Below are 56,704 nucleotides of genomic sequence, written 5' to 3' on the forward strand. Positions count from 1 at the left end.
GCGCGACCCGGAGGCCTGCACGGTCGCGGTCACAGAGGACGGCCGGGTCGTCGGCTCCCTGATCTCCGGCTGGGACGGCTGGCGCGCCCACCTCTACCGACTGGCGGTCCACCCCGACGTACGCCGCCAGGGGCTGGCCCGCCGCCTCCTGGACCACGCCGAGACCCGCCTCGTGGCGCTGGGCGCGGGCCGGATCGACGCGATGGTCCTGGAGGGCAACGACCTGGGACAGTCGCTGTGGAAGAGCTCGGGTTACGAGTCGCAGGCCGAGTGGCGCCGCTGGGTCCGCCCGGTCGGCTGAGCAGCCGGTAACCGGTCGCCAAAGATACCGAGTCGGGTCTACCTTCAGCGGATGGAATTCCTGACCCCCGAAGACCTTCCCGCACCCGCCGGCTACAGCCACACGGTGATCACCGACCCAGGCGCCCGGCTGGTCGTGACCTCGGGCCAGGTCGGTGTCACCGACGAGGGCGCCGTGGCCGACGGCTGGGAGGCGCAGACCCGGCAGACCTTCGTCAATCTAGGCGTGGCCCTGGCCGCCGCGGGCGCGAGCTGGGCGGACGTGGTGAAGCTGACCTACTTCGTCGTCGCCACCACCGAGCTGCCGCTGATCCGCGCGGTGCGCGACGAGTTCGTCGACCTCGCGAACCCGCCGGCCAGCTCGCTGGTGCAGGTCGCCGGCCTCTTCCGCCCCGACGTACTCATCGAGGTGGAGGCCACCGCCGCCATCAGCTGACCGGTCAGCCAGATCGGGTACGCCGATCCATACCGAGGACGCGGAACCGCTCGATGCCCTAGCCTCCGCGCCATGGATCACCAGCCCGCGGCGCTCGGACCACAGGCCGCACAGTCGTCGACGCTGGCCTGGGTCGCGCTGGCGCTCACCTTGGCGTGGGTCCCTCCGCTCGGTCTGCTGATCGGCCCTCTGGACACCTTCCTGGGCCTGGCGTGCACGCTCGCCGGCACGACCCTCGCCGTCATGGTGCTCCTGCGCTCACGCCACGGCATCGACCACGGCAAGGTGCCGGCGTCGATCGCCTTGGCGAGTGCCGCGCTGCACCTGGCTGTCACTCTGGTCCTCGGTCTGACCCTGGTGACGGCCACCGAAACCTTAGACGTTCCCGAGGTGGCGGAGGACGCCGGTTGGCCCGTTCCTCCTCAAGAGTCCGTCACGGGCGACTGCCTGCTGAGTACCGAGCGCCCAATCTCCACACCCTGCTACGAGCCTCACCGGGTGGAGGTCGCCGGCACCTACACGCTTCCCGACAAGGGCTGGTTCGAGGATGCTGAAGCCGAAGCTGATCCGCTCTGCTCCAACGCCGTAGCAAAGTACCTCGACATTCCCGAGGAAGAGGCTGCCTGGCGCTACGGACTGTCGATCTCCGCAGACGAGCCCTACAAGGTCGCCTGCTGGGCCGTCTCCGAAGACCCCGTCACCGGCACGATGCGCACCACCAGTCCCTGACCAGGAGCTACGACCGTCACAATCCCGCATGTGCGGGGTAATGACAGCCGAAGTCGCACCGGTCGCTGCCACTTCCGTGCACATGCGGGAAAGTGACGGCTCCCTGCGGTGGACCGGAACGGCACCCAGGGTTGGTAGGTCAGGTCACCCTGCGCATGCCCGTACGGGCATGTCATCATCCGCTCATGTCGAACGACGCGCACCCCACGGCGCCTGGCCCAAACCCAGCAGCTTCCCCATCGTCGGAGCCCGGGGGGCCTTCTCAGGCGATGGCGATCGTCGCCCTGATCTTGTGCTGCTTCATCTTCTTCCCGCTGGCACCGATCGTCGGCATCGGACTTGCGATCGCGGTGCTCATCAGGTCCCGCCGGGGCCGCAACCACGGCACAAAGAAGGCGATCACCGGAATTGCGATCGGAGCCTCCGGCCTTGCCCTCATCGTCGGGCTCGTCGGTAGTGCTTGGTGGTTCACGAGCGGTGCCAACATCGAGCGCGACAGCATCGGAGCGGTGACGTCGAACGGGACGGCTTGGGCAATGGATCTACTGGTCGGGGATTGCTACAACGACCCAAAGCCGGGCGGTGTCAAGAGCGCACTCGGCATTGTCGACGTCGTCCCGTGTGCGCAGGAGCACCGTTGGGAGATCTACCAGCTCGCCCCGATACCGGGCACCAGTTGGCCTGGGTACAGCGATGTCGAGGAACGCACCTATGAGTCGTGTCGCGCGGCATTCATCCGGCTCACGGCCGACAACAACGACGGACTCTCGCTGTCCACCTACAGTTTCGCGCCCACGAAGGACGAATGGAATGCCGGCGACCACCACGCGACCTGCATAGCCGGCAACGTCTTTCCATCCACCGGTTCAATCAGCGACTGATCCGAGAAGGAAACCGGCTACACGACCGAGAGCGGCAGCAGCTTCTTGCCCGTCGGGCCGATCTGGATGTCGGTGTTCATCTCAGGACAGACGCCGCAGTCGTAGCAGGGGGTCCAGCGGCAGTCCTCGACCTCGATGTCCTCGCCGTTGGCGACGGCGAGGGCGTCCTCCCAGTCGGCCCAGAGCCAGTCCTTGTCGAGGCCGGAGTCGAGGTGGTCCCAGGGGAGGATCTCGTCGTACTCACGCTCGCGGGTGGTGTACCAGTCGAGGTCGACGCCGGTGCCGGCGAGACCGGTCTCGGCGGCGGTCATCCAGCGGTCGTAGGAGAAGTGCTCGCTCCAGCCGTCGAAGCGGCCGCCGTCGCGCCAGACGTGCTCGATGATCCGGCCGACCCGACGGTCGCCGCGAGACAGCAGGCCCTCGACGATGCCGGGCTTGCCGTCGTGGTAGCGGAACCCGATCGCGCGGCCGAACTTCTTGTCGGCGCGGACCATGTCGCGCAGCTTCTGCAGCCGCTCGTCGGTGGTCTCGTGGTCGAGCTGGGAAGCCCACTGGAAGGGGGTGTGGGGCTTGGGTACGAAGCCACCGATCGAGACGGTGCAGCGGATGTCGTTGCGGCCCGAGACCTCGCGGCCCTTGGCGATGACCTTCTTGGCGAGCTCGGCGATCTGGAGGACGTCCTCGTCGGTCTCGGTCGGGAGGCCGCACATGAAGTAGAGCTTCACCTGGCGCCAGCCGTGGGAGTACGCGGCGCCGACGGTGCGGATGAGGTCCTCCTCGGTGACCATCTTGTTGATCACCTTGCGCATCCGCTCGGAGCCACCCTCGGGGGCGAAGGTCAGACCGGAGCGACGGCCGTTGCGGGAGAACTCGTTGGCCAGGGTGATGTTGAAGGCGTCGACGCGGGTCGAGGGCAGCGAGAGCGACACGTTGGTGCCCTCGTAGCGGTCGGCCAGGCCGGTCGCGACGTCACCGATCTCGGTGTGGTCCGCCGAGCTCAGCGAGAGCAGGCCGACCTCCTCGAAACCGGACTTCCGGATCCCGTTCTCGACCATGTCGCCGATGGTGGTGATCGACCGCTCGCGCACCGGGCGGGTGATCATCCCGGCCTGGCAGAAGCGACAGCCGCGGGTGCAGCCGCGGAAGATCTCCACCGAGAACCGCTCGTGGACGGTCTCAGCCAAGGGCACCAAGGGATTCCGCGGGTAGGGCCAGGCGTCGAGGTCCATCAGGGTGTGCTTGCGCACCCGCCACGGGATGTCGGGGCGGTTGGGGACCACGGCCTCGATCTGGCCGTCGGCGGCGTAGTTCACGTCGTAGAACTTCGGGACGTAGACGGCCCCGGAGACGGCCAGTCGCCGCAGCAGCTCGTCGCGGCCGCCGGGGCGACCGTCCTGCTTCCACTCGCGCACGACCTCGGAGATCTTGAGCACGACCTCCTCGCCGTCGCCGAGCACGGCAGCGTCGAGGAAGTCGGCGATCGGCTCGGGGTTGAACGCGGCGTGGCCGCCGGCGAGCACCACCGGGTCGTCGTCGCCACGGTCGACCGCGTGCAGCGGGATCCCGGCGAGATCGAGCGCGTTGAGCATGTTGGTGTAGCCGAGCTCGGTCGAGAACGACAGCCCGAACACGTCGAACGCCTTCACCGGACGGTGCGCGTCAACGGTGAACTGCGGAATCGGTCCTTGCTCGTCGCCCTCGCGCATGATCTTCTCGAGGTCGGGCCACACGGCGTAGGTGCGCTCGGCGGCGATCCAGTCACGCTCGTTGAGCACCTCGTAGAGGATCTGGACACCCTGGTTGGGCAGGCCGACCTCGTAGGCGTCGGGGTACATCAGCGCCCACCGCACCTCGACCTCGTCCCACTTCTTGACGGTCGAGTTGAGCTCCCCACCGACGTACTGGATCGGCTTGGACACCAGCGCCAGGCGCGGCTCCAGCCGAGGGAAGACGGACTCAGGAACGAGGTCGCTCTGGGCGACGGTCACGATGGGCACCTCAAAGCTCGGGAACGATCAACCCCAAGCGTACGCCGCCCCCTGACTCCCCTACCAAACCTGGCGCTGCGAGGACAGAATGCCGGGCATGGCTTTGCGTACGTGGACAGGAGAGTTCGCCGGAGGAACCATTGCGACAGGCATGGCCAGGCTCAACGCCCGGCATCCGTGGAGCCACAACGACCACTTCCACAGCTGGATCCTCGCGAACCTGCCGGCGCGGCGTCGCGGCGCGCTGGATGTCGGCTGCGGACGTGGCGAGCTCGTGGCGGCGCTGTCGCCGCGGTTCGCGTCGGTCCGCGGGAACGATCGCGACGAGGAGATGCGGCGACACGCCACGGCTCGCTGCACGGGTCTCGCCAACGTGACCATCGACGGTCGCTCCTGGTCCGACGCCACCGGCCCGATCGACCTGGTGACGATGGTCGCCGTCCTGCACCATCTCGACGTCGCCGCCGCTCTCGCCGATGTGCGCCGCCTCCTGAAGCCAGGCGGGCGGTTCCTGGCGGTCGGCCTCGCACCGCCGCGCAGCGCGACGGACCATCTGTGGGACCTCGCCTCCGCAGTGACGAACCCGATGATCGGCTACGTCAAGCATCCGTGGCCATCATCCGATGGCGCACCCGTCACCCCAGTCCCGATCAAGGACCCGACGATGCCCTTCGACGAGCTGCGAGAGATCGTCCTCGACGTCATGCCCGGCGCCTCGATCCGGCGCCGCCTCGGCTTCCGGCACACCATCGCGTGGACCAAGCCGTCCTAGCGGAGCGGAAAATGGGCGTTGGGGCCGCCCCTCCCGGACGGCCCCAACGACCCTGAGCTCAGAGCCAGTGGCTCAGAACAGCGTGGTGAGCAGCAGGTTCGGGGAACCGGTGCCCGGGTTGGTGACCACGTCGGGGACGCCGGCGCCGGTCAAGCCCGTGGCGACGTCGGCCGGGGTGGCCGAGGGGTTCGCCTCGAGGAAGAGCGCGGCGGCACCGGCGACGTGGGGAGTCGCCATCGACGTACCGGAGATGGTGTTGGTCGAGCCGTCGTTCCAGGCCGAGGTGATGTCGACGCCGGGGGCGAAGATGTCGAGGCACTCACCGGTGTTGGAGAAGTCCGCGGCAGCGTCGGCGTTGTCGGTGGCACCGACGGTGATCGCCTCCGGGACGGCCGCCGGCGAGGAGCCGCAGGCGTCGGAGCTCTCGTTGCCGGCCGCGACGGCGTAGGTCACGCCGTCGGCGATCGAGGCCTGGACGGCCGCGTCGAGAGCGGCGTCGTTGCCGCCACCGAGCGACATGTTGGCGACGGCCGGGCCGTCGGTGTGGTTCTCGGTGACCCACTCGATGCCGGCGACGACACCCTCGGTGGTGCCGGAGCCCTGGTCGTCGAGGACGCGGACCGGAACGATCGTGGCCTCCTTGGCCAGACCGTAGGTGGTGCCCGCGACGGTGCCGGCGACGTGGGTGCCGTGACCGTTGCCGTCGGTCGGGTCGGTGTCGCCGTCGACGGCGTCGAAGCCCTCGCCGATGCGGCCGCTGAACTCCGAGTGGTCGGTCGCGACGCCGGTGTCGATGATGTAGGCGGTCACGCCCTTACCGGTCTGCTCGTAGTGGTAGTTCTTGTCGAGCGGCAGCGCGGCCTGGTCGACCCGGTCCAGGCCCCAGGTCGGGTCCGCCTGGTCACCCTGGGTGGTGTAGCGGTGGTTGGCCTGCACGTAGGCGACGTCCGGGTTGGAGCGGACCTCTTCGAGGGCGTCCTTGTCGAGCGAGGCCGAGAAGCCGTTGAACGCCGTGTTGAAGACCTCCCGTACGTCTCCACCGGCGTCGCGGGCGTCGCCGCGCACCGACTTGGCCTCGGACTTGGCCACGTCGCTGCGGCCCTGCTTCTCCATCACGACGATGTACTCACCCTCGATTGCGGTCGAGGCGTCCGCGCCGCGCAGCGGTGCCGGACTGTCCGCGGCGCCGGCCGGGACGGTGAAGGCGATCGCCGACGCTGCTGCTCCAACAGCTACGGCGGAGATGACTGCCGGCGCCTTGAAGGCCCGGTTCTTGATGGTTCGGTTCACGAACTGACTCCCGTCATCGTGCGGCCCGATGGGGCCACAACCATTCATTGCACCGGACTTGGGAACCGCCTGTAGGTGGTCCCACGCGCAGACCTCGCACGTGCCGGCCGAACGCCCTGCGCCCTCCCTACGGCCGCAACCCGAAGCGTTCGGTGAACCACGTAATCACGTTACGTAGAACCCGTAACGACCCAACTCTTCGCATTGCAGCAACGTGCAGATACCAAAGGTGAACACCTATAAACAGCCCATAAACAAGGCGGGAAAAATGGTCTGTAACCCAACACACCGGGCCGCTCGCGTAACGCGAGCGACCCGGTGCGGTCAATCTTTCAGACGAGTGCCTCAGATCAGGCGATGGAGGTGTCGTCGATCAGGAAGCTGGTCCCGAGCGAGGAGTCCTCGGTGCCGGTGAACGTCAGCGTGACGGTGCTGCCGGCGAAGGACCCGAGCGAGAACGACTTCAACGAGTACGACGAGCTCGCGTTCAGGTTGGAGTACGTCGCCAGCGTCGTCGACCCCACCTTGACGGTCAGCTTGTCGTAGGCCGTCGAGGTGGTCGTCTCGTTGGTGATCACCCGCAGGTAGAACGACAGGGTCTTGCCGGTCGTCGGCAGGGTGACCGACTGCGACAGGTTGTCGGTGCGGGTGGTGCCGTAGCCGTTCAGCCACGCCTTGTAGGAGCCCGAGCGTGCCGGGGCGCTGCTCGAGTTGTCGATCACGCCCGAGGAGGCGCTCCAGCCGGTCGCGCCGGACTCGAAACCCGGGTTGGTGAGCAGGTTGCCCGTGGTCGGCGGGTCCGTCGGGTCCGTGCCACCGCTCCACAGCGAGTAGAGGAGGCGGTTGGGAGAACCGGTCCCGGGCGAGGTGACCACGCCGGTGGTGGCGTTGGAGTTGATCGCCGAGGCGACGGCAGAGGCTGATGCAGTCGGGTTCGCCTGCAGGTAGAGCGCCGCCACTCCGGCGACGTGCGGGGTCGCCATCGACGTACCGGAGATCGTGTTGGTCGCCGTGTTGGAGGTGTGCCACGCCGAGGTGATCGAGGAGCCCGGCGCGAACAGGTCGACGCACGAGCCGATGTTGGAGAAGCTCGACCGGGCGTCGGTGTTGGTCGTCGAGCCGACGGTCAGGGCACCGGCCACCCGGGCGGGCGAGCCGTTGCACGCGTTCGCACCGGAGTCGTTGCCCGCGGCCACGGCGTAGGTGACGCCGTCCGCCATCGAGCTGGAGACCGCGGAGTCGAGGGTCGAGGAGACCCCGCCGCCGAGCGACATGTTGGCGACCGCCGGACCGGAGGTGTGGTTGGAGGTCACCCAGTTCACACCCGCGATCACACCGGCGGTCGTGCCGGACCCGGAGGCGTCGAGCACGCGGACGGGCACGAGCGTGACGTTCTTGGCGACGCCGTACGTCGACCCGCCGACGGTGCCGGCGACGTGGGTGCCGTGGCCGTTCTCGTCCTCGGTGCTGGACCCGATGGCGGTGTAGCCGGAGGTCACCCGGCCACCGAAGTCCGCGTGCGCGGAACGGATGCCGGTGTCGATGATGTACGCCTTCACACCCGAGCCGGTGTAGTCATAGTGGTAGTTCGAGTTCAGCGGCAGGTTGCGCTGATCGATGCGGTTGAGCCCCCAGGTGGGGTTGGCCTGGTCGCCGCTGGCCTTCACGACCTGGTTGGCCTCGATGTAGTCCACGTCGGGGTTGCTGCGGAGCGCGTCGAGCGCGTCGGCGTCGAGCGTGGCGGAGAACCCGGTGACCGCCTTGTCATAGGCGTACTTCACCGAGCCACCCTTCTCCTTGGCGAGCGCCCGGGCGTCGGCGGCGTTGGCCTTGGCCGCCGCACCGTTGCCCTTCATCACGACGATGTAGGAGTTGTCGATGGCCGTCGACTTCTCGGCACCGATCAGCGGTGCCGGGCTGTCTGCTGCGCCGGCGGGACCGGACATGGCCAGGATGGTGGTAGCCGCACCGACGGCGGTGACCGTCGCTGCTGCCAGTGCGCCGAGGCGCTGGATTCTGTGGGGTGAGTTCACGGTTACTGCTCCCGTCGTCAAGCAGCCTCGGGATGAGGGCTGCAAGGGGTAACAGATGCCCTGTAGGGCACCGGGAGGGAACGTAATCGAGTTTAATTTCGATGAAACGCGACATCTTTTCGCACTGCAGCAACCTGCAGGCGATCACGCGAGCGGAGGTCCTGAAGTGGTCCGGACCGGTCCAGACCGGTGCGCCGCGAGCGGGCCGAGATGCCGAGCAGCACACCCACCGCCAGCAGTGCCGCGATCATCGAGGAACCGCCGTAGGAGATCAACGGTAGCGGCACCCCCGTGACCGGCATGATGCCCAGGCACATCCCGATGTTCTGGAAGCTCTGGATGCCGAGCCAGCACACGATCCCGGCCGCCGCCACGCGCCCGAAGAGGTCGTCGGTGCGCGCCGCGATCCGCAGCCCGCGCCACAGCACGACACCGATCAGCCCGATCACCAGCAGCGAGCCGACCAGCCCGAGCTCCTCCCCCACGACCGTGAAGATGAAGTCGGTGTGCTGCTCGGGGACGAAGCCCGCACGCGCCTGCGATCCCTGGAACAGTCCCTGCCCGAAGATGCCGCCGTCGCCGATCGCGATCCGCGCCTGCTGCACGTTGTAGCCGGCCCCGCGAGGATCCAGCGACGGATCGGTGAACGCCATGAACCGGTTGATCTGGTACTGCTTCAGCACCCCGGTCGCGACCACCGTCGTGGCACCCGCCACGCCGGTCAACGCCAGCAGCGCGAGCCATCGCCGCGGTGTTCCCGCGGCCGCGAGCACGCAGAAGACCGTCACACCGAGCACCATCGTGGTGCCGAGGTCGGGCTGCAGCAGGACCAGGACGATCGGCACCGCCGCGACCAGGATCATCGCGACCACGTCGCCCAGCGACACCCGTGCCCGCCAGCGGCCCTCGCTGCGCTCGGCCAGGACCAGCGCCATCGCGATGACCACGGCCAGCTTGGCCAGCTCCGAGGGCTGGACCTGCACCGGCCCGAGATTCACCCACGACTTCGACCCGTTGACCGTGGAGCCCATCACCAGCACCAGCACCAGCCCGACCACCGCGGCCAGGTAGGCCACGGGCGTCAGGAGCCGGACCCAGCGGTGGTTGGTCGCGACCACGCCGACCATCAGCACCAGCCCGGCGGCCACGTTGATCGCCTGTTTGCGCAGGTAGGCGGTGGTGTCGCCACCGGTGATCGCGTCCCGGTGGATCGTCGCGGACCAGACCAGCAGCACCGACAGCGACACCAGGACCAGCACCGCGGCCAGGAGGACGAGGTCGATTCGGCGTACGAAGGCCATCACGTCGTTCTTCATGCTGTGCCCACCAACCCCTCAGTCCTTCGGGGCGACGATCGAGCCGTCGGCACCGAACGCGGGCAGGTTCCTCGGCGGGTCGATGCCCCGGATCGCGGCCTTGTCGGGCCGCACCTCGGCACCGCCCTCCTCGATCCCGTAGAGCGTCTCCCACAGCTTGCGTACGGAATCGCCCACCGAGCCCGAGCCGGTGCCACCCTGGGAGATCGTCATGATGACGACGTACTTCTTGTTGTACGTCGCGACCCAGCCGGTCGTCTGCTTGCCGGTGACCTCGGCGGTGCCGGTCTTGCCGCGCACCTTCACCTCGTCGAGCGGGAACCCGCCGAACTTCCAGGCCAGGGAGCCCGACTGGGGAGTGCCGAGCAGCGCCTCGTTGACGTAGTCGATGCTCTTGGCCGACATCTTCACCTTGCCGGCAACCTTGGGGTCGATCTTCTCGACCACCGTCCCGTCGCCGCTGACGACCGCCTTCCCGATCCTGGGCTCGTAGAGGGTGCCGCCGTTGGCCAGGGACGCGTAGGCCCGAGCGAGCTGGATCGGGGTGACCATCGTGTCGCCCTGGCCGATGGAGAAGTTCACCGCGTCGCCGGTGCGGTAGTAGTTGCCCTCGATGCAGAACTCGTGGGCGAAGAGCTGCAGGAAGTCGGTGGGGGCGTTCTTCTTCTCGTCCATCCGGCAGTAGTAGCCCTTCATGGCCTGGTAGTACTCGGCCTTCCACTTCCGGTCCGCGATCCGGCCCGTCGACTCCCCCGGCAGGTCGATGCCGGTGCGCTTACCGAAGCCAAAGGCCTTGGCGGTCTCCACCAGCGGGTCCTTGGCGTTGACGTCGGCGGGGTTGGCGCCGTACTTCTGCCAGTAGTGGACCCCGACCTGGTAGAAGAACGTGTTGCAGGAGACCTGGAGCGCCTTGGCGAAGTCGATGAACCCGTAGGCGCCCGACTCGTAGTTCTTGAACACCCGGTTGCCCACCTGGAGCCCGCTGGAACAGTTGAGCAGGGTGTCGCGGCTGTAGCCGTTGTTGAGCGCGCCGACCGTCATGAACGGCTTCCACGTCGAGCCCGGCGCGAACTGACCCTGCGTCGCCCGTGGCAACAGCGGGTAGCCCGCCTTCTCGGAGTAGAGCCTGTCGAGCTGCTTCTGGGTGATCCCGCCGACCCACTCCTCGGGGTCGTACGTCGGCTGGTTGGCCATCGCGACCAGTCGGCCGGTCTGCGCCTCCATGACCACGACCGAGCCGGAGTCGGCCTCGAAGTTGCGGCCGGAGATCTTGTCGAAGGTGTTGCGCGCGGTCTCGATCGACTCGGCGAGCAGCTTCTCGGCACGGCCCTGCACCTTGGCGTCGATGCTGGTCACCAGCGTGTCGCCGGGCTGGGAGGCGACCGAGTCGCCGCGCCCGATCTCTCGGCCGAGCGAGTCGACGGTGACGGTGTCGTAGCCGGGCATCCCGCGCAGCCACTGGTCGTACTCCTTTTCGACACCGGAGCGACCCACCATCGAGGTGATGTTGAGCGACTCGTCGCCACGCTCCTTGGCGTTGTCGTTCTCGTCCTCGGTGATCGGGGAGAGATAGCCGAGCACGCCGGCGGCGTTGATGCCGAAAGGGCTCGGGTAGGAGCGCAGCGTCTGCTTCTCCGCGACCACACCGGGAAAGTCCTCCGGCTGCTCGAGGATGCGCAGCGCGGTCGACTCGGAGACGTCGGTGGCGATCGGGACCGGCTGGTAGCGGGTGCCGGACCAGTTGGCGATCGCCTCGTCCTGCTTCTTCGGGGACACGTCGACGGCCTTGGCGACGCGGGCCATCAGCGTCTTCCTGTCGTTGTCGTCCAGCCCGTCGAGCACACCCTGGTCGAGGCTGACGACCCAGGCGGAGCGATTGGTCACCAGCGGCCGGCCCTGGGCGTCGACGATGATGCCGCGCACCGGCTGGCGCACGATCTCGCGCTTGGACTGCGAGGCCGCGGCGGCCTGATAGGCGTCGCCGTGGCGTACCTGCAGATAGAAGAGCCTGACTCCGAGCGTGGCCAGCAGCGAGAAGACGAGCGCCTGGATCACGATCAGCCGCAGTCGGCTGACCTGGGCGGTGGAGAGTCGACTCGGGGCCATCTCAGATATCCCCCCTGCCGATCAGCCACAGCATCGCCGGGATCAGCAACGGCGCCAGGAGCAGGTCGTAGCCCACGCTGATCGCCACGGTCGGCAGCAGGGTCAGCGGCGCCTCACCGAGGATCAGGCCGCTGACCGCGAAGATGCTGACTCCGATGAACGCGCAGGTGGCCACCGTGGCCATCACGGTCATCGCGTTGGGACGGCCCTGGCCACCGTGGATGCTGCCCTCGTCGATGCTGCCTTCGCGCACGCGACCGGCGACGTAGCCGACGATCAGCAGCGCGAGCGCCCACCGGCCGGCGGTGTGGTCGGCGGGAGGCGCCAGATCGAGGAGTACGCCGGCCGCGAACCCGGTCACCAGACCGGCCTGCCCGCCGCGGGTGAGCGCGACCGCGAGGACGACCAGGAGCGCCAGGTCGGGGGTGATCCCGCGGATGGCGAAGGCCGGCGCCACGCTCAGCTGGAGGACGACGGCAATGATGACCAGCATGCCGACCAGGACGTTGCGCAGCACCGGGGCGGCGCCGGAGGCGCGACCTTCCATCTGGCTCATCGCAGCTCTCCTTCCGGTGTGATGACGGCGCGGTCGCTCATGGTGTCGCCGGGCACCACCACACCGACGACGTCGAGCGAGCCGAAGTCGACGTACGGCTTGATCCGCACCGTCTGCGAGGAGTCACGAACGCTCTCGAAGGTGTCGGTCACCTCGCCGATCGGCAGCCCGGAGACGTACGGAGCGGCTCGGCCATCACCCCAGGTGATGACCGTGTCGCCCTTGAGCGGGGCGGTGGACTGGTCGACGAGGTCGAGGGTCAGCAGACCGGAGGGGGTGCCTCCTGCGACCGCGCCGGAGCCGCGGACCATCCCGACCTGGCCGGACTTCTTGCCGCTGCGGTCCTCACCGCCGACGCGACCGCCGACGACCGAGGCGGCGTCGACGATCAGCAGGACCGTTGCCGAGGTCTTGGTGACCCGCAGCACCCGGCCGACCAGGCCGTCGCCGGTCACGACCGACATGTCGGACCTGATCCCGGCGGCGCTGCCGGCGTCGATGGTGACGGTGCGGTTGAAGGTCTGGGCGGGGCCGTAGGCGGTGACGCGCGCCGGCACCATGGCGTAGCCGAGGTCCTCGGCGGCGCGGGTGATCGACTCGTACTCGGCGAGCTTGGCCCGGCCGTAGTCGGTGACCTCGACCTGGCGGCGCAGCGAGGAGTTCTCGGCCTCGAGCTTCGCGACCTTGTCACGCAGCTCGTCGCGGGTGTCGAACCACTCCGGGATGTCGGTGAACGGACGGGCCACCATCGCCGCGCCGGTCTCCAGCGGGGAGATCACCTCGCCGACCGCGGCGCGGGCCGGCTCCAGGACGGGGGTCTGGTCGAGCGTGGCCAGCGTGGCGCAGCACAGGATGAGCGCGATCAGCCAGGAGCGCTTCGGGCCACCGCCGCCGGCCTTGGTCTCGAGGCTGCCGCGGCGGTTGAGCCGCTCCCGCGGCGTACGGACCATGGGTTTGGGGCCCTTGCGTTGTTCCAGCCCTTTGCGCAGACGTTCGCTGGGGCGGGGGCTCAGCAACGACACGTCACCATCTCCTGTTCTCGTTCACCAGGACGGGGCGGAGCACGTCGTAGTCCTCGACGCAGCGGCCGGCGCCCATCGCGACCGAGGTCAGCGGCGACTCGGCGACGTGGACGGGCATACCGGTCTCGTGGCGCAGGCGCTCGTCGAGCCCGCGCAGGAGGGCACCGCCGCCGGTGAGCACGATGCCGCGGTCCATGATGTCGCCGGCCAGCTCGGGCGGCGTCTGGTCGAGGGTGGACCGGACCGCGTCGAAGATGTCGTGCAGCGGCTCCTCGATCGCCTTGCGCACCTCGGCGCTCGAGACGGTCACGGTGCGCGGCAGGCCGCTGACCAGGTCCCGTCCCCTGATCTCGGCCTCGGGCTCGTTGGGCAGCGGCCAGACCGAGCCGAGGGTCATCTTGACCTCCTCGGCGGTGCGCTCGCCCAGGAGCAGCGCGTGCTCCTTCTTCAGCCAGGTCATGATCGCGTTGTCGAGCTGGTGGCCGGCGGTCCTGATCGACTGCGAGGTGACGATGCCGCCGAGGCTGATCACCGCGACCTCGGTGGTGCCTCCGCCGATGTCGACGACCATGTTGCCGGTCGGCAGGTGCACCGGGAGCCCGGCGCCGATCGCGGCTGCCATCGGCTCCTCGATGATGTTCACCATCCGGGCGCCGGACTGGTAGCCGGCCTCCTTCACCGCGCGGATCTCGACCGCGGTGATCCCGGACGGGACGCAGATGACCATCCGCGGCTTGGCGAAGTAGCGGCGGCGGTGGACCTGATGGATGAAGTAGCGAAGCATCTGTTCGGTCGCCTCGAAGTCGGCGATCACGCCGTCCTTCAGCGGCCGCAGCGCGACGATGTCGTCGGGCGTACGTCCCAGCATCTTCTTGGCCTCATGGCCGACGGCGACCATCTCGCCGGTGTTCTTGTTGAGCGCGACCACACTCGGCTCATCGACAAGGACACCCTTGCCGCGGACGTAGACGAGTGTGTTTGCGGTGCCGAGGTCCACCGCCATGTCACGTCCAATGATGCTCGCCATGCGTCCTCGCGTTCCCGGGGCGCCGCGTCGGGGATCTGTGCTGCAGGATGCGGGCCTCCCGACGAGGCTACGAAGGTCCGAGCCTCAATCCGGAGAGGCTCGCCGAAACCGCAACGATACGGGGTGCATCCACGTCGCCGAACCAGGGGATGCCTGTGTTCACCGGGTGTTGCGGAACGGCTCACGGAGGCCTGCGAAAGCGGTCTCCAGGGCAAATGAGAGATCGCGCCGGTAGGGCTACCGGCGCGATCTGCGGTCAGACTCTCAGGCGCTGAACCAGAGCTTGATCTCGCGGTCGGCCGACTCGGGCGAGTCCGAGCCGTGGACGAGGTTCTCGCGGTTGGAGAGGGAGAAGTCGCCGCGGATGGTGCCCGGGGCGGCCTTGCGGCCGTCGGTGGCACCGTTGAGCGCGCGGACGACCTCGATCGCCTCGTCGCCCTCGAGGACGGCGGCGACGAGCGGGCCGGAGGTGACGAAGTCACGCAGCGGCGGGTACCAGGGCTGCTCGACGTGCTCGGCGTAGTGCTCGTCGGCCATGCCCGCGTCGATGGTGCGGTGCTCCAGTTTCACGATCGAGAGGCCCTTGGCCTCGTAGCGGGACAGGATCTCCCCCACCAGGCCCCGGCGGACGGCGTCGGGCTTCAGGATCACGAACGTGCGCTGCGTCATGGGGCCGAGCGTATCGGGGCGGGCCGGTCCGGGCACGTTCGGGCCGATCGCTGCTGTGCCCTTGTCGGCCACGTTGAGACCATGTCGGTGGGATGCGGCAGGATGGCGCTCCGTGACGACAACCCCATCAGCTCCGACGCTCGCAGACTCGATGGCCGCCATCCCGGCCCGCATCGCCGAAGATCTCGGAGTGCGCCCGGCGCAGGTGACCGCAGCGGTCGCCCTGCTCGACGAGGGCTCGACGGTGCCGTTCATCGCTCGCTACCGCAAGGAGGTGACCGGCGGCCTCGACGACGCCCAGCTGCGTACGTTGGAGGAGCGCCTCGGCTACCTGCGCGACCTGGAGGAGCGGCGTGCCGCTGTGCTCGCCGAGATCGCGAAGCAGGACAAGCTCACCCCCGAGCTGCAGGCCTCGATCCTCGCCGCCGACACGAAGGCGCGGCTGGAGGACATCTACCTGCCGTTCAAGCCGAAGCGGCGCACCAAGGCGATGATCGCCCGCGAGAACGGGCTCGAGCCGCTGGCCGACGGGCTGCTGGCCGACCCGACCCTGGACCCGGTCGTCGAGGCGGAGAAGTACCTCGGGGAGCAGGTCGCCGACACCAAGGCCGCGCTCGACGGCGCTCGCGCGATCCTGGTCGAGCGGTTCGGTGAGGACGCCGACCTGATCGGCACGCTGCGGGAGCGGATGTGGAAGCAGGGTCGCCTGGTGACCCGCGTCCGCGAGGGTCGCGAGAACGACCCGGCCGCGGCGAAGTTCTCCGACTACTTCGAGTTCTCGGAGGCGTACGCCTCGCTGCCGTCGCACCGCACCCTGGCCGTCCTCCGTGCGGAGAAGGAGGAGGTGCTCGACGTCACCCTCTCCCCCTACGCCGAGGAGCCGGAGCCGGGCGAGGTCACCGACTACGAGCGCTCGATCGCTTCTCGCTTCGGGATCACGGACTCCGGCCGTCCGGCCGACAAGTGGCTGGCCGAGACGGTGCGGTGGGCGTGGCGTACGCGGATCCTCTTCCGCCTCGAGCTCGACATGCGCACCCGGATCCGCACCGCCGCCGAGGAGGCCGCGATCGCGGTCTTCGCTGACAACCTTCGCGACCTGCTGCTGGCCGCGCCGGCCGGCACCCGGGCCACGATGGGCCTCGACCCTGGCATCCGGACGGGCGTGAAGGTGGCCGTCGTGGACGCGACCGGGAAGGTGGTCGACACCTCGACGGTCTACCCGCACGAGCCGCGGCGCGACTGGGACGGATCGCTGGCGACGCTGGCCAAGCTGGCGAAGAAGCACTCCGTCGACCTGATCGCGATCGGCAACGGCACCGCCTCGCGCGAGACCGACAAGCTCGCCGCCGACCTGCTCAAGCTGCTGCCGGACCTGAAGATGACCAAGGTGATGGTCTCCGAGGCGGGCGCCTCGGTCTACTCCGCCTCGGCCTATGCCTCCGCCGAGCTCCCGGATCTCGACGTGTCGATCCGTGGGGCGGTGTCGATCGCGCGCCGCCTTCAGGACCCGCTGGCCGAGCTGGTGAAGATCGAGCCGAAGTCGATCGGCGTCGGGCAGTACCAGCACGACCTGCCCGAATACGGCCTCTCCAAGTCCTTGGACGCGGTCGTCGAGGACTGCGTGAACGGCGTCGGCGTCGACCTCAACACCGCCTCGGCTCCGCTGCTGCGCCGGGTCTCGGGGATCACGGAGTCGCTCGCCTCGGCGATCGTCGCCCACCGCGACGCCAACGGCCCCTTCCGCACCCGCCGCGAGCTCACCAAGGTCGCGCGGCTCGGCCCGAAGGCGTTCGAGCAGGCGGCCGGGTTCCTCCGGATCCGCGGCGGGGACGACCCGCTCGACATGTCCGGCGTGCACCCCGAGGCCTATCCGGTGGTCAACCGCATCCTCGACAAGGCGTCGGCGGACATCGGGTCACTGATCGGCAACACCTCTGCGCTGAAGTCGCTGAAGCCGTCGGAGTTCGTCGACGAGAAGTTCGGCCTGCCGACGGTCACCGACATCCTCGCCGAGCTCGAGAAGCCCGGACGCGACCCGCGCCCGGGGTTCAAGACGGCGACCTTCGACGACTCGGTCCACGCCGTATCCGATCTGCGCCCGGGCATGGTGCTCGAGGGCACCGTCACCAACGTGGCCGCCTTCGGCGCCTTCGTCGACATCGGCGTCCACCAGGACGGCCTGGTCCACATCTCCGCGATGTCGGACAAGTTCGTCGAGGACCCGCGCGACGTGGTCCGCTCCGGTGACGTGGTGCGTGTGAAGGTCCAGGAGGTCGACGAGGCCCGCAAGCGGATCTCGCTCACGCTCCGGCTCAACGACGACGCGCCCGCGCCGGGCGAGCCGAAGGCTGCCGGTGGCGGCAACCGTGGCCAGCGCGGTGGCGGTGGTGGCGGGAAGGGCCAGCCGCGCGGCAAGGGCGGCGGTCGTCCGCAGAGTCGCCCCGCTCCGGCGCCCGCAAACAGCGCGATGGCCGACGCGCTGCGCCGCGCAGGGCTCTCCTAGGTCTCACCTAAATCGCTGGGGAGGAGATCTGCACGAGACCTGCACATCTCCTCCCCGCATCCTCCCGACTCCGCGCCCTAGGTTCGGAGCATGACCTCCAAGAACCTGTACGTGCTCGGCGGGATCGCCGCCGTCGGCACCGCGATCCTTCTCGTCCTCGGCGCCGGTGCACTCGGGATCATCGGCGACGGCGGGCGCGCGGACATGATGTACCTCGCCCCCATCGCCATCGTCGTGCTCGGCGCGCTCGTGGTTCGGTTCCGGGCCCGCGGGATGGCGTTCGCCGTCGGTGCCGCTGCCCTCGCCACACTTCTTGTCGGCCTGATCGCGATCGCCGCCGGGCTCCATGACGACGTCGACGGCGCCCGGGACATCGTGATGATCAGTGCGCTGTACGCCGCCCTGTTCGCGGTCTCGGGCTGGCTGTTCTGGCGTTCCGACGCGCTGAGCGGGTAGTCCAGGGAGTTCGACTACCCCGCCGTGGCCCCCATCTGGGCCGCGCGGCGTGCGACATCCTCCGGCGCCTGCCCGGTCGCGTCTACGGCGGTGACCGGTGTGCCGGCGACGCGGCGGATCGGGATCACGCCCGCCCAGATGCCGGCCTCGATGTCCTCCGGGTCGTCGACAGGGCCCTCGGCGCGCGCCTTCATCGACGCCTCGGCGAGCGGGAGGGCGAGCACGGCGGTCGCGGCGAGCTCCTTACGAGTGGCCGGACGCAGGGTGTCCCAGCGGCCGGGGATCATCTGGTCGACGACCAGCGCGAGGGCACGCTCGCGCTCCTCCGGGTCCTCCACCAGACGTGGGCGGCCGATGACCACGGCCGAGCGGTAGTTCATCGAGTGGTGGAACCCGCTCCGCGCCGCGACCAGGCCGTCGAGCTCGGTGATCGTGACGCACACGTCGCGCTCGAGCGCCCGCGCGAGCCAGCCGGCGGCCACCGAGCCGTGCAGGTAGAGCGACCCGCCTGCGTCCGGGCCGTCCAGATCGAAGCCGTACGCCGTGGGCAGGACGACCGGGTGGGCCTCCTCGCCCGACCCGACGGTGACGCCCAGGTGGGCGATGAGCGCCTCGCCGAGGAAGGCGTGGAGGCGCTCGCGGTCGGGGACGGCGCGGTTCTTGCCGCGGCTGATCCGGGTGCGTGGGGTGGGTGACAACGTCGTGCTCATGGCACCATCCTGGTAGCGAAGTGGCCTGCATGCACGGGCCAATTCCGACCCACTCCGACAGGCCATTCAACGATGCTCCCCGTGATCCTCGACCGCACCTCCAGCGAGCCGCTACCCGCCCAGCTCGCCGGCCAGGTCCGCGCCCTGGTCCTCGTCGGCACCCTCGGGACCGGCGACCGACTGCCCTCGAGCCGTGCGCTCGCGGCAGACCTGGGCGTCTCGCGCGCGGTGACCGAGCAGGCTTACGACCAGCTCACCGCCGAGGGCTGGCTCGAGGCGCGCCGCGGATCCGGGACGTACGTCACCGCGACCCGCACCACGAACGCAGCAGCGCCCCAGGTGACGTCTCGGCCGACGGCGCCGACGTCTGGGCCGACGGGGGTGACCTCTGGGCTGGACACGGGCACGCCGTTCTTCGATCCGCGCTTGGAGCCGGGGTGGCGGCGGGCGTGGCGGGAGGTCTCGGTCGCCACTCCCCCGCGTGGCTACGACGATCCGCGGGGGCTGCTCGAGCTGCGCGAGGCGCTTGCGGCGAGACTCGGACGCACCCGCGGCCTGGACCTCCATCCGGACGAGATCATCGTGACCGCAGGCACCACCGACGGGCTCCGAGCGCTGCTTCCCGAGCTGCGCCCCGGGCCGGTTGTGGTGGAGGACCCGGGATACCGGGCCGCGGCCGAGACGGTGCTCACCTACGGACGCGAGGTCATCGACCTGCCCGCCGTGGAGACGGTGGGCGACCTGGGTGATGCGGTGGCTGCGTACGTCACGCCGGCGCATCAGCACCCGCTGGGGCGCGTCATGCCAGCGGCCGACCGGCTGGCCCTCCTCGAGGCCGCCAGACGAGCGGACGCGGTGGTGATCGAGGACGACTACGACTCAGAGTTCCGCTACGACGTCGCGCCGGTGCCCGCGATGGCGAGGCTGGATCGCAGCCGGGTGGTCTATCTCGGCACCGCGGCGAAGTCGGTGGTCCCGACACTGCGTCTCGGCTGGCTGGTCGCGCCGCCCGACCTGCACGAGCTGATCCTGCGCCGCCGCACCATCACCCACGCAGGCGCCGCCTGGCCCTCGCAGCGCGCGCTCCTGACGCTGCTGCGTGACGGCTGGCTCGACCGGGCCGTACGCTCCGCCCGCCGCGTCTACGCCGAGCGTGCCCCGAGGGTGGCCGAGGCGATGAGCCCCTACGCCACGCTCGCCGGCCCGCTCGCCGGCATGTACTCCACCTGGCTGCTGCCCGAGATGGAAGCACGCAGAGCCCGCGACGCCGCCAGGGCGGCCGGCTTCGAGATCAACCTGCTCTCCACCTACGCCCGCACCAGCGGCCTGGCCGGCTTGGTGATCGGCTTCGGCGGAGTGACCGACGCCGAGCTCGATCGGGCGCTCACCGCGCTCACCGGGGCCCTCGCGCGCTAGCGACCGGGCGCTTCGTCCTCGATCAGGTCGAAGAGGTTCTCCAGGCTGTCCGGGTCGTCCTCGCCGCCGCCGACGGCCCACCCGGAACTGGTACGCCGCAGCTGCGCGCCCACCAGCCGGCACGACTCCCCGGCCTTGTGCGCGTAGTGAGCCGTACGCGTCCGCGGCCGTCGCAGCACCAGCGCGTTGCCGCACGCCGGGCACAGTGCCCAGTCGGTCGGCGTCTCGTCCGTCGCCATCTGCAGCTCGTCGCGCTCCTCCACGGCAGCCAACCTACCTGGGCTCGGCCTCTTCCCCGGCGCTTTCCTCAGCGCTTTCCGCGGCGTCTTCCTCGGCGGCGATCCGATCGAACGCCTCGAAGGCCGCGGCACGCTCGCTCTCGATCTTGCGACCGAGGATGTCGGCCATGCCCCACAGGACCGCGAAGATCACACCGACGACGAACATGACCGGGATCAGGAAGCCCATCGCGATCGCGACGACCTGCAACGCCCAGCCGACCCAGTAGGCCCAGGGGCGGCGCAGCAGCCCGGCGACCAGGATGCAGGCCACGAAGAACCCGAGGCCCAGCGGGAGCGCCAGCCCGGCGGAGACCCCGCCGATCGAGATCATCACGGGCGCGGCCAGCGCGACCGCGAGTCCCTCCATCGACACGATCGCGGCGCACATGCCGCGTCGCGGCGACTTCTCCCGCTCACTCGTCATCTGCGTCCGCCTCCAGATAGGCCTCCAGCTCCGGGTCGGCGGTCGGCACGACCCGGGCGGTCGCGGCCGACCGGGCGGCGGGGCCACGGGAGCCCAGCAGCGTACGCGCCTCCCCGGCGGTCACCACGGAGCCGGTCACCAGCACCGCACCCTCGGAGATCGAGCCGCCGCCGGAGGACTCCGACAGGCCGATCGCGGCGTCGATGGCGTCGGCGAGACGCGGGACCACCGAGACCCGGTCCTCGCCGAAGAGGTCGACGGCGACCTTCGCGAGCTCGACGGCCGGAAGGGCGCGCTCGGTGGAGTTCTGGGTCACCACGAGATGCTCGAGGTGGGGCTCGAAGGCGGCGAGCAGGCCTTCCACGTCCTTGTCGCCCATCACGCCGATGACACCGACGACACCCGAGAACGAGAAGGAGTCCTCGAGCGCGGCGACCGTAGCCTCGGCACCGGCCGGGTTGTGGGCCGCGTCGAGCAGGACCGTCGGAGACGACCGCATGATCTCCAGCCGCGCCGGCGAGTCGACCTTGGCGAACGCGTCGCGTACGAGCTCATCGGCCAGCACGGTGTCTCCCAGGAACGCCTCGACCGCGGCCAGCGCCGTCGCCGCGTTCTGCGCCTGGTGGGCGCCGTAGAGGGGCAGGAAGAGGTCTTCGTACTCCCCCCGCAGCCCGCGCAGCGTGAGGATCTGTCCACCGACGGCCGGGGTGCGGGACACGACCCCGAAGTCGGTGCCCTCCCACAGCAGCCGGGCGCCGACCTCTGCCGCGTGCTGGTCCAGCACCGCGGCGACCTCGACGGACTGCTCGGCGATCACGGCGACCGAATCCGGCTTGATGATCCCGGCCTTCTCGCGTGCGATGGCGACCGGCGTGTCACCGAGGTACTTCGCGTGGTCGACCGCGATCGGGGTCACCACGGCGACATCGGCGTTCGCGACGTTGGTGGCGTCCCAGCCGCCGCCCAGCCCGACCTCGACCACGGCCACGTCGACCGGGGCCTCGGCGAACTTGGCGTAGGCCATCCCGACCATGGACTCGAAGAACGACAGCGGGTGCGGCTGGTCGTCGTCGACCATGCCGAGGTAGTGGGCGACGTCGTTGAACGCGGCCACGAACTCGTCGTCGGTCAGTGGCTCGCCGTCGATCGAGATCCGCTCGTTGATCCGCTCCACGTGCGGCGAGGTGAACCGCCCCACGCGCAGGTCGAGGGACCGCAGCAGCGTGTCGATCATCCGGGAGGTGGAGGTCTTGCCGTTGGTGCCGGTCAGCTGGATGATCCGGAACGCGTTCTGCGGATCACCGAGGATCTCGAGCAGGGCACGGATCCGGTCCAGGGAAGGCTCGAGCCGGGTCTCGGGCCAGCGCGACTGCAGCGCTTCCCAGACCTCCTCGATCGTGGCCGCCAGACGCGGCGCGGGAGTCTCAGTCATCGGGTCGAGTCTAAGCCCAGGTCCGCCGATGGCCGCCGTCGCGAGCGCCATCAGGCGGGTGTGATGGCAAGGCGACGCCGCGAAGGCATACCGGGCGTCTGTTGAGCGGCGTCAACGCCGCCAGCGCGCCCGCATGGTGGCGCGCAGCAGGCGGAGAGCGGCGGACCTGGGCTTCGGGTGCAGGCGCTTCCCAGCGAATTACCAGACCCGGTACCCTCCCACTCATCTCGGACTGACCCCCATCCCCCACAAGGTCCACCATTCATGCGTACGCTCCGGGCTGCTCTCGCGGTCATGTTCCTGGCCGTTGCCTACGTCCTGGCTGCCTTCGCGCTGGTCGGTCAGCAGATGGCCCCACGGCGGCGCAGCAGGACCTCGAGCGACCCCGGTGGGCTCGTCCTCACCGAGCAGGACCAGCCCGGGCTGTGGGCGGAGGTCCGCGATCTGGCCGCCACCGCGGGGACCCGCGCCCCGGACGAGATCCGCCTGGTGCCGGAGGTCAATGCGGCGGTCAGCGAGGAGACCAGCCTCCTCGGGCTCAGGACCGGGACCCGGCGCATGTTCCTCGGCGTACCTCTCCTCCAGGGCCTCTCCCGCAACCAGCTCCACGCGGTGCTCGCCCACGAGCTCGGCCACCACAGCACCAGCCACACCCGGCTCGGCGCCCTGATCCACCGGAGCCGGCTGGCGATCGCCGAGGTCGCCGCCGGCCTCTCCAACCCGCTGGTGAAGCGGCCGTTCCGGACGTACGCCCGTCTCTTCTTCTCGCTCACCCGCCCGCTCGCGCACGCCCATGAGATCGACGCCGACCAGCTCAGCGCGACGGTCGCCGGGCCGCGGACCGCGGCCGTCACGCTGCGCACCCTGCCCGCGCTCGATGCCGCCTGGCACATCTATCTGGAGCAGTACGTCGAGGCCGGCACCCACTACGGCCTGCGGCCCACGCGCTTCTTCGACAACTTCACCAACCTGATGAGCGACCCCGAGCGGCTCGAGGAGCTCGCCAGGATCAGCGCGGCGCCACCCGAGTCGAAGACCTCGGCCTACGACTCGCACCCGCCGCTGTCGGAGCGGATCGAGCGGCTGGAGGCGATGGCCTCTGCGGACGAGGCGGACAAATCCGGCAACGCCGCCAGCATCCTTCGCTACCCGTCCCAGAACTTCCTCGCCCTCGAGGACAAGACGTTCGCCGGCTCGGGCCTGACCCCGGCGCCGATGGCCGAGATCGTCAGCGTCGCAGGGGCCCGTGCCGCGGCACTCAACGCCGAGACGCTGCTGAACGCGATGCAGGAGAACCAGATCGTGCCGGCCACAGTCCGCGGCGCCCTCGACCTCATCGCCTCGGGCAACCTCGACGCGCTCCTGGACCTGGTCGAGGTCGAGTCCACGACCCCCGAGGACGACACCTCGACGAAGCGGCGGGTCATCGCTCGGCTCCTGGGCGCCGCCATCGCCCACGAGCTGGTCGGCGAGGACAAGGCACGCTACGAGCTCAGCTGGGCCGGTCCGTGGCGGCTGGTCGACATCGCCGGCCAGGAGGTCGATCCCGAGGACCTCGCCTACGAGGCCCTCGGCTCCCCCGGCTACGCCGCCGCACTGCGCGCCTGGGTGCACCAGCTCGACGCTCAGGTCGACAACGAGGCGCAGGCGCACACCGCCCCCGAGACGCCGGCCCCGACGCCGCCCGACGGCTACATCGGCGCCTTGGCCCCGATCTCCGGCGACGGCTTCCGTACGCTGCTGGTGACCGACACCGGCCTGATGCTGCTCAAGCCCTCCGGCTCCGACCGCCTCGCCACCGGCCTCGCCTCGGTCACCTCCGGCTCGCCCGGCAGGAAGCTGATCCAGCGCGCCCTGGACAGGTCACCCGCCGAGCTCGCCACCGCGTCCAACGCCGCCTACGTCCCCTGGGACGAGATCCGCGCCCTCCACCTCAAGCAGAGCAGCAGCGGCCGCCGCTCCGCCGACATCACCACCGCCGCTGGCAAAGGCTGGTCTCTGCGGTGGACCAACGCCGCCGAGGTCGAGGGCCACATCTGGCCGGCTGTCGACCACTACCTCGGCCGCCGCTTCACCGTCGACTGATCCGCCGAGTCGGCTCATCCTGACCGCAACCCCCGCCGAGTCGGCTCGTTCTAACGAGCCGACTCGGCAGGTCAGGGGACGATCGTGTGGTTGGCCATGTCGACGACGGGGCGGTAGCCGATCTTGGCGTAGACGTGGTTGGAGATGGGGTTGTCGACGTCGGTGAACAGGCACAACCGGGTGCCGTCGGCGCCGAGGAGGCGTGAGGCCTCGGCCGTGACCGCGGTGCCGTAGCCGTGGCCCCGCTGCTCCTTCGGCGTGTAGACCGGCGCGATCCGGACCACGCCGTGCGCCGGCAGGGTCGCACCGATCAGGGACACGACCTCACCGTCGACCTCCCACAGCAGCAGGAACTCCTCGATCCGGCGCCGCACCTCGTCCTCGCTGACCGCAGCGTGCTCGTGGGCGTACGCCTTGTTCGAGGACTGCTCCCGGGCTGCGTGCCCGAAGTCGGCCAGCCACTCCCGGCACAGCTCGAGGTCGTCGTACGTCGCCGGGCGGGCGTGCCCGGGCACGCCGGACGGCATCACCAGCGTGCCGAGCTCGTGCAGACGCGACGCCATCGCGACGCTCACCCGCCCGCCCGCGAGCCGGGCGGTCTCCTCGGCCACCGTCCGGGCTGCTGGGAGCGCGCCGTTGGCCCCACCGGCGTACTCGCCCCTCGCATGCAGCGCACGCGCCAGCTCGAGCGCCGCCGGCTCGGGCATCGGGCACACGTAGAGCGGGTAGGGCTCGAAGCTGGCCGTCCGCATCGCCGCCCCGATGACCCGGTCACCCTCGCGGGCGACGGCGAACCAGCGGTACGGCCCCTCCTGCTCCATCCGGGTGGCCTTCTCCGCATTGGTGGCGACCACGTTGGCGGTCACCGGCTCCGCGGCGAGGTAGTCCGACGCGTTGGCGAGGAACTCGGCTGGATCGGTGAAGAAGTCGATGGTGCCCATGACCGAAGCATGGCGACTGTGCAACGCCGGTCTCAACCGGTTTCGCGCCAGCCACCGCGCGCCCATAGGATTTGGTCCCATGACTGAGACCACGCCCACGCAGACCGCACCGGAGACGACTACGCCCGCTGAGCAGCGCGTAGTCGCCGTACCGGACAAGCCGGTCCTCGAGGGTCTGGAGGCCAAGTGGGCCGAGCAGTGGAAGAACGAGAAGACCTACGCCTTCGACCGCACCCAGCCGCGCGAGAACGTCTACTCGATCGACACCCCGCCTCCGACCGTCTCCGGCAGCCTGCACGTCGGCCACGTCTTCTCCTACACCCACCCCGACCTCATCGCCCGCTTTCAGCGGATGAACGGCAAGTCGGTCTTCTACCCGATCGGCTGGGACGACAACGGCCTGCCGACCGAGCGCCGGGTCCAGAACTACTTCGGCGTCCGCTGCGACCCGAGCCTGCCGTACGACCCCGACTTCACCCCGCCGGAGAAGCCGGACCCGAAGCGCCAGATCTCGATCAGCCGGCCCAACTTCGTCGAGCTGTGCAACCAGCTGGTCGTCGAGGACGAGAAGGTCTTCGAGGACCTGTGGCGCACCCTGGGTCTCTCCTTCGACTGGGACCAGCAGTACACGACCATCGGCAAGGTCTCCCAGACCGCCTCGCAGAAGGCGTTCCTGCGCAACCTGGCCCGCGGCGAGGCCTACCTGCAGGAGGCGCCGACCCTGTGGGACGTCACCTTCCAGACCGCCGTCGCCCAGGCCGAGCTGGAGGCGAAGGACTACCCCGGCTTCTTCCACCGCGTCGCCTTCCACCGCGCTGACGGCACCCCGGTCCACATCGAGACCACCCGCCCCGAGCTGATCCCCAGCGTCGTCGCACTGATCGCGCACCCCGACGACGACCGCTACAAGGACCTGTTCGGCAGCACCGTCACCAGCCCGATCTTCGGCGTCGAGATCCCCGTCATGCCTCACGAGGCCGCCGAGATGGACAAGGGCGCCGGCATCGCGATGTCCTGCACCTGGGGTGACCTCACCGACGTCCAGTGGTGGCGTGAGCTCAACCTTCCCGCCCGCGCCCTGATCGGCCGCGACGGCCGCTTCTCCCGCGAGACCCCGGAGTGGATCACCACCGAGGCCGGCGTCGCGGCGTACGAGGAGCTGAAGGGCAAGACCGTCCACTCGGCCCGCGAGGCCGTCGTCGCGATGATCCGCGAGTCCGGTGACCTCGACGGCGAGCCGAAGAAGACCCAGCGGATGGCCAACTTCTACGAGCGTGGCGACAAGCCGCTCGAGATCGTCGCCAGCCGGCAGTGGTACATCACCAACGGTGGCCGCAACCCCGAGCTGCGTGAGCAGCTGCTGTCCCGCGGCGGCGACCTGACCTGGCTGCCCGAGCACATGCGCCACCGCTACGACAACTGGGTCGGCGGCCTCAACGGTGACTGGCTGATCTCCCGCCAGCGCTTCTTCGGCATCCCGTTCCCGGTCTGGTACGCACTCGACGCCGAGGGCAACCCGGACTACGACAAGCCGCTGCTGCCGAGCGAGGACCAGCTCCCGATCGACCCGTCCACGGACGTCCCGGCCGGCTACGAGGAGGCGCAGCGCGGCAAGCCCGGCGGCTTCCAGGGCGACCCGGACGTCATGGACACCTGGGCGACCTCCTCGCTGACCCCGCAGATCGCGGGCGGCTGGGAGGCCGACCCCGACCTGTTCAGCCGGGTCTACCCGATGGACCTGTGCACCCAGAGCCACGAGATCATCCGCACCTGGCTCTTCGGCCGCATCGTCCGCGCCCACCTCGAGGACGGCACCGTCCCGTGGAGCCACGCGATGATCGCCGGCTGGATCCTCGACCCCGACCGCAAGAAGATGTCGAAGTCGAAGGGCAACGTCGTCGTCCCGACCGAGATCCTCGAGAAGTTCGGCGCCGACGCGGTTCGCTGGCGTGCCGCGCTGACCCGTCCGGGCATGGACTCGCCGTTCGACGAGACCCAGATGAAGGTCGGTCGCCGCCTGGCGATGAAGATCCTCAACGCCTCCAAGTTCGTCCTCGGCAACGTCGGCGCGACCACGCTGAACCCGGTCGCGATCACCCAGCCGGTCGACTGCGCGCTGATGGCCCGTCTCAAGGAGACGATCACCAAGGCGACCGACGCCTTCACGGCCTACGACTACTCCACGGCACTGGAGGCCTCGGAGAAGTTCTTCTGGGAGTTCTGCGACGACTACCTCGAGCTGGTCAAGGAGCGTGCCTACGACGAGGACGGCGGTCTCGCCACCGAGTCCGCGCGCGCAACCCTCGCCACGGCTCTCCACGTCCAGCTGCGTCTGCTGGCCCCCTTCCTCCCGTACGTCACCGAGGAGGTCTGGTCGTGGTGGCAGACCGGTTCCATCCACACCTCCGCGTGGCCGCGTGAGCTCGAGCTCGGCACCGCTGCGGCCGCCGACCCGGCTGCGCTGGACGCCGTCGCGGCGACCCTGACCGGGATCCGGGGCGCGAAGTCGACCGCGAAGGTGAAGATGCGCCACCCGCTTGCCAAGGCCGAGGTCACCGGCCCGGCCAAGCTGGTCAAGGACGCCGAGGCCGCCGCGCCGGACCTCAAGCGGGTCGGCAACATCGTCGGCGACCTCTTCTTCACCGTCGACGAGAACGCCACGGAGATCTCCGTCACCGCTGAGCTGGCAGAGGTCCCCGAGGAGGCCTGAGCCTCAGGCCGACAGAGCCCGAACGACGGAGCAGGCCCCGGACCGCATCGCGGTCCGGGGCCTGCTTCGTCCCTCACTCCAGCCAAGCGCCCGGGGGGACTCGCTCGGCCGGTCACTCTGGCGTGGTGCAGTCGCCATCGGAGTGATCCCTACTGCACCGACTTCTCGGCACAAGTCTGGTCGTCCTTGCTGCCTTCCTTCGGCTCCTGCTCCGGCTCCGGTGCATCCGTCGTCTCAGTGTTGGACTGCTCATCGTCGGACGGCTCAGCGGATTCGGTGGTGGCCTCGGGTTCGGCTGCGGGCGATGACCCTACCGGGGTCTTCGGCTCAGCGCACGCCTCACCGCACTCCGGCGTGGCCTCCGGTTCGGAAGCCTCGTTCGATCCGGGCAGCGTCTTCACGTCCTCGGCGATCGCGGCGGTGAGCTCGCAGGCGTCCTCGGCGACCCGTTCGGCCTCGGACTCGTGCTTGGTCGAGTCCGCGTCGGGCTCCTTCGTCTCCGTGGTCGCCTCGTCGCTCTCCCGGTCTTCCTTGGGCTCTTCCAGCGGAAGGTCCTCGACCGGGACACCGGCGTCGGCGGCGATCAGCTGCCGCAGGAACATCGGCACGGCCTCATCGACCGGCCGGGCGTCCTCCTCGGCCACGAACGGCCACAGCAGCGGCGCCATGATCCCCGGGATCGGTCCCACGGACGGGACCAGCTTGGGGGGCTTGCCGTTGCCCTTGTCCTCACCGGGGTCGGCGGGCGCCGTCGGCTCCTCGGAGGGCGATGCGTCGGGCTGCTCGGCGGGCGCGGACGGCGCCTTGTCGGGCTTCGCGTCGCCCCGGCGCTCAGGCTGGGCGGAGTCCTCACGGTCGCTCTTCCGGTCCGCATCGGGCCTGGTGCTGGGGATCGTCGACACCCCGGAGACGCCGGGAGACGGCGCCGGCGGGATCACGGTGAAGTCGGCCTGGCCCGAGAGCGTACGCGGCACCCGGTGCAGCGCGGAGACGTCCGGGCTGAGGGTCTGGATGACCACGAGCAGGCCGATGAGCACTACGGCGGCGTAGGCCATCACCGGGCCCCTCTGGAACCTCACGTGCCCACTTCCCTACCGAGTGACGGAGCTGGAAAGGTACAGATGATCATCAGTGCGTATTGTGTCCGACCGCCCGGGCCAATACAGACCCGGGCGGCGAAAATGACCCAAACGGGCTACGCGGACTTCTTCTTGGTTTCCTTCTCGCGAGGAACCAGGGTCGGCATCTCGCCGTCGTCGACCACCTCGCGGGTGACGATGACCTTGCCGACGTCGCCGCGGGAGGGCACGTCGTACATCACGTAGAGGAGGACCTCTTCGATGATCGCCCGCAGGCCACGGGCACCGGTGCCACGCTCGAGGGCCTTGTCGGCGATCGCGGTGATCGCATCCTCGGTGAACTCGAGGTCGACGCCGTCGAGGTCGAAGAGCTTCTGGTACTGCTTCACCAGCGCGTTGCGCGGCTCGGTCAGGATCTGGACCAGGGCAGCCTGGTCGAGCTTCTCGACGCTCGCGATCAGCGGCAGTCGGCCGATGAACTCCGGGATCAGCCCGAACTTGGTGAGGTCCTCGGGACGCACCAGCTTCAGCAGGTCCTCGGACTCCTTCTCGGCCTTGCCGCGCACCTCGGCGGTGAAGCCCAGGGTCTTCTTGCCGACGCGCTGCTCGATGATGTGCTCCAGACCGGCGAACGCGCCACCCACCACGAAGAGGATGTTGGTGGTGTCGATCTGGATGAACTCCTGGTGCGGGTGCTTGCGGCCACCCTGCGGCGGCACCGAGGCGGTGGTGCCCTCGATGATCTTCAGCAGCGCCTGCTGCACGCCCTCGCCGGAGACGTCGCGCGTGATCGAGGGGTTCTCCGCCTTGCGGGCCACCTTGTCGATCTCGTCGATGTAGATGATGCCGGTCTCGGCCTTCTTGACGTCGTAGTCGGCGGCCTGGATCAGCTTGAGGAGGATGTTCTCGACGTCCTCACCGACGTAGCCCGCCTCGGTCAGCGCGGTGGCGTCCGCGATCGCGAACGGGACGTTGAGCATCCGGGCCAGCGTCTGCGCCAGGTAGGTCTTACCGCAGCCGGTCGGGCCGATCACCAAGATGTTGGACTTGGCGACCTCGACCTGCTCCTCCTTGGCGTGCTTGCCGGGGCCCTGGGGGCCGCCGGGCTGGAGGCCGGCCTGGACGCGCTTGTAGTGGTTGTAGACCGCCACCGCGAGCGACTTCTTCGCCTGCTCCTGGCCGATGACGTAGGAGTTGAGGAAGTCGAAGATCTCCTTCGGCTTGGGGAGGTCGGCGATCTCCACCTCGGAGCCCTCGTTGAGCTCCTCCTCGATGATCTCGTTGCAGAGGTCGATGCACTCGTCGCAGATGTAGACGCCCGGACCCGCGATGAGCTTCTTGACCTGCTTCTGGCTCTTCCCGCAGAAGGAGCACTTCAGCAGGTCACCTCCGTCGCCGATGCGTGCCACGAGTGGCCTTCCTTCCCCGACTTGTGCTGCTAGGTCCGAATAGTTACTGACGGTACCCCGCGCCGCGCCTTCAGTGTGGGAGCGGCGCGGGGCCCGATGGTCAAACGAGAGCGGGCGTCTTGAGCGACTCGAGCACCGAGTCGATCAGGCCGTACTCGACCGCCTGGGCGGCGGTGAGGATCTTGTCTCGCTCGATGTCGTGGCTGACCTCGTCCATCGACTTGCCGCTGTGGTCGGCGATCATCTTCTCGAGCAGCTCACGCATCCGCAGGATCTCGTTGGCCTGGATCTCGATGTCCGAGGTCTGGCCGAAGGTGCCCTCGGTGTAGGGCTGGTGGATCAGGATGCGGCTGTTGGGCAGCGCCATCCGCTTGCCGTGCGCACCAGCGCCGAGCAGGATCGCGGCAGCCGAGGCGGCCTGACCGATGCAGACGGTCTGCACGTCAGGCTTGATGAACTGCATCGTGTCGTAGATCGCGGTGCAGGCCGTGAACGAGCCACCGGGGCTGTTGATGTAGATCGAGATGTCCTGGTCCGGGTTCATCGACTGCAGGCAGAGCAGCTGGGCGATGACCGCGTTGGCGACATCGTCGCTGATCGGGGTGCCCAGGTAGATGATCCGGTCCTCGAAGAGCTTGGCGTAGGGGTCGATCCGGCGGACGCCGTACGACGTACGCTCCTCCCACTGCGGGATGTAGTAGTTCATGTCCTCAGTCCTTCTTGTGAGCGGGTCGGCCCTCGTCGGAGGCTTCCTTGGCGCTCCGGATGACCTGGTCGACCAGGCCGTAGTCGAGAGCTTCGGAGGCGGTGAACCAGCGGTCGCGGTCAGCGTCCGTGGTGACCTGCTCGACGCTCTGGCCGGTGTGCTCGCTGATCAGATCGAGCAGCACCTTCTTGATGTGCAGCGACTGCTGGGCCTGGATCTTGATGTCGGAGGCCGAGCCACCCATGCCCGAGGAGGGCTGGTGCATCATGATCCGCGCGTGCGGCAGCGCGTAGCGCTTGCCCTTCGCGCCGGCGCACAGCAGGAACTGGCCCATCGAGGCCGCCAGACCCATACCGACGGTCGCCACGTCGTTGGGGATGTAGTGCATCGTGTCGTAGATGGCCATACCGGCATCCACCGAGCCACCGGGCGAGTTGATGTGAAGGAAGATGTCGGCCTCGGGGTCCTCCGCGGAGAGCAGCAGGAGCTGCGCGCAGATCGCGTTGGCGTTCTGGTCGCGGACCTCGGAGCCGAGGAAGACGATGCGCTCCCGCAGCAGTCGGTTGTAGATGTTGTCGTCGAGAAGGCTCAGACCGCCGCCGTTGCCGCCTAGGCTCGGGGAGAGCCCTGGGGCACCGGCATGAGCGTCAGCCGCGCTGGAGTCGATGTTCACAGGATCGACACTAGCCGCCACATCCAGTTGTTCCACGGCTGGTGTGCCATTGTTCGCCGACGGCAGAACTATTGGCGATCGCGTCGCAATCCGAGCGGCGCCGCGATCCCCGCGGCTACGCCAGCCAGCGCAGCAGGGCGTCGTGAACCGCCGGATGGTTCGACAGCGGCGTCTCGGCGGTCGAGAGCGTGAAGCGCTCTGCCGTCGGGAACAGGTCGCGCACCCGGCGCGACCGCAGCGGCGTCTTGTGCCGCCACCACAGCATCTCGCCGAACAGTCGCCCAACCCGGTTGGGGCGCGAGGTCGCCTTGTCGGTCACCAGCAGATAGTCCACGTCCGGCCGCGGCGGGAGCATCGCCTCGTCGGCTCCGACGACCGCGATCCCGGCGAGGTGCTCGTCGAGCTGCTTGCCGACCCCACCCGAGATCGGGGCGGAGGTGACCGCGTAGGGAGTCGTGCCGAGGGCGATCAGCTCGGAGACGTACGTCGTCCACGGCCGTGCCCCGGCGGTGGCCACCCCGAGCGCGTTGCGGGCGATCAGACCGCCACCGGCGTAGCCGACCAGGACGATGCGCGGCGATCCGGCGGTACCGATGTGCGGCTCCGCCGCGAGGGCGTCGACGCACTCCTGGATCCGGCTGCTGAGCGCCACCGCGGCGGGCACCGACTTGCTGCCGGCCGACACGTGCATGTGCAGCGGCATCCAGCCGAGCAGCTCGGCGAGCCGGTCGGCGTACGTCGCGCCGGTCGCCTGGGAGCCCTCGTCCCAGACGGTCTCGTCCTTGCCCACCGGTGGGATCAGGACCAGGATCCGAGGACTCGTCCCGACCTGCTGCTGGGCGGCGGCCCATTCCTTCGGGCTGACCATGCGGCCCTGGTGCCGGACCGCGACGGCGGGCCCGGAGTCGGTGTTGACGACGCCGCGGATGATCGGCGTCGCGAGCGCGAACGGGGCCGCGAACGGTCGGCGCGCGAAGGCTGTGATGCGCCAGGCGAGCTTCGCCAGACCGACGAGGCCGGCGACCTTGCCCTGACCGCGGTCGAGCTGCTCCTCGGTGTCGGGGTCCACCGGGGCGTCCTCGACGTTGAGGACAACGGCGCGGACGGTCTCAGGGCTGGAGGTCACGCTGGCAGCGTAGGGCCTTCGCTGCGCCGACAGGATCACCTGTGCCCACTGGCTGGCATGTCTGTGTCTCAGATCACACGGCCGCGACCGTATTCAGTACGTTTGCGTTCACTCACACGTATGGTGACCGTGATGCTGTTGTTACTGGTGTTGCGTGACGATGGCGGTCTTCGCGGGTTACCGTCGGATAGGGAAGGGGGTGTCCGACCGTGGGCGACGAGAAGGAATCACACTGCCAGGCGTGCGGCGATGACCTGCTACCCGGAGCCATCTACTGCATCGGCTGCGGCACCCCGCTCCTGGCTCCCCCGGAGCAGCACCGTCCGCTCTTCGTGGACGAGCTCGGCGACGAAGCGGTAGGTCGCAGCACGCGAGGCTACTTCTTCGACCACGCTCCCCCGCCGCCAGAGCGACGGAAGGGCCGCACCGCCCCGATCCTGGTGATGATCGTGGTGCTGGTGCTCGTCGCCGGCGTGCTCGGGTTCATCTTCGGCAAGGACGGGAACGGACCCGTGCAGTCCGAGGCGGAGCCGGAGCCTTCGACCAGCCCCACCACGAGCGAGCCGTCGAGCGTGCCCTCCGTGGACCCGAACGCCCCGCCGGAGGACCAGCTGCTCCGCATCTCCCGCCTCGACACCGAGGCGGCCACCAAGCTCATCGGCACCTGGAACCCGCAGCTCGCGGCGGTCGGTGCCGGCGACGGCGGTGACGCCGACTGGCACCAGGCGCTGAGCCGCTACCAGAAGATCAAGACCCACCACCCCGACGCGCTGCTCCTCGACACCGGCGAGTGGCCGAGCTCGTACGTGAAGTCCGGGATGTACGCCGTCGTGGTCCCCCGTCCCAGCGACACCTCCACGCCCGCGCTGGAGTGGTGTGTCGAGCAGGGCCTGTCGAAGACCGACTGCGCGGCCAAGCATCTTGAGGTCTCCGGCGACCCGACGGACAACTTCGACGCCCAGTAGCGCCGAGCCGCACGAAAACGACAGCGCCCCTGCCGCGAGGCAGGGGCGCTGTGACGTACGTCAGAGGGTGATCAGGCGTCGGCCTTCTCGGTCTCCTCGGGAGCCTCGGCCTCAGCCTCGGGCTCGTCCTCACCGATGGTGCCGTCGGGGCGGAGGTTCTTCAGCTCGACGTGGTTGCCGGACTCGTCGGTGACCTTGGCGGCCTCGACGAGCTGGGCGAGCGCCTTGCCGCGCAGGATCTCCTGGACCAGCTCGGGCACGTGGTTGTGCTCGAGCATGTGGTTGACGAACTCCTGCGGGTCCTGACCGGACTGCTGCGCACGGCGCATCATGTGCTCGGTCAGCTCCTGCTGCTCGACCCCGATCTCCTTCTCCTTGGCGATCTGGTCGAGGATCAGCTGGGCGGCGACGGCGTCACGAACGCGGCGCTCGAGGTCAGACTCGAACTCCTCGATCGTCTGCTCCTCGTCCTCGAGGTACTTCTCGAAGGTGAGGCCGGCGAAGCCGAGCTGCTGCTCGATGCCCTCGCGGCGCGCGTTGAGCTCGTCGGTGACGATGCTCTCAGGCAGCGGGATCTCGATCTGCTCAAGGAGCGCCTCGAGGACGGCGTCACGGGCGGCGGCGGCCTGCTCGAGGCGCTTGCCGTTGCCGAGGCGGCCGCGGACGTCCTCCTCGAGCTCCTTGACGGTGTCGAACTCGCTGGCGAGCTGGGCGAAGTCGTCGTCGTACGCCGGGAGCTCCTGCTCCTGGACCTGGTTGACGGTGACGTTGACGTCGACCTCCTGGCCGATCAGCTCACCGCCGACGAGGGTGCTCTTGAAGTCCTTGGACTCGCCCGCTGAGAGACCGGCGATGGCCTCGTCCAGGCCGTCGAGCATGCCGCCCTTGCCGACCTGGTAGCTCATCCCTACGGCCTCGGCGCCCTCGACGTCCTCGCCGTCCTTGGTCGCCTTCAGGTCGATGACCACGAAGTCGCCGTCCGCGGCGGCGCGCTCGACGTCCTTGAGGGTGCCGAAGCGCTCGCGCATCGCCTGGATCTGCTCCTCGACGTCAGCGTCGGTGAGCTCGATGTCCTCGACCTTGGCCTCGATGCCCTCGTAGTCGGGGAGCGTGATCTCGGGCTTGATGTCGACCTCGGCGGTGAACTCCAGGGTCTCGTTGTCCTCGAGCTTGGTGACCTCGATCTCGGGCTGCGCGAGCGGCTCGAGCGAGTTCTCCTGGAGGGCGTCGAAGTACATCTGCGGGAGGACGTTGTTGACCGCCTCGGAGAGCACCGCACCGCGGCCGACCTGCTTGTCGATCACCTGGGGCGGGACCTTGCCCCGGCGGAAGCCGGGGACGTTGATCTGCTTGGCGATCTGCTTGTACGCCGCGTCGAGGCTCGGCTTGAGCTCCTCGAAGGGCACCTCGACGGTCAGCTTGGCCCGGGTCGGGCTCAACGTCTCGACGGCGCTCTTCACAGGGTGTCTCCTGTCGTTTGTTTCTGAGAATGATGTCGCGTGCAGGGCTATGAAATGTCGGGGCGACAGGACTCGAACCTGCGGTCTCCTGCTCCCAAAGCAGGCGCGCTAGCCACTACGCTACGCCCCGTCAAGGGCCCCTCCCCAATCAGCGGGAATGGCACTTGGAGCGGATGACGGGAATCGAACCCGCGTAATCAGTTTGGAAGACTGAGGCTCTACCATTGAGCTACATCCGCGCACGCGAGAGCCAGCGCCCTCGTGCGACCTGCGAAATCCTGCCATAGATCTGGCTCACACCTGTAACCGGCTCCCCTACCGGCCGGTTCGCAGGCTCGGTTCGGTCACCTACGCCCGACCGCGACGAGCGCGCGATCGTCGGAGCTGGCGCTCAGTCCCTCGAGCAGACGGCGCGCTCCCCCGCCTCGGCCGGTGACCGCGAGATGGTCTGCCGTGGCGACAAGGTTGCTGATGCCACGCTCGAGGTCGACGCCTCGAGCCTCCACGACGCCGTCGGTGTAGAGCATCACCATGTCGCCCACCCCGAGCACTCCCTGGCAGGCGTCGAACTCGACGTCGTCGATGAGCCCCAGCACAGGGCCGTTGCAATCGGCCTCCTCCCAGCGGCCGGTGGCGGCACGGCGTAGGAGCGCGGGCGGGTGGCCGGCCGTACGGATCTCGTACGCACCGTTGCCGAGGTCGATCGAGAGGTAGACCGCGGTCGCGAAGCCCTCCTGCCAGTCCTGGCGGAGGAGGTAGCGGTTGGCGGCCGGCAGGAACTCGCCTGGCGGTACCGCGCCGAGGAGGCCACCGAACGCGCCGGACAGCTGAAGTGCTCTGGTGCCTGCACGCTCGCCCTTGCCGGAGACGTCGACGACGACGATCTCCAGCCGGTCGGCCTCCCGCGCGGCCACCACGAAGTCACCGGCGAACCGGGTGCCGCCCGCCGGCAGGACGGCCGAGTCCGCGAGCCATCCCGGAGGCATCGGGGGGATCGCGCCCTGGTCGAGCTTGTGGGTCAGGTCGAGCAGCATCAGCTCGTCGTTCAATCCGCCCACCCCGAGGTAGGTGCGGCGCATCGCGACGAACAGCACGATCGCGCCGAGCAGGAAGTGCACCCCGATGGCGGCCGCGTCCCGGTCGGAAAGCGTGACCTGGCTGGCGGCGAGCACGATCATCACCATCACGAAGACGACGAACCAGCTCAGCGTGCGTGGCCCGAGCAGCACCGCGCCGAGCAGCAACGGCACCGTGAGGACCGCCACCGGGACCACCTGAAGCCAGCCCGACTGGGCCGCCGCGAGGACCGTCAGGACGATGGTGAGCAGCCCGAGCCACAGCACCGCTCGCAGCTCCGGGTCACGGAACCTGCGGCGGATCGCGTTGCTCCGCAGGCGGTCTGCGAAGGCATGGCTCGACATGGCCTCACTCTAGGTCTCGTGGTGGGGGCTGCGTGGTCGTTCTCGCAGGCCGGAGAGTAGTGCGGGCTACTTCTTTACGCTCGTCCGGGGCCGGTACGTGCGCTGGCACTTCGGGCACCAGAACAGGTTGCGCTGCTGCAGCTCGGTGGTGCGTACGCTCGTGCCGCACACCAGGCACGGCTGGCCGTTGCGGCGGTAGACGTAGACCTCGCCGCCGTGGTCGTCCTTGCGCGGCGGACGGCCCATCGCCTCGGGCGTGTGCTCGTCGCGGACGGTATCGATGCGGTTCCTCTGGACGCCGAGCTTCATCAGCTCGACCAGGTCGTCCCAGATGGCGTCCCACTGCTGCCTGCGCAGGGTGTTGCCCGGTCGCATCGGGTCGATCCGGTGCCGGAAGAGCACCTCGGCGCGGTAGACGTTGCCCACCCCGGCCAGGACGGACTGGTCCATCAGCAGCGCGCCGATGGTCGTACGGCTCCGGCTGATCCGCAGCCACGCCCGGTCCGGGTCGGCGTCGTCGCGCAGCGGGTCCGGGCCCAGCTTGGCGACCACCGCGTCACGCTGAGCCGCGGTGACCAGGTTGCACGTGGTGGCGCCGCGCAGGTCTGCGTACGTCTCGCTGCCGGTCAGGCGCAGTCGGACCTGGCCGATCGGCAGCGGCGGCGCGCCTGCGTGCGGCTTCAGGTCGAGCTTGCCGTAGAGGCCGAGGTGGATGTGGACGTACTGCTCCCCCGAGAACTCGACGAACAGCTGCTTGCCCCACGCCTCGGCGCCGGCGACGACCTGGCCGTCGAGGAGCGCGGCGGAGTCCGCGAACCGGCCCTGCGGGCTGCTGACCTGGACCTGCTGGCCGGCGAACGCGTCGCTCAGATCGAGCGCGAGGCGGTGGAGGGTGTGCCCCTCGGGCATCTCCGGATCAGTCCTGGTCCTCGGCGGGCCCCAGGCCCTTGGCCGAGTCGGGAAGCGGCGGCCGTACGCCGTCGGCGTCGTAGGCGTGGAGCTGGTCGATGCGGCGTACGTGCCGCTCGTCCTCGCTGAACGGCTCGGCCAGGAAGATCTCGACGAACTTCGTCATGTCCTCGAGGCTGTGCATCCGGCCACCCACCGCGACCACCTGGGCATTGTTGTGGTCACGGGCGAGCTTGGCGGTCTCCTCGCTCCACGCGAGCGCACAACGGATGCCGGTCACCTTGTTGGCCGCCATCTGCTCACCGTTGCCCGACCCCCCGATCACGACCCCGAGGCTGTCCAGCCCCTGCTCCCGGTCCCGGACCACTCCTTCGGCCGCCCGGATGCAGAAGACCGGGTAGTCGTCGAGTGCGTCATAGACGAACGGGCCATGGTCGACCGGCTCGTAGCCGAGCTCCGTCAGACGGTTGATCAGATGGGACTTCAGTTCGAGACCGGCATGGTCACAGCCGATGTGGACGCGCATGCCTCCCATCCTCTCTTACCGTCGGCTCAACTTCGGATTTGGTGGTTGGTGTTTCTTGTTGGCTGGGCCGCCGACCCCTTTCGGCGGCGGGGTTTGGCGCGGATGCCTCCGGTTGGGTACGGGCTTGGGATCTCCTGTCGATGAGTCCAGGTAGGGCGAAGGGTCTGCGCGGTGCCTACGCCAGTTGACGAAACCTTGTGAACGGTTCACAAGCAGGGCCATGACCCTGGTGACGAGGCGGACGTGGCACGCGACGAGGACTGGCCGATTAGCCAGGTGCAACATCGACAGAGCGACATGGAGGGCAGGGCATTGCGTGGTGGGGGTGGCCTAGGTGGATAGGACGCGGCGGTGCCGCCCAGTCAGCCCGGGGTCAGCAGGCTCGGGTGTGGCGGGTGAACCGGATCCGTCCACTTGGGAGTCGCTCATGGTCGTAGTTCGGGTCGTGGATCCGGCGATGATCGCTCGCGCAGAGCAAGACCATGTTGGCCAGGTTGGTGAGGCCGCCTTCGGACCAAGGTTTCAAGTGGTGGGCCTCGGTCCAGGCGGCTGGGGCGTCGCAGTCTTCGGCTTGGCAGCACTTGTCGCGTAGTCGAAGTGCTCGGTGTTGGACCGGATACGCCAACCTCGCTGTTCGACCGAAGTCCAGGATCTCGGAGTCGGTGCCCAACACGACCGGGACCAGGTCGGCGTTGCAGGCCATCCGCCGGGCCTCGGCCGCGGTGATTTTCTCCCCGTCGAATCCGAGGGCTGCGGTGCCGAGGTCCTTGCGGAGGTCTTCCACGCTCATGGTGATGAACACCGTGGTGCCGTGACCGCCGTGCCTGGGGAGTTGGTCGACGTCGTAGGTCTCGACGACCCGGGCGAACGCCTGGCCCAGCAGCCGGTCATAGGGGGCTTTGCGGCCCTTGTCCTCGGCTGAGAGCTTCCTGGGCTGCGCGAGGGAGTCCAACTGGGTGCGGAGCCGCATCCCGACGGCGCGGGAGACCCGGGCGTGGATGTCGATGGTGCCATCACCGTTGTCGCGGGACTGGAAGAACGTGCGCCGCTGGGCGTGCTCCTCCTCGCGCTGCAAGGCCTTCGCTTCGGCGGCTTCGAATCGTTCGGGGTCGATCTCGGCGAGGATCCGGCGTCCGATGATCTTCAACTCGTTCGCGGTCAGCCGGGTGGCGTGCTCGACGAGGAGCTTCTCGGCCAGGATCAGGTCCTCGGCGCTGGCAGCAGGGTCGGTCTCAATGGCATCGAGGGCCTGGGTGATCACCCTTGCCTTGTCCTGCGACACCACACCCTCAGCCAGGCCAGCCGCCACGAGGTCATACTTCGCTACCCCGGCGGCAAGCTTGATCTGCGAGCGCGCCACGCCTTTGTCGACCAGCAGCTCGGTCCGCATCCACCCGGAGGCATCTTTCGCGCCGGTCTCCTCAGCGATGTCGCCGGCAGACGCGAGCACCCGAAGCTTTAATGCGGCTTGTTTCGCCTGGATCTTCTCCAGTCGTTCCAGCCGGCCTTTCTTCTGCCCGGTGCTCCAATAGGCGGGGTCTCTGGTCAGCAGCTTGTCGAGGGAGGATTCGATGGCGCTCATCTCTGCGTCGATCGCGTCGTCGGGGTTGGTGCCCCACGGGTTGATGTCGCGTTCGAGACTCATCGTTTTCCCTCCCTTCAAAGAGGTGTGTGATGGGTCTGATTCTACGCCTCCACCCCTTCTCTGACCACCTATTTTCCCTGTTCAGAAGGCATTTTCGCGGTGAGCGAACAGCCTCGCATCTGTGGATCGTAAGTGGCCCGAAGGGCCACCCTTCCGCCCCATCAACCTCACCCGTCCCAAACAAGAATCCGCTGCGCCACACCCGGGCCGCCGCCCCGATAGCCAGCCAAATCTTTTCTCGACGGTCCCCGGTGTCAAGGACCGCGAAGCGGCCGGCGAAGCCGGCGGCCGAAGGCCGTCCTTTACTCCGGGGACCGTCGAGAAGACCCTCAAAGAAAGGGTCGGCGGCCCACCCCAACCCCGAAGAACAGCCGAAAAGCACTCCCTCAAAAGACAGGCCCCCGATAGATTCCCCCAGCGTGGAGCACTGGACGACGATGGACGAGATCCTCGCGGCGCGAACAAGGTTCGAGTCAGCGATAGACGGCTGGACGCCCCCGAACGCCCACGGCGTAGGCCTCCGCCCATCCACAGCAGCCAACCACGAGCCAGAACATTTTCCCCTGGTCAACGCCTACGGCCACCGCCTCCCAGCGGTCGTGGTCGCAACAGTCGTCGGACACAAGCGCGGGACGGCGGCGTACAGACTGACCCGACAGGAGCTCGAGCGGGCGATCGAGCTGATCTCGCCCGCGGAGGCGTACGTCGACTACGACCACCCCAACGTCCGGAGCTGGCGCGACAAGATCTTGCCCAAGCTGACCGAGGATCCCGAGGCCGAGGTGGTGGCGGTGTTCATCGGCGACGAGCCGGAGGAGTCCCCAGACCCCGCGATCGACGCGTTCCGGGCAGCGTTCCCAGACCAGGCCGTCGCGATCGCGGCGGCGACGGCGGGGGCAGCGGTCGTCAGGGAGATGTACGGCACGGACCTGAGCCACTTCGACAAGTCCCCGACGGACTTCGCGACCGAGGCGGACATCGCCTCGGAGAAGGCGATCCGGGAGACGATCGCGACGTACCGGCCCGAAGACGCCTTCGAGGGTGAGGAGACCGGCCGCAGCGGCGACAGCGAGCGGAGATGGTTGGTCGACCCGCTCTGCGGGACCCTCAACTACGCCGCCCAGACCCCGCTCGCCGCGGTGAACGTCGCGCTCGTGACACCCGCGGGCGTCGAGACGGCAGTCTCGGCGGATCCGATCAGCGAAGAGATCTTCTGGACCGACGGCACCTCCGCCTGGCTGCGCAAGGGCGGCGGGGACACCGTCCTCGCCCCGAGCGCGCGCACTCGGCTCGTCGACATCCAGTGCGACGGCCCGCTCGAACGGCCGTTCGTCGGCGGACAGCTCGTCGCCGACCCACGCCTGCGAGCCCACTTCGGCCCGCGCGTGATGTCCTCCACCCTCGCGGTCGCCTGGGTCGCTGCCGGCCGGCGGGCGGCGTACGTCACCGATGGGCACCTCGAGGGAAGCGTCCACTTCACCGCCGGCATCGCGCTGTGCCAGGCCGCCGGGTGCGTCGTCACCGACCTCAACGGCGATCCGATCCACACCGGCCGCGGGATGATCGCCGCGGCCGACGCAGCCACCCACCAGATGCTGCTGGACCTGGTCCGCCCGCACCTGGCGGCGGCGGACCCGGACCGGACGAACCCAGCCTGAGCCGAGAGGCTCAGCGCTGCATCAGCGCGTCCATCGCGACCGCGAGAGCAGCAGCGACCCGGAAGTCGACGCGCGGGTCGTGGACGGTGACTGTGTACTTGTCGCGGAAGGCGAAGCGGCGCTCGATCGAGATCAGCGGCTGGCCGTCGGAGGACACGTAGTCGAAGTGGATCGGGAGGAAGTCGAGCTCGGTGAAGCGGCGCAGGATGGCGATCACCTGGTTGCGCTCCTGACCGGTGCCGGTGTAGCCGGGGCCCTCGACCTGGAATGTCGAGCGCAGCAGGCTCTTGCCGAAGTCCTTGCGGAAGAAGCCGAGCCCCGCACCGCTCGGGTCAGTGACGTCGTAGCCGGCGTTGAGGTCCATCACCGCGCGCGCCTTGAACGCGAAGACGGCCTGCGACTTCGACTCGTCGGCGTAGAACGTCACCTGCTCCTTGAACGCCAGCCGCTTCTGCTGAGCGAAGGCGAGCACCTGCCCCTCCGAGCCGTCGGCGTTGGCGGCCTGGGCGACGTACTTGTTGGCGAAAGGCGTCACCTTCTGGCGAAGGAAGAAGCGAGGGACGTGGTACGGCTGCTGCGTCATGGGCGCAACCTATCGGTCGTCAGCGACGGCGCGCGACGAGATATGCCTGGGGCGTCCGCTCCCAGTCCTCGGCGGAGCGCACCACCGTCCCGGTGACCTCGAAACCCGCCTCCTCGAGCAGCGCGCTGGTCGCCTCGACCGGGAGCCGATAGCCGTCGAAGGTGACGTCGTGGCCATAGGCGCCGATGTGGCGTACGTGCTCGTCCCCGACCTGGAACGCGGTCACGAACCGGCCGCCGCGACGGGTGACCCGGGCGAGCTCGGCGAGGACCTCTGGCCGGCGCGCGGGCGGGGTGTGGATGAGGGAGTACCAGGCCAGCACCCCGGCCAGCTCACCGTCGCGGAGCGGGAGGTGGGCCATGTCGCCGACCTCGAACCGGAGCGTCGGATGCCTCTCGATGGCCTGCGCGATCATGCCCGTCGACAGGTCGACCCCGAAGACGTCGAGCCCTCGCTCGGCCAGATAGGCCGTCACCCGGCCGGGCCCGCAGCCGATGTCGCCGACGAGCCCGCCACCGTCCTTGCGTACGTAGCTGACGAACGTGTCGAGGACGCCGGCGTCGAACGAGGTCTCGGTGATCGTCGGGTCGACGATCTCGGCGTACGCCTTGGAGACCGTGTCGTAGGCAGCCCGGGTCTCGGTGACGTCGTAGGGCTCCGTCACGGACGACCTCGCACACTGTGCTGGTTCAAGCTGTGCTGATTCACGAAGGCAGCAGTCATCGCCATGACCGACTCCGCGGCTGGGAAGGTCTGGCCGTGGCGCCAGAAGCCGTGGATCTGGCCGACCGCACGGAAGGCGACCACCTCGACGCCGAGGTCGGCCAAGCGGAGCGCGAAGTCCTCGTTCTCGTCGGTGAGGATGTCGCCCTCGGCGCTGACGATCAGTGTCGGCGGCAGGCTGCGAAGCTCCTCGTCAGAGGCGAGGTAAGGACCGAGGTCGGGGTTGCGGAGATCGGCCGCGGTCGAGGCGTACTGCTTCCAGTACCACGCCGCCTCCTCGTTCCAGCCGTCCTCCATCGCGTAGCCCGGGGTGCTCATCGACGGGTCGAGGAACGGGTAGACGAGCACCATCGCGCCGAAGACGCCAGGGTTGCGCAGCGCCGCCACGAGGGCGAGGTTGCCACCGGCGCTGTCGCCGTGGACGTACGCCGGCAAGCTGCTCAGCAGCGGGTCGTTGCCCAGCCACTTGACGACCGTGTCGACGTCGTCGGGAGCCGCGGGATAGCGGTGCTCGGGAGGCCTGCGGTAGTCGACCGACAGCACCCGCAGCCCACTCCGGTTGGCCAGCCGCCGGCACGCAGCGTCGTGGACCTCGACGTCGTTGAAGACGAAGCCACCGCCGTGGAGGTGGACGATCACCCCCTCGCGTACGTCCTCGGGGGTGTAGAGCCGACACGGAACCCCGTCGGCGTCGATGCCGGTGACCTCCGCGACCTCCTCCTTCGCCTCGGCCGCGGCCATCTTGCGGGCCTGGTCGCGCTGGGCGGCCACATCGACCTCCCAGATCGGCGGCGAGGCCTCCTCGGCAGCGATGGCACGGCGGGCGGCAGGGAAGAGTCGAACCATGTCAGAAGATTCCCACACGAGTGGCGGTGGTGCATGCTGATGCGCATGACAGTGGCTGGGGTCATGGGGACCTCGATCTACATCATCGACCTGCTGATCAAGGTCATCGCGCTCGGAGTCGTGCCGAAGAACCGGCGTCCGGGCACCGCGATGGCGTGGCTGCTGGCGATCTTCCTGATCCCGGGAGTCGGCCTGATCGGCTACCTGCTGCTCGGGCAGACGCGGCTCGACCGGCGGCGTCACGAGCGGCAGCGGGCGCTCAACGAGGAGGTGCTGAGCTACGTACGCGGCCTACCGAGGTCGCCGCACCCGAAGACGATCTCCGAGGTCGACGCGGTCACGATCGAGCTGAACGAACGGCTCGGTTCACTGCCTGCCAGGGCGGGGAACCGGATCGATCTGATCGACGACTACGCCGCCTCCGTCGAGGCGATGACGGCCGCGGTGGACCAGGCGGAGACGTACGTGCACGCGCAGTTCTACATCACCGCCTGCGACCAGATGACCGAGCCGTTCTTCGACGCCCTCGACCGGGCCGCGGCGCGTGGCGTGAGCGTCCGGCTGCTCCTCGACCACCTGGGTTCGCGCGGCATCCCGGTCTGGCGACAGCTCGTCAAGCGGCTCAACGCCTCCGACATCGACTGGCACCCGCTGTTGCCGATCGACCCCCTCCGCGGCCAGATCCGCCGCCCCGACCTGCGCAACCACCGCAAGCTTCTGGTGGTCGACGGTCGGGTCGCGTTCACGGGCTCGCAGAACCTCATCGAGCCCGGCTACAACAAGCCCAAGAACCACCGGGCCGGTCGGGAGTGGGTCGAGCTGAACGCCAGGATCGAGGGTCCGCTGGTGACTGCGCTGAACGTCGTGTTCGCCAGCGACTGGGACACCGAGACCGGGGAGCTGCTGCGGTCCGAACTCGCCGCCATTGCGCCGCGCGCCGGCGACGTGACCGGCCAGATCGTGCCCAGCGGGCCGGGTGTCGACGCCGAGAACAACCTGCGCGCGTTCACCCATCTCATGTACGCCGCCAAGAAGCGGATCTCGATCACCAGCCCCTACTTCGTGCCCGACGAGTCGCTCCTCTACGCCGTCACCACCGCCGCCCGGCGAGGCGTCGCGGTGGAGCTGTTCGTCAGCGAGGGCAAGGACCAGTTCATGGTCTACCACGCCCAGCGCTCCTACTACGAGGCACTGCTGCGGGCCGGAGTCCGCATCTACCTCTACCCCAAGCCGGCCGTTCTGCACTCCAAGCACTTCAGCATCGACGACGAGGTCGCCGTGCTCGGCTCGAGCAACATGGACATGCGCTCCTTCGCGCTCAACTACGAGATCTCGCTGATGCTCTTCGACGGCGACCCCGTCGCACAGCTGCGCAAGGTCGAGGACAGCTACCGGGCCATCTCGCGCGAGCTGCTGCTCGAGGAGTGGCTCGCGCGGCCGAAGATCGCGGCGTACGTCGACAACGTGCTGCGCCTCACCGCCGCTCTTCAATGAGGTCGATGCACACACCAGTCCGCGGGGACGTACGCTCCGAACCCATGCCCGTGAGCACCCGAATCCTGGCCCTGTTGACCATCCTCTGTGCGGTGACCGTCGGCTGCAGCTCGACGGAGACCGCCGGCGACACCGCTGCGCCCACTCCGTCCACCGAAGCCGCGCCGGCTTCCTCACCCACCGGGGACGACCCGTCCCCATCGTGCGAGGCGCCCGGCCGTTACGCCGACTACTCCGCCGCGGCCGTCGCCGATGAGTGCTACACCGACACGATCCTCTTCTTCCACGCGCCATGGTGCCCTGAGTGTCGAGGCTTCGAGGAGGCGATCAAGAGCGGCGAGGTGCCTGACGGGGCACAGATCCTGAAGGTCGACTACGACTCCGCGACCGACCTGCGCAAGCAGCACGAGGTGACGATCCAGTCGACCTTCGTACGCGTCGACCCGGCCGGCGAGCGGGTCAAGCTCTGGTCGGGCTACGGCAAGGACAAGTCGGTCGACGCCATCCTCGAGAACACCAAGTGACGCTGCTGCTCGCGTCGTTCCTCGCCGGGGCGCTCTCGGTGCTCGCCCCGTGCGTGGTGGCGTTCGTGCCCGTGATCCTTTCCCGCGGGACCGGCGAGCGCCGGCCTTGGGTGGCGGTAGCCGCGCTCGGCGTCTCCGTCATCGTGTTCAGCATCGTGCTCAAGTCGACGACGCTGCTGATCGACGTCCCGCCACGGTTCTGGAGCATCGTCTCGGGCGTGATCGTGGCGCTCTTCGGCGTCGTGATGGTCTGGCCACGGCTGTGGGACGCGGTCGCGTTTCGGCTCGGGTTCGGCTCACGTGCCCAGGAGCGCCTGGCGCGCGCGAGCACCCGTGGCGGGATCGGCGGCGACATCCTCCTGGGCGCGAGCATGGGGCCGGTCTTCAGCGCCTGCAGCCCGACGTACGCCCTGATCGTGGCGGCGATCCTCCCAGCTGAGCCGCTGCGCGGGCTCGGCTACCTGCTCGCGTACGTCGCCGGTCTGACCCTCCTGCTGGCCGCCGTCATGGTCGGTGGGCGGGCGCTGATCGGCCGGCTCAGGTGGGCGATCGACCCCGAGGGCACCTTCCACAAGGTGCTCGGCGTCGTCCTCGTGCTCATCGGCGTCGCCATCGCGACCGGGCTGGACAAGGCCCTGCTCACCCTGCTCGTGGAGCAGGGGCTCTTCGACTGGCAGATCGGTCTGGAGGGCCGGCTCAGCACCGGGTAGCCGACTCAGGAGCCGCGCGTGTAGAAGTCGGCCAGACGTTGAATGGCTTCCGCCTTGGTCATCGCGCGCACCTCCGCCTCGGGGATGTGCGCCTCCTGGATCAGGACCCGGAGCACTCCCATCGGGATGGCTTCGCGCGGCTCCGGCATCTGGCTGCGTGCGGGAAGGGTCTTGTCCTCCACACATGCCCAGAACTCCTCAGCGGTGACCTCGAGCTGGTCCTTGAGGATGTGACCCCAGATGCTCGGCCCGTAGTCCGTTCGGTCGACCGGATGACTGATGCGCGTGTAGAGGATGCGGCCGTCGGGCACGGCCAGCTCGTAGTTGACGTGATGGGTGCCGCGCTTGCCCGTAGCCCGCCGGCGCTCGATCCATCCTTCGGTGACACAGAAGGTCTGGTGGTCGACCCTCTTTGCCGGACGCCTGCGCTCGACCATGTCAGGCCAGCAGCCAGTCGCGCAGTTGCTCCTCGGAGGCCAACCCCACGATCTGCACCAGACCCCAGTTGTCGGCGTGGTTGGGCGCAGAGTGCAGCCGGTCGACCCAGTCCTCGGCGTAGTCACGAAGCGCCTCGACCATCTCCTCGACCGCCTCGTCGAGGGTGACGCCGTCGGCAGCCACCGGAAGGCCAGGGATGAAGACCGACCACGCGTCGTTCTCGGCGACCGCAACCGCGCCCGAGGGACGTACGCTGGTCAGGAAGTGGACCAACCGATCTGCGTCCACCGCCGCCACCCGGCGCGCCCCGCGCGAAACGGTCGCCGGGCGGCCACCATCTGCGGCGTCAAGCATGTCCTTGAAGTGCTCGCGTGCCTCGCGAGCGCTCTGGTATTCCACTGACGCCCCCATGGGGCCTCCTTCCAACGCGTGTGTACACAGTGTACACGGCGGCTAGTGGGGTGTCCGTCTTCCAGGCGTGGAACACGGGTCGACGGACTCACGCATCAATCAGCTCTGATCTGTGACTCCATCAACGACCGCACGGAAGGACCGGCCGCGCAGGAGCGGCACCACCGACGAGCCGTCCAGCTCGGAGGCCACGACCACGTCGTCGGCGTAGCCCTTCTCGGTCAGCTCCCGCCCACCGGCGCAGGCACGGAGCACGTCCGGAAGATCGGCCGCGCGGAACGCGTCGCGGGCCATCGCGGCCTCGGGCGAGAGGTCGCCCGGGTCGAGAGCGTCCAGGACCGCCCCGGCGCCCCACAGGTCCTCGACCGCGGGGCGGAGCGTGCCGTCCGGCCACCGCTCCCCCGACGCGATGAAGGCGACGCTCGCGCCGTCGGCGCAGCGAGGAGCGAGCCACTTGGCGACCGCGGTGCGGTTGCGGAGCGAGGCACCGACCACCGTGGCACCGCCGTCGGCGAGCAGGCTGCTGATCGTCGAGCCGTTGGGCGAGGGCAGCACGAGCCGCTGGACACCCTCGGACTCCCGCAGCGACGCGGGAGAGAGCGATGGCCGGCCCGGCACCGCATCCTGACGCTGGACGGCGAGAACGGCGTCGTGCTCGCGTGCGTACGCCTCCGCGCGGTCGTCGCGCCACAGGAACGGATACACCTCGATCCCGCGCTCGACGGCGACCGTCAGCGTCGTGGTGAACGAGAGCACGTCCACCACGACGGCGATGTCCACCGGCCCGATCGCCTCGGCGCCCACCGGCCCCCACTCGAGCCGGAACCGGTAGGCGTGCTGACGGTGCTGCGCGTCGAACGTGGTCACGCGCCGAGGCTAATGACCCTAGGCGAGCGCGGCGGCGATCTTCGGGGAGATCTCGCGCAGGGCGCGACCACGGTGGGAGATCGCGTCCTTCTCCTCGATCGACAGCTCCGCAGACGTACGTCCGTCCTCGGTGTCGACCGCGACGAACAGGACGTCGTAGCCGAAGCCGCCGTCACCGCGGACCTCGCGGATGATCCGGCCGTCCATGCGGCCCTCGACGACGATCTCGCCGCCGTCCCAGACGAAGGCGATCGCGCAGGCGAAGTGGGCGCCGCGGCGCTCGTCGGGGACGTCGGAGAGCTGAGCCAGGAGCAGCTGGTTGTTGCGCTCGTCGGACTTGGGAGGGCCGCCCCAGCGCGCCGAGAGCACCCCGGGCATCCCGTTGAGCGCGTCGACGCAGAGACCCGAGTCGTCCGCGACGGTCGGCAGCCCGGTGGCCGCGTACCCGGCTCGCGCCTTGATCAGCGCGTTGCCCTCGAACGTCGGGGCGTCCTCGACCGGCTCGTCGTAATGGGTCACGTCGTCGAGGCCGACGACCGAGACCCCGGGCACCAGCGGCGAGAGGATCCGGAACATCTCCTCCAGCTTCTTGGCGTTGCGCGAGGCGACGTGGATCTTGGGCTCAGCCGGCAAGTGCGGCCTCCTGCAGCTTGGTCAGGTCGGCGCAGCCCTTCTCGCCCAGCGCCAGCAGGGCGTCGAGCTCGGCGCGGTCGAAGGCGACGCCCTCGGCGGTGCCCTGCACCTCGACGAACTTGCCCTCGCCGGTCATCACGATGTTCATGTCGGTCTCGGCGCGCACGTCCTCCTCGTAGGGGAGGTCGAGGCGCGGTACGCCGTCGATGATGCCGACCGAGATCGCCGCGACGGAGCCGGTCAGCGCCTTCGAGACACCCAGCGAGGCGACCGCGTCGGCGAGCGCGACGTAGGCGCCAGTGATGGCAGCCGTACGCGTCCCACCGTCGGCCTGCAGCACGTCGCAGTCGATGTTGATGGTGTTCTCGCCGAGCGCCTTGTAGTCGATGACGGCGCGCAGCGAGCGCCCGACCAGCCGGGAGATCTCGTGGGTACGTCCGCCGATCTTGCCCTTCACCGACTCGCGCGAGGAGCGCTCATGGGTCGAGGCCGGCAGCATGGCGTACTCCGCCGTCACCCAGCCCAGCCCGGAGCCCTTGCGCCAGCGCGGCACACCCTCGGAGGCCGAGGCGGCGCACAGGACGCGGGTCTTGCCGAACTCGATGAGGACGGAACCGGCCGCGTGGTCGAGCCAGTTGCGGGTGATCTTGATGGGGCGCAGCTCGTCGTCGGCGCGCCCGTCAGCTCGTGTGGTCACGAGACCACCCTATGCAACGCTCTCCTTCTCCGGTCGAACCGGTCGAACCCACGCCCGGCGCACGACCCACGGACCCAGATCCCGTGCCCGCCGCCCCATCCACGGCACTCCCTCACCCGCCATCCAGGCCAGGTCCTGCCGCCAGGTGGTCGGCAGCCCGCCGGCCGGCTCCAGGCTCGGCGGCTCGAAGGTGAAGCCGTGCGACACCAGCTGCTCGCCGAACGTACGGGCCATCCGCCGGTGGCCGAGCTCGGAGGGATGCAGCCGATCGGCGGCCCAGAACCTCCGCTCGTGCAGGTCGGGAACCGCACCCAGGTCCAGCCGCAGCCCGCCGTAGGTGGCATGGACCTCGTCCCAGATGGCGTTGAGATCGGCCGTACGCCGCTGGATCGACCGCTTCATCCAGCCCGGCATCGGCCACATCACCGAGTGGTCGTGGAAGCGCGCCGTCATCAGCAGCGCGCCCTGGCCCGCGAGCGCGTCGGCGCAGGTCATCAGGTCGTCCCGGAGACGCTCGGTGTCCCAGCCGGACCGCATCACGTCGTTGACCCCGACGATCAGCGAGGCCACGTCGGGCCGGTGCGCCACCGCGTCGGCGAGCTGCTGCTCGACCACCACGGTCGAGGTCGCCCCGATGACCGCGGTGTTGCAGAAGGAGATGTCGTACGTCTGTCCCAGAGCCTCGGCGAGAAGCCGGGCCCATCCTCGCCACCCCGTGGAGACAGGGTCGCCAAGGCCAACGGTGGCGCTGTCGCCCAGCGCCGCATAACGCAGGTAGGTGCCCACGTCTGACAACGGTGACGGGGATGGGTGCCGAAGCACCCACCCCCGCGTGACGTGTCGCGAACAGTCCGATGAACTACTTCAGCTCGGACTTGAGAACGCGCATCGTGCCGAGCACCAGCGGCAGACCGACCCACAGCGTGATCGAGGTGGCCAGCCTGGCGAACCCGAGCGCTCCGTCCTCGACGGCCATTCCGGCTGCTCTCATCTCGTTCTCCGCGATGTAGGGCATCATCGCCACCTGCATGGAGATCCAGGGGAAGAGGTTCTGGGCCCAGTCGAAGATGAAGTAGAGAGCGCTGAAGACGGACGCCTCGAGGATCAGCGTGTAGCCGTAGTAGATGACCAGCGCGGCCGGGGTGTTGAGCAGCAGCATCGCGAACCCGAAGCCCATGAGCAGGTAGAGGATCTGCGTCGCGAGGGTCCACGCGAGCGCCTCACCACTCACGTTCCAGTTCGCCTCGGAACCGGCGATCGCCGCTCCCGCCACAGTCCCGATCGCACCGATGCCGACTGCGATGGCCATGGTCAGGATGCCGAGGACGAAGACCGCGACGAGCTTGGCGAAGACGACCTTGAGCCGGCTGGGCTCGAGGGTGAAGGTGACCATGTGGGTGCGCTGGCCCCACTCCTGCGTCACGATCATGATCGCCAGCACCGGCACCAGGAGCGACACCGGGAAGGAGAGGGCGCTCATCCAGGTCGATGCGGGCAGCGCGGCCATGTCGGACAGTGCCGTGACTAGCAGGATGATTCCCGCCACCAGGGCGATCAGCCCACCGGTGATCATCAGCATGACCCGGCCGGCACGCGTGTCGGTCATCTTGCGCCACTCGACCAGCACCAGGCGGCCGAAAGGCACCTTGGTGGCCGTCGGCAACGGGGTCGACGGCGCTACGGATACGGCGCTCATGCGGAGACTCCTTCGGCGTGGATCTGGGTGGTGCTCTCGCGCTGGGTCTCGGCGGTGAGCTGCAGGAAGATGTCCTCGAGCCCGGCGCCGCCATCACGCAGGTCGGTGAGCACGACGTTGGCCTCCAGGGCGGCCTTGCCGACCTCGGCCGGTGCGGCGGAGACGCGCATGCCGGTCCCGACCGGCTCGACGCTGTAGCCCTTGGCCTTGAGCGCGACGGTGAGCGCCTCGTTGTCCAGGGAGGTGACCAGCGCCTGGCCGGCGGTGCCCTGGCCGGCGAGGATGGTGTCCTTGGTGCCCTCGGCCACGATGCGGCCGTTGCCGATGAGGATCAGCTCGTCGGCGATCTGCTCGACCTCGTGCAGCAGGTGCGAGGAGAGCAGGACGGTGCCGCCACGGTCGGCGTACTCCTTCAGCAGGCCACGCATCCAGCGGATACCTGCCGGGTCCAGGCCGTTGGCCGGCTCGTCAAGGATCAGCACCTTGGGGTCACCGATCAGCGCGTGCGCGATGCCGAGGCGCTGCTTCATACCCAGCGAGTAGTTCTTGATCCGGCGCTTCGCCTCCGACGGCGTCAGCGAGACCAGCTCGAGCATCTCGTCGACGCGCGACTTGGGCAGGCCCATCGTCATCGCGGCGAGCGTGAGCACCTCGCGGCCGGTGCGGCCGTCGTGCTGGGCGCTGGCGTCGAGCAGCACGCCGACGTGGCGGCCCGGGTTGGGGAGGTCGGCATAGAGGCTGCCGTTGATCGTTGCCCGACCCCGGGTGGGGTTGGTCAGTCCGACCATGATGCGCATGGAGGTCGACTTGCCCGCGCCGTTCGGGCCGAGGAAGCCGGTGACTTTGCCGGCCTCGGCGGTGAACGACACGTCGTCGACCGCGGTGAAGGTCCCATAGACCCTCGTCAGTCCTTCGACTTTGATCATGACGTACATCCTGCCGTGCGTCCGGCGGAGACTGCATCGGACATACGGATGACCCCCGACCCGACGAAAGTATGGGGCTGGGCACGACCGCGGGATCCTGTGTCCGCGACCCCGGTTGACTAGCGTGTACGCCGTGCAGCAACCGTCACCCGAGGCCTATCAGCCACGTCTGAGCCTGTGGGGCCACGTGTGGCGGTATCTCCTCGCGCTCGGGATCAGCGGCATCGGCCTGATCTCCAGCACCGACGGCTGGCCGGAATGGCGCTTCCTGCTCGATCTCAGTCTCGGCGTCCTCTCCTTGATCCTGGTCTTCTGGCGCCGCCGCTGGCCGGTGGCGATCGCCACCTTCGTCACGATCGCCGGCGCGGTCTCGATCCTCTCCGCCGGGGCATCCACACTCGCGCTGGTCTCCCTGGCGACCAGGCGCCGCTGGCGCGAGATCATCCCGATCTCTCTGCTCAGCTGCGCCGCAGGCATGTTCTGGTTCGCGGTGATGGAGACCACCACCACCGAGGAGATCCCAGGAATCCCGCTGTGGGGCTTCAACCTCGGCGTCAACGTTGTGATCGTCGCTGCGATGGTCGCCTGGGGCATGTACATCGGCTCCCGCCGTGAGCTCATCGCCACCCTCCGGCTCCGCGCCGAGACAGCCGAGGCCGAGCAGGCGCTGCGCGTCTCCCAGGCCCGCGAGACCGAGCGCCGGCGGATCGCCCGCGAGATGCACGACGTGCTCGCCCACCGCATCTCCCACATCTCCATGCAGGCCGGCGCGCTCGCCTACCGCGAGGACCTCTCCGCCGAACAGGTGCGGGCCGAGGTCAGCACGATCCGCGACGGCGCCCACCGCGCGCTCGACGACCTGCGGACCGTCCTCGGCGTGCTGCGCGGCAACGGCGAGGATCCCGAGACCGCACCCCAGCCGACGTACGCCGACCTCGGCCGCCTCATCGAGGAGACCCACGCGGGCGGCATGAACATCACCTTCCAGGACGACGTCGAGGGGTCGCCGCCGGAGGCGGTCGGGAGGTCGATCTATCGGATCGTGCAGGAGGGCATCACCAACGCCCGCAAGCATGCGCCCGGGGCGGCGCTGCAGGTGTCCCTGCAGGGCTCCGAGGAGCACGGGATCGACGTACAGCTGCGCAACCGGCTCGGCTTCGACTCCAACACGCCCGGCGCCGGGCTGGGCCTGGTCGGGCTCACCGAGCGCGTCGATCTCGCAGGTGGCCGCCTCGCGCACCGTACGGAAAAGGATGTCTTCATCCTCGAAGCATGGCTACCGTGGGGCCAGTGAGCAGCCCAGGGACCGGTTCAGAGAGTCCAGTCAAGATCAAGGTGGGGATCGTCGATGACGACCCGCTCGTACGCTCGGCCCTCGGGCTGATGCTCGGCGGTCAGGCCGACATCGAGGTCGTCGGCGAGGCGACCGACGGCCAGGAGGCGCTCACTCTGGTGCGTACGTCCGCCCCTGACGTGGTGCTGATGGACATCCGGATGCCCCGGATCAATGGCCTCGAGGCCACCCGCCGGGTGCTCACCGAGTCTCGGTCACCGAGGGTCATCGTGCTGACCACCTTCGGTGCCGACGAGTACGTCGTCGACGCCCTCGCCGCCGGCGCCGACGGGTTCCTGCTCAAGGACACGCCCCCGCCCGAGATCGTCGCGGCGATCCGCGCGGTCGCCTCCGGCGAGCCGATCCTCTCCCCCAAGGCCACCCGCACCCTGATCACCCGGCTCCGCGCCGAGCCCACCGGCGAGCGCGCCGCTGCCGCCAGCCGCCGTCTCGAGGCGCTCACCGAGCGCGAGCACGAGGTCGCCCTCGCCGTCGGGCGCGGGCTGAGCAACGCCGAGATCGCCAAGGAGCTCTACCTCTCGATCCCGACCGTCAAGGCGCACGTCTCGCGCCTCTTCGACAAGCTCGGCGCCACCAACCGCGTCCAGATCGCGATCACCGTCCACGACGCCGGCCTGGTCTGAGCCGCTCGCCTCACCGGCCACACGGGTCACACCGCTCAGGTTGTTCCGGCACTTCTCGGGTGTTGCAACGCCTGAGAAGTGCAGGGATACCCGGTTAACCGGGTATCCCTACCCGACCTCAGACCTCGTACACAGCCCCGGTAGCCGCCAGCTCGGTCGGCCCCTCGTACGCCGAGCGCGCCTCGCGGAGGGCGTCGGCGGAGTCGTGCCAGGGCGGGACGTGGGTGACGACCAGCTTCTTCACGTGAGCCTTGGTGGCGTACTCCCCCGCGTGGACGCCGGTGATGTGCACCCCGGGCGGGTTGTCGACGCCGTCGCGGAAGGCGGCCTCGCAGACGAACAGGTCGGCGTCGGTGGCGATGTCGAGCAGCGCCTCGGTCTCGGCGGTGTCGCCGCTGTAGGCGATGACCTTGCCGTTTGCCTCGATCCGGAGTCCGTACGCATCGACGGGATGCTCCACCGCCGTCGGGGTGATCACGAACGGGCCGAGATGGATCGGCCCGGTGTAGGTCGAGAACGCGAACTCCTCGCGCATCCCGGGTCGCTTGGGCAGGTCGTAGGCCTTCGCCAGGCGGCGGCCGGTGCCCTTGGGGCCGTAGACGGGGATCGGCGGCTGCGGGCCGGTCGGGTGCCACTTGCGGAGCACGTAGTAGGAGGTCATGTCGACGCAGTGGTCGGCATGCAGGTGCGAGAGCAGGACCGCGTCGATCAGGAGCGGGTCGATGTAGCGCTGCAGGACGCCGAGCGCGCCGTTGCCCATGTCGAGCACGATCCGCCACGTACGTCCGGCCTCGTCGTCGGCCTCGACGAGATAGCAGGAGGCGGGGCTGTCGGGCCCGGGATAGGAGCCCGAGCATCCGATGACGGTCAGCCGCATCCCGGAGGTCATCCCATCCCTCCGGCGAACTGCTGGGCGGCCGCGAGCTCCGGGCCGAGGAACCGGGCGCCGATCGCCTTGAACTCGGCGGGGTTGCCCGTCGTCAGGAACGTGTAGGTCGGCTCGCCGCCCTCGCGCATCAGGTCGTGTTCGGCGAGGACGCGGTAGACATCCTTCGCCGACTCCTCGGCACTGCTGACCAGCGTCACGTTGTCGCCCATCACATAAGAGATCACACCAGTCAGGAGCGGATAGTGGGTGCACCCGAGGATCAGCGTGTCGACCCCGGCACTGGTCAGCGGGTCCAGATATTCGTGCGCGGCGGCCAGGAGCTCGTCGCCGCCGGTGATGCCGGCCTCGACGAACGGGACAAACTCGGGGCAGGCCCGGGTGTGCAACGAGACGTGCGGAGCGGCGGCGAAGGCGTCGTCGTACGCCATCGACTCGGCCGTCGCGTGGGTGCAGATGACCCCGATACGGCCGGTGCGGGACGCGGCGACGGCGCGGCGGGTCGCCGGCAGGATGACCTCGACGACGGGCAGCGGCCGGTAGCGCTCCCGGGCATCACGCAGCATCGCGGCCGAGGCCGAGTTGCACGCGATGACCAGCGCCTTCACGCCCTGCGCGACGAGATGGTCGAGACACTCCAGGGCGTACTCACGGACCTCGGCGATCGGCTTGGGCCCATAAGGCGCGCGGGCGGTGTCGCCGACGTACAGGATCGACTCGTGGGCGAGCTGGTCGATCACCGACCGCGCCACGGTGAGACCGCCGAAGCCCGAGTCGAAGATCCCGATCGGGGCGTCGCGGTCGGGCTGGGCTGAACCCAGGGGCGAGGGCGAACCCAGGGACGAGACGGACTGCACGATCGTCAAGGCTAGGCCCAAACAGCGCAACTTCGCAGTGCTGGGGGTCACTCGAGACATACCCGAGATCCATCTCACGTTCATGAGCAGGGCGGATCAGCGTTGTTAACGTCCGGTTATGACGATTTCCCGGCGCTCGCTGGTGCTGATGGTCCTGATCACCCTGTTGGGCGTCACCTTCGCGGTCGTCGAGCTGCCCGGGCGGCCAGCTCAGGCGGCGACCACGATGCGAGTGCTGGCGATCTCCGTCGACGGTCTCAGCGTGACCGCGATCGAGCGGCTCGGCCCGGGCCACCTGCCCAACATCTACCGGCTGATGCGCGGCGGCGCCTCGACCCGCGAGGCGCGCAGCGAGTACGAGCAGAACGTCACCCTGCCCAACCACACCTCGATGGTCACCAGCCGCCGGATCACCCGGTCCGCGCACGGCCACGGGGTCACCTGGAACGACGACCGGTCGTGGATGACGGTGCAGGAGGCCGCCGGCCACCCGGTCTCCTCGGTCTTCAGCCAGGTCAAGCGCGCCAACCGCAGCAGCGCCCTGTTCGCCTCCAAGTCCAAGTTCGGCCTCTTCGACCGCTCCTGGCCCTCCATCGACCGGTTCGTGGTCGACAGCGACGCCGACCTGGTCAGCCGGGCGGCCGGAGACCTGGCGACCAACAAGCGTGCCTTCACCTTCGTCCACCTGGGTTCCCCCGACCACTACGGCCACCGCGACGGCGGGATGAGCGCGGCCTACCGCGACTCGGTGATCCGCACGGACGCCCGCATCGGCA

General features: G+C 69.1%; 55 protein-coding genes and 2 tRNA genes (2 of these 57 cut by a window edge). 18 read left to right on the forward strand and 39 right to left on the reverse strand.

Annotation, left to right across the window (positions count from 1 at the left end):
* From ABTW65_RS21860 to ABTW65_RS21875, 4 genes are all read left to right on the forward strand, one after another.
* Positions 1-301, forward strand: the 3' portion of a protein-coding gene (locus ABTW65_RS21860; RefSeq protein WP_350663986.1) for a GNAT family N-acetyltransferase. It extends 122 nt beyond the left edge of the window; the window shows 301 of its 423 coding nt (coding positions 123-423); its start codon lies beyond the left edge, outside the window; its stop codon occupies positions 299-301.
* 51 nt (positions 302-352) lie between these two features.
* On the forward strand, positions 353-736 hold the full coding sequence (locus ABTW65_RS21865) for a RidA family protein (RefSeq protein WP_350663988.1): 384 nt from the start codon (positions 353-355) through the stop codon (positions 734-736).
* Between the two features lie 72 nt (positions 737-808).
* Positions 809-1,465, forward strand: coding sequence for a hypothetical protein (locus ABTW65_RS21870; protein WP_350663991.1), 657 nt, complete (start codon positions 809-811; stop codon positions 1,463-1,465).
* A gap of 269 nt (positions 1,466-1,734) precedes the next feature.
* Positions 1,735-2,346 (forward strand): DUF4190 domain-containing protein, encoded by a 612-nt coding sequence (locus tag ABTW65_RS21875; RefSeq protein ID WP_350663993.1) that lies wholly within the window; start codon positions 1,735-1,737, stop codon positions 2,344-2,346.
* A gap of 17 nt (positions 2,347-2,363) precedes the next feature.
* On the opposite strand, the gene ABTW65_RS21880 is transcribed toward ABTW65_RS21875, so the two are convergent.
* A complete protein-coding gene (locus ABTW65_RS21880) occupies positions 2,364-4,334 on the reverse strand; it encodes a TIGR03960 family B12-binding radical SAM protein (protein ID WP_350663995.1) in 1,971 nt (656 codons plus the stop codon).
* 97 nt (positions 4,335-4,431) lie between these two features.
* Between ABTW65_RS21880 and ABTW65_RS21885 the strand changes: the two genes are divergently transcribed.
* On the forward strand, positions 4,432-5,106 hold the full coding sequence (locus tag ABTW65_RS21885; protein WP_350663997.1) for a class I SAM-dependent methyltransferase: 675 nt from the start codon (positions 4,432-4,434) through the stop codon (positions 5,104-5,106).
* A 72-nt stretch (positions 5,107-5,178) separates the two neighbouring features.
* On the opposite strand, the gene ABTW65_RS21890 is transcribed toward ABTW65_RS21885, so the two are convergent.
* From ABTW65_RS21890 to ndk, 8 genes are all read right to left on the reverse strand, one after another.
* The gene (locus ABTW65_RS21890) at positions 5,179-6,396 is read right to left on the reverse strand and encodes a S8 family peptidase (RefSeq protein ID WP_350664000.1); all 1,218 of its coding nucleotides are present in this window, start codon (positions 6,394-6,396) and stop codon (positions 5,179-5,181) included.
* Positions 6,397-6,746: 350 nt separating this feature from the next.
* Complete coding sequence (locus ABTW65_RS21895) at positions 6,747-8,429, reverse strand: S8 family peptidase (protein ID WP_350664002.1); 1,683 nt, start codon at positions 8,427-8,429, stop codon at positions 6,747-6,749.
* A gap of 92 nt (positions 8,430-8,521) precedes the next feature.
* Entirely contained in the window at positions 8,522-9,745 is a 1,224-nt protein-coding gene (gene rodA, locus ABTW65_RS21900; RefSeq protein WP_350664004.1) for a rod shape-determining protein RodA, read from the reverse strand.
* 18 nt (positions 9,746-9,763) lie between these two features.
* Positions 9,764-11,851: a penicillin-binding protein 2 gene (gene mrdA, locus ABTW65_RS21905; protein WP_350664006.1), complete on the reverse strand. Its 2,088-nt coding sequence runs from the start codon at positions 11,849-11,851 to the stop codon at positions 9,764-9,766.
* A gap of 1 nt (position 11,852) precedes the next feature.
* On the reverse strand, positions 11,853-12,407 hold the full coding sequence (gene mreD, locus ABTW65_RS21910) for a rod shape-determining protein MreD (RefSeq protein ID WP_350664009.1): 555 nt from the start codon (positions 12,405-12,407) through the stop codon (positions 11,853-11,855).
* Positions 12,404-13,429, reverse strand: a complete 1,026-nt coding sequence (gene mreC, locus ABTW65_RS21915; RefSeq protein ID WP_350664011.1) for a rod shape-determining protein MreC — start codon at positions 13,427-13,429, stop codon at positions 12,404-12,406. Before mreC ends, mreD begins: the two co-directional genes overlap by 4 nt.
* A 1-nt stretch (position 13,430) precedes the next feature.
* Positions 13,431-14,456 (reverse strand): rod shape-determining protein, encoded by a 1,026-nt coding sequence (locus ABTW65_RS21920; RefSeq protein ID WP_160024659.1) that lies wholly within the window; start codon positions 14,454-14,456, stop codon positions 13,431-13,433.
* Between the two features lie 264 nt (positions 14,457-14,720).
* Entirely contained in the window at positions 14,721-15,125 is a 405-nt protein-coding gene (ndk, locus tag ABTW65_RS21925; RefSeq protein ID WP_350664014.1) for a nucleoside-diphosphate kinase, read from the reverse strand.
* 112 nt (positions 15,126-15,237) lie between these two features.
* Between ndk and ABTW65_RS21930 the strand changes: the two genes are divergently transcribed.
* Positions 15,238-17,628, forward strand: a complete 2,391-nt coding sequence (locus ABTW65_RS21930) for a Tex family protein (protein WP_350664016.1) — start codon at positions 15,238-15,240, stop codon at positions 17,626-17,628.
* A 90-nt stretch (positions 17,629-17,718) separates the two neighbouring features.
* Positions 17,719-18,084 (forward strand): hypothetical protein, encoded by a 366-nt coding sequence (locus tag ABTW65_RS21935; protein ID WP_350664018.1) that lies wholly within the window; start codon positions 17,719-17,721, stop codon positions 18,082-18,084.
* 14 nt (positions 18,085-18,098) lie between these two features.
* Here the strand turns inward: ABTW65_RS21935 and ABTW65_RS21940 are convergent, their stop codons facing one another.
* A complete protein-coding gene (locus ABTW65_RS21940; protein WP_350664020.1) occupies positions 18,099-18,794 on the reverse strand; it encodes a pyridoxamine 5'-phosphate oxidase family protein in 696 nt (231 codons plus the stop codon).
* 72 nt (positions 18,795-18,866) lie between these two features.
* Between ABTW65_RS21940 and pdxR the strand changes: the two genes are divergently transcribed.
* The gene (gene pdxR / locus ABTW65_RS21945) at positions 18,867-20,210 is read left to right on the forward strand and encodes a MocR-like pyridoxine biosynthesis transcription factor PdxR (RefSeq protein ID WP_350664023.1); all 1,344 of its coding nucleotides are present in this window, start codon (positions 18,867-18,869) and stop codon (positions 20,208-20,210) included.
* Here the strand turns inward: pdxR and ABTW65_RS21950 are convergent.
* From ABTW65_RS21950 to ABTW65_RS21960, 3 genes are read right to left on the reverse strand one after another with little or no spacing between them, the layout of a single operon-like run.
* On the reverse strand, positions 20,207-20,473 hold the full coding sequence (locus ABTW65_RS21950; RefSeq protein WP_350664025.1) for a competence protein CoiA family protein: 267 nt from the start codon (positions 20,471-20,473) through the stop codon (positions 20,207-20,209). The two genes, pdxR and ABTW65_RS21950, sit on opposite strands and share 4 nt — an antisense overlap.
* A 10-nt stretch (positions 20,474-20,483) precedes the next feature.
* A complete protein-coding gene (locus ABTW65_RS21955; RefSeq protein WP_350664027.1) occupies positions 20,484-20,915 on the reverse strand; it encodes a DUF4233 domain-containing protein in 432 nt (143 codons plus the stop codon).
* On the reverse strand, positions 20,905-22,347 hold the full coding sequence (locus tag ABTW65_RS21960; RefSeq protein ID WP_350664029.1) for a bifunctional folylpolyglutamate synthase/dihydrofolate synthase: 1,443 nt from the start codon (positions 22,345-22,347) through the stop codon (positions 20,905-20,907). Before ABTW65_RS21960 ends, ABTW65_RS21955 begins: the two co-directional genes overlap by 11 nt.
* A gap of 264 nt (positions 22,348-22,611) precedes the next feature.
* Between ABTW65_RS21960 and ABTW65_RS21965 the strand changes: the two genes are divergently transcribed.
* Complete coding sequence (locus ABTW65_RS21965) at positions 22,612-24,432, forward strand: M48 family metallopeptidase (RefSeq protein ID WP_350664032.1); 1,821 nt, start codon at positions 22,612-22,614, stop codon at positions 24,430-24,432.
* A 71-nt stretch (positions 24,433-24,503) separates the two neighbouring features.
* Here ABTW65_RS21965 and ABTW65_RS21970 read toward each other — a convergent pair whose 3' ends face one another.
* Positions 24,504-25,373: a GNAT family N-acetyltransferase gene (locus tag ABTW65_RS21970; RefSeq protein ID WP_350664034.1), complete on the reverse strand. Its 870-nt coding sequence runs from the start codon at positions 25,371-25,373 to the stop codon at positions 24,504-24,506.
* A gap of 79 nt (positions 25,374-25,452) precedes the next feature.
* Here ABTW65_RS21970 and valS point away from each other — a divergent pair, with 79 nt between their 5' ends.
* The gene (gene valS / locus ABTW65_RS21975) at positions 25,453-28,083 is read left to right on the forward strand and encodes a valine--tRNA ligase (protein ID WP_350664036.1); all 2,631 of its coding nucleotides are present in this window, start codon (positions 25,453-25,455) and stop codon (positions 28,081-28,083) included.
* 149 nt (positions 28,084-28,232) lie between these two features.
* On the opposite strand, the gene ABTW65_RS21980 is transcribed toward valS, so the two are convergent.
* From ABTW65_RS21980 to ABTW65_RS22000, 5 genes are all read right to left on the reverse strand, one after another.
* Complete coding sequence (locus ABTW65_RS21980) at positions 28,233-29,162, reverse strand: hypothetical protein (RefSeq protein WP_350664038.1); 930 nt, start codon at positions 29,160-29,162, stop codon at positions 28,233-28,235.
* 116 nt (positions 29,163-29,278) lie between these two features.
* Positions 29,279-30,571: an ATP-dependent Clp protease ATP-binding subunit ClpX gene (gene clpX, locus ABTW65_RS21985; protein WP_141803564.1), complete on the reverse strand. Its 1,293-nt coding sequence runs from the start codon at positions 30,569-30,571 to the stop codon at positions 29,279-29,281.
* Between the two features lie 100 nt (positions 30,572-30,671).
* Positions 30,672-31,277 (reverse strand): ATP-dependent Clp protease proteolytic subunit, encoded by a 606-nt coding sequence (locus tag ABTW65_RS21990; protein WP_091049270.1) that lies wholly within the window; start codon positions 31,275-31,277, stop codon positions 30,672-30,674.
* A 4-nt stretch (positions 31,278-31,281) separates the two neighbouring features.
* Positions 31,282-31,944 (reverse strand): ATP-dependent Clp protease proteolytic subunit, encoded by a 663-nt coding sequence (locus tag ABTW65_RS21995; RefSeq protein WP_502890649.1) that lies wholly within the window; start codon positions 31,942-31,944, stop codon positions 31,282-31,284.
* A gap of 121 nt (positions 31,945-32,065) precedes the next feature.
* The gene (locus tag ABTW65_RS22000; protein WP_350664041.1) at positions 32,066-33,076 is read right to left on the reverse strand and encodes a lipase family protein; all 1,011 of its coding nucleotides are present in this window, start codon (positions 33,074-33,076) and stop codon (positions 32,066-32,068) included.
* 209 nt (positions 33,077-33,285) lie between these two features.
* Here ABTW65_RS22000 and ABTW65_RS22005 point away from each other — a divergent pair, with 209 nt between their 5' ends.
* Complete coding sequence (locus tag ABTW65_RS22005) at positions 33,286-34,041, forward strand: hypothetical protein (RefSeq protein ID WP_350664043.1); 756 nt, start codon at positions 33,286-33,288, stop codon at positions 34,039-34,041.
* Between the two features lie 71 nt (positions 34,042-34,112).
* Here ABTW65_RS22005 and tig read toward each other — a convergent pair whose 3' ends face one another.
* From tig to ABTW65_RS22040, 7 genes are all read right to left on the reverse strand, one after another.
* Positions 34,113-35,501: a trigger factor gene (gene tig / locus ABTW65_RS22010; protein ID WP_350664045.1), complete on the reverse strand. Its 1,389-nt coding sequence runs from the start codon at positions 35,499-35,501 to the stop codon at positions 34,113-34,115.
* Between the two features lie 57 nt (positions 35,502-35,558).
* A tRNA-Pro gene (locus ABTW65_RS22015) sits at positions 35,559-35,631 on the reverse strand.
* Between the two features lie 35 nt (positions 35,632-35,666).
* Positions 35,667-35,740, reverse strand: a tRNA-Gly gene (locus ABTW65_RS22020).
* Positions 35,741-35,845: 105 nt separating this feature from the next.
* Positions 35,846-36,922 (reverse strand): PP2C family protein-serine/threonine phosphatase, encoded by a 1,077-nt coding sequence (locus ABTW65_RS22025; RefSeq protein WP_350664048.1) that lies wholly within the window; start codon positions 36,920-36,922, stop codon positions 35,846-35,848.
* Positions 36,923-36,988: 66 nt separating this feature from the next.
* Entirely contained in the window at positions 36,989-37,831 is an 843-nt protein-coding gene (locus ABTW65_RS22030; protein ID WP_350664050.1) for an Fpg/Nei family DNA glycosylase, read from the reverse strand.
* Between the two features lie 7 nt (positions 37,832-37,838).
* Positions 37,839-38,357 carry a ribose-5-phosphate isomerase gene (locus ABTW65_RS22035; RefSeq protein ID WP_141803557.1) on the reverse strand — a complete coding sequence of 173 codons (519 nt, stop codon included), beginning with the start codon at positions 38,355-38,357 and terminating at the stop codon, positions 37,839-37,841.
* Positions 38,358-38,730: 373 nt separating this feature from the next.
* On the reverse strand, positions 38,731-40,002 hold the full coding sequence (locus ABTW65_RS22040) for an HNH endonuclease signature motif containing protein (protein WP_350664052.1): 1,272 nt from the start codon (positions 40,000-40,002) through the stop codon (positions 38,731-38,733).
* Positions 40,003-40,421: 419 nt separating this feature from the next.
* Between ABTW65_RS22040 and ABTW65_RS22045 the strand changes: the two genes are divergently transcribed.
* Positions 40,422-41,660, forward strand: a complete 1,239-nt coding sequence (locus ABTW65_RS22045; RefSeq protein WP_350664054.1) for an inositol monophosphatase family protein — start codon at positions 40,422-40,424, stop codon at positions 41,658-41,660.
* A gap of 10 nt (positions 41,661-41,670) precedes the next feature.
* Here the strand turns inward: ABTW65_RS22045 and ABTW65_RS22050 are convergent, their stop codons facing one another.
* From ABTW65_RS22050 to ABTW65_RS22060, 3 genes are read right to left on the reverse strand one after another with little or no spacing between them, the layout of a single operon-like run.
* Positions 41,671-42,243 carry an LURP-one-related family protein gene (locus ABTW65_RS22050; protein WP_350664056.1) on the reverse strand — a complete coding sequence of 191 codons (573 nt, stop codon included), beginning with the start codon at positions 42,241-42,243 and terminating at the stop codon, positions 41,671-41,673.
* Between the two features lie 19 nt (positions 42,244-42,262).
* Complete coding sequence (locus ABTW65_RS22055) at positions 42,263-42,907, reverse strand: class I SAM-dependent DNA methyltransferase (protein ID WP_350664058.1); 645 nt, start codon at positions 42,905-42,907, stop codon at positions 42,263-42,265.
* A complete protein-coding gene (locus ABTW65_RS22060) occupies positions 42,904-43,812 on the reverse strand; it encodes an alpha/beta hydrolase (RefSeq protein WP_350664061.1) in 909 nt (302 codons plus the stop codon). Before ABTW65_RS22060 ends, ABTW65_RS22055 begins: the two co-directional genes overlap by 4 nt.
* 45 nt (positions 43,813-43,857) lie before the next feature.
* On the opposite strand from ABTW65_RS22060, the gene cls reads away from it, so the two are divergent.
* From cls to ABTW65_RS22075, 3 genes are read left to right on the forward strand one after another with little or no spacing between them, the layout of a single operon-like run.
* A complete protein-coding gene (gene cls, locus ABTW65_RS22065; protein ID WP_350664063.1) occupies positions 43,858-45,306 on the forward strand; it encodes a cardiolipin synthase in 1,449 nt (482 codons plus the stop codon).
* A gap of 44 nt (positions 45,307-45,350) precedes the next feature.
* On the forward strand, positions 45,351-45,830 hold the full coding sequence (locus tag ABTW65_RS22070; protein WP_350664065.1) for a thioredoxin family protein: 480 nt from the start codon (positions 45,351-45,353) through the stop codon (positions 45,828-45,830).
* Positions 45,827-46,540 carry a cytochrome c biogenesis CcdA family protein gene (locus tag ABTW65_RS22075; protein WP_350664067.1) on the forward strand — a complete coding sequence of 238 codons (714 nt, stop codon included), beginning with the start codon at positions 45,827-45,829 and terminating at the stop codon, positions 46,538-46,540. The genes ABTW65_RS22070 and ABTW65_RS22075 overlap by 4 nt, the downstream gene beginning before the upstream one ends.
* A gap of 5 nt (positions 46,541-46,545) precedes the next feature.
* Here the strand turns inward: ABTW65_RS22075 and ABTW65_RS22080 are convergent, their stop codons facing one another.
* The 8 genes from ABTW65_RS22080 to ABTW65_RS22115 all read right to left on the reverse strand — a co-directional run bounded on the left by ABTW65_RS22080 (position 46,546) and on the right by ABTW65_RS22115 (position 52,208).
* Positions 46,546-46,977 carry a hypothetical protein gene (locus ABTW65_RS22080; RefSeq protein WP_350664068.1) on the reverse strand — a complete coding sequence of 144 codons (432 nt, stop codon included), beginning with the start codon at positions 46,975-46,977 and terminating at the stop codon, positions 46,546-46,548.
* A gap of 1 nt (position 46,978) precedes the next feature.
* Positions 46,979-47,389, reverse strand: coding sequence for a RelB antitoxin-like protein (locus ABTW65_RS22085; RefSeq protein ID WP_350664070.1), 411 nt, complete (start codon positions 47,387-47,389; stop codon positions 46,979-46,981).
* Positions 47,390-47,488: 99 nt separating this feature from the next.
* The gene (locus ABTW65_RS22090; RefSeq protein WP_350664072.1) at positions 47,489-48,256 is read right to left on the reverse strand and encodes a 2-phosphosulfolactate phosphatase; all 768 of its coding nucleotides are present in this window, start codon (positions 48,254-48,256) and stop codon (positions 47,489-47,491) included.
* An 18-nt stretch (positions 48,257-48,274) separates the two neighbouring features.
* Complete coding sequence (gene rdgB, locus ABTW65_RS22095; RefSeq protein ID WP_350664075.1) at positions 48,275-48,889, reverse strand: RdgB/HAM1 family non-canonical purine NTP pyrophosphatase; 615 nt, start codon at positions 48,887-48,889, stop codon at positions 48,275-48,277.
* Positions 48,879-49,586, reverse strand: a complete 708-nt coding sequence (gene rph, locus ABTW65_RS22100) for a ribonuclease PH (RefSeq protein WP_008358602.1) — start codon at positions 49,584-49,586, stop codon at positions 48,879-48,881. Before rph ends, rdgB begins: the two co-directional genes overlap by 11 nt.
* 9 nt (positions 49,587-49,595) lie before the next feature.
* Positions 49,596-50,372, reverse strand: a complete 777-nt coding sequence (locus ABTW65_RS22105; RefSeq protein WP_350664078.1) for an SGNH/GDSL hydrolase family protein — start codon at positions 50,370-50,372, stop codon at positions 49,596-49,598.
* Positions 50,373-50,445: 73 nt separating this feature from the next.
* Positions 50,446-51,282 carry an ABC-2 transporter permease family protein gene (locus tag ABTW65_RS22110; protein ID WP_350664080.1) on the reverse strand — a complete coding sequence of 279 codons (837 nt, stop codon included), beginning with the start codon at positions 51,280-51,282 and terminating at the stop codon, positions 50,446-50,448.
* Positions 51,279-52,208: an ABC transporter ATP-binding protein gene (locus tag ABTW65_RS22115; protein WP_350664082.1), complete on the reverse strand. Its 930-nt coding sequence runs from the start codon at positions 52,206-52,208 to the stop codon at positions 51,279-51,281. Before ABTW65_RS22115 ends, ABTW65_RS22110 begins: the two co-directional genes overlap by 4 nt.
* 133 nt (positions 52,209-52,341) lie before the next feature.
* On the opposite strand from ABTW65_RS22115, the gene ABTW65_RS22120 reads away from it, so the two are divergent.
* Both ABTW65_RS22120 and ABTW65_RS22125 read left to right on the forward strand, forming a co-directional pair.
* Positions 52,342-53,502 carry a sensor histidine kinase gene (locus ABTW65_RS22120; protein ID WP_350664084.1) on the forward strand — a complete coding sequence of 387 codons (1,161 nt, stop codon included), beginning with the start codon at positions 52,342-52,344 and terminating at the stop codon, positions 53,500-53,502.
* Positions 53,499-54,185 (forward strand): response regulator, encoded by a 687-nt coding sequence (locus tag ABTW65_RS22125; protein WP_350664086.1) that lies wholly within the window; start codon positions 53,499-53,501, stop codon positions 54,183-54,185. The genes ABTW65_RS22120 and ABTW65_RS22125 overlap by 4 nt, the downstream gene beginning before the upstream one ends.
* Positions 54,186-54,303: 118 nt before the next feature.
* Here ABTW65_RS22125 and ABTW65_RS22130 read toward each other — a convergent pair whose 3' ends face one another.
* Both ABTW65_RS22130 and murI read right to left on the reverse strand, forming a co-directional pair.
* Positions 54,304-55,074 (reverse strand): MBL fold metallo-hydrolase, encoded by a 771-nt coding sequence (locus ABTW65_RS22130; protein WP_350664088.1) that lies wholly within the window; start codon positions 55,072-55,074, stop codon positions 54,304-54,306.
* Complete coding sequence (gene murI, locus ABTW65_RS22135; RefSeq protein ID WP_350664091.1) at positions 55,071-55,928, reverse strand: glutamate racemase; 858 nt, start codon at positions 55,926-55,928, stop codon at positions 55,071-55,073. The genes ABTW65_RS22130 and murI overlap by 4 nt, the downstream gene beginning before the upstream one ends.
* A 118-nt stretch (positions 55,929-56,046) precedes the next feature.
* Between murI and ABTW65_RS22140 the strand changes: the two genes are divergently transcribed.
* On the forward strand, positions 56,047-56,704 hold the 5' portion of the coding sequence (locus ABTW65_RS22140; RefSeq protein ID WP_350664093.1) for an alkaline phosphatase family protein. The gene runs 347 nt beyond the window's last position; only the first 658 of its 1,005 coding nucleotides appear in the window; the start codon lies at positions 56,047-56,049; its stop codon lies off the right edge, out of view.

The organism is Nocardioides sp. NPDC127503 (assembly GCF_040302165.1).
Lineage (GTDB): Bacteria > Actinomycetota > Actinomycetes > Propionibacteriales > Nocardioidaceae > Nocardioides.

Coding starts and splice junctions, on each gene's coding strand:
- mreD (WP_350664009.1), bottom strand. CDS start 12,407: ATGAGCCAGATGGAAGGTCGCGCCTCCGGCGCCGCCCCGGTGCTGCGC.
- ABTW65_RS21920 (WP_160024659.1), bottom strand. CDS start 14,456: ATGGCGAGCATCATTGGACGTGACATGGCGGTGGACCTCGGCACCGCA.
- ndk (WP_350664014.1), bottom strand. CDS start 15,125: ATGACGCAGCGCACGTTCGTGATCCTGAAGCCCGACGCCGTCCGCCGG.
- ABTW65_RS22035 (WP_141803557.1), bottom strand. CDS start 38,357: ATGCGCGTCCACATCGGCTGTGACCATGCCGGTCTCGAACTGAAGTCC.
- ABTW65_RS22050 (WP_350664056.1), bottom strand. CDS start 42,243: ATGACGCAGCAGCCGTACCACGTCCCTCGCTTCTTCCTTCGCCAGAAG.
- ABTW65_RS21940 (WP_350664020.1), bottom strand. CDS start 18,794: ATGAGCACGACGTTGTCACCCACCCCACGCACCCGGATCAGCCGCGGC.
- ABTW65_RS22060 (WP_350664061.1), bottom strand. CDS start 43,812: ATGGTTCGACTCTTCCCTGCCGCCCGCCGTGCCATCGCTGCCGAGGAG.
- ABTW65_RS21970 (WP_350664034.1), bottom strand. CDS start 25,373: ATGGGCACCATCGACTTCTTCACCGATCCAGCCGAGTTCCTCGCCAAC.
- ABTW65_RS22070 (WP_350664065.1), top strand. CDS start 45,351: ATGCCCGTGAGCACCCGAATCCTGGCCCTGTTGACCATCCTCTGTGCG.
- cls (WP_350664063.1), top strand. CDS start 43,858: ATGACAGTGGCTGGGGTCATGGGGACCTCGATCTACATCATCGACCTG.
- ABTW65_RS21885 (WP_350663997.1), top strand. CDS start 4,432: ATGGCTTTGCGTACGTGGACAGGAGAGTTCGCCGGAGGAACCATTGCG.
- ABTW65_RS21955 (WP_350664027.1), bottom strand. CDS start 20,915: ATGACGAGTGAGCGGGAGAAGTCGCCGCGACGCGGCATGTGCGCCGCG.
- ABTW65_RS22110 (WP_350664080.1), bottom strand. CDS start 51,282: ATGAGCGCCGTATCCGTAGCGCCGTCGACCCCGTTGCCGACGGCCACC.
- ABTW65_RS22025 (WP_350664048.1), bottom strand. CDS start 36,922: ATGTCGAGCCATGCCTTCGCAGACCGCCTGCGGAGCAACGCGATCCGC.
- ABTW65_RS22130 (WP_350664088.1), bottom strand. CDS start 55,074: ATGACCTCCGGGATGCGGCTGACCGTCATCGGATGCTCGGGCTCCTAT.
- ABTW65_RS22115 (WP_350664082.1), bottom strand. CDS start 52,208: ATGATCAAAGTCGAAGGACTGACGAGGGTCTATGGGACCTTCACCGCG.
- mrdA (WP_350664006.1), bottom strand. CDS start 11,851: ATGGCCCCGAGTCGACTCTCCACCGCCCAGGTCAGCCGACTGCGGCTG.
- ABTW65_RS21990 (WP_091049270.1), bottom strand. CDS start 31,277: ATGAACTACTACATCCCGCAGTGGGAGGAGCGTACGTCGTACGGCGTC.
- ABTW65_RS21865 (WP_350663988.1), top strand. CDS start 353: ATGGAATTCCTGACCCCCGAAGACCTTCCCGCACCCGCCGGCTACAGC.
- ABTW65_RS22040 (WP_350664052.1), bottom strand. CDS start 40,002: ATGAGTCTCGAACGCGACATCAACCCGTGGGGCACCAACCCCGACGAC.
- ABTW65_RS22030 (WP_350664050.1), bottom strand. CDS start 37,831: ATGCCCGAGGGGCACACCCTCCACCGCCTCGCGCTCGATCTGAGCGAC.
- ABTW65_RS22080 (WP_350664068.1), bottom strand. CDS start 46,977: ATGGTCGAGCGCAGGCGTCCGGCAAAGAGGGTCGACCACCAGACCTTC.
- valS (WP_350664036.1), top strand. CDS start 25,453: ATGACTGAGACCACGCCCACGCAGACCGCACCGGAGACGACTACGCCC.
- ABTW65_RS21875 (WP_350663993.1), top strand. CDS start 1,735: ATGGCGATCGTCGCCCTGATCTTGTGCTGCTTCATCTTCTTCCCGCTG.
- ABTW65_RS21960 (WP_350664029.1), bottom strand. CDS start 22,347: ATGACTGAGACTCCCGCGCCGCGTCTGGCGGCCACGATCGAGGAGGTC.
- rodA (WP_350664004.1), bottom strand. CDS start 9,745: ATGAAGAACGACGTGATGGCCTTCGTACGCCGAATCGACCTCGTCCTC.
- ABTW65_RS21870 (WP_350663991.1), top strand. CDS start 809: ATGGATCACCAGCCCGCGGCGCTCGGACCACAGGCCGCACAGTCGTCG.
- pdxR (WP_350664023.1), top strand. CDS start 18,867: ATGCTCCCCGTGATCCTCGACCGCACCTCCAGCGAGCCGCTACCCGCC.
- ABTW65_RS22085 (WP_350664070.1), bottom strand. CDS start 47,389: ATGGGGGCGTCAGTGGAATACCAGAGCGCTCGCGAGGCACGCGAGCAC.
- ABTW65_RS21935 (WP_350664018.1), top strand. CDS start 17,719: ATGACCTCCAAGAACCTGTACGTGCTCGGCGGGATCGCCGCCGTCGGC.
- ABTW65_RS21965 (WP_350664032.1), top strand. CDS start 22,612: ATGCGTACGCTCCGGGCTGCTCTCGCGGTCATGTTCCTGGCCGTTGCC.